A 57,671-nucleotide genomic window follows, 5' to 3' on the forward strand; every position below is an offset into this window, starting at 1 on the left:
TCTACCGACACGATGATATCGGCCACAGTGATCTCTGTGGCCTTGCGGGCCAAGGTGTAGCCGCCACCGGGGCCACGGGTGGACTCCACCAGCTCATGGCGGCGCAGCTTGCCAAAGAGTTGCTCCAGATACGACAGGGAGATGCGCTGGCGCTGGCTGATGGCAGCCAAAGTAACGGGGCCGTTGTTTTGACGCAAGGCCAGATCAATCATGGCAGTGACCGCAAAACGGCCTTTGGTGGTAAGACGCATGGCAAGCTCCTTTTTCGCTTGTGGGTTCATGAAACAGCCCTCGTAGCGGATCGCGCACTGGACACCGTTTCATCCCCATCGCCTTGCAATGGCTGCAAGACGCTTTCATCGGGGTAGTTGTTGAGTGTTTCGCCCCAGTATAGCACAATTCCCATTAAATTTGTCGGATAAGTAAGTTGGTGGTCATCTACGAGGCGTACAGGCAACACTTACCGCGCAACTCAAGGTTCTGCATCGTCACCGGGGCCACCAAATGCCTGATTTTTGAGGTGGGTCAATTGGTCACGCACCCGTGCCGCTTGCTCAAACTCCAGATTTTTGGCATGACCCAGCATCAGCTTTTCCAATCGCTTGATTTCTTGGGCCACCGCCTTGGGTGACATAGATTCCACTTTGGCACGTTCCAGTGCGGTTTTTGCCAATTTTTCGGCTTCTTTACCCGATTTTTCGCTATACACCCCGTCAATCAGGTCTTTCACCTGCTTGACAATGCTGCGCGGCGTAATTCCCTGCATCGCATTGTGTTGGAGTTGTTTTGCGCGTCGGCGTTCCGTTTCATCGATGGCTTTTTTCATCGAGGCGGTGGTGCGGTCGGCATACAAGATGGCTTTGCCATGCAAATTGCGGGCAGCGCGGCCTATGGTTTGAATCAAACTGCGCTCAGAGCGCAGAAACCCTTCTTTGTCGGCATCCAAAATAGCCACCAAAGACACCTCAGGGATGTCCAGCCCCTCGCGCAGCAAGTTGATGCCCACCAACACATCAAAAGTGCCTAAACGCAGGTCACGGATGATTTCAACCCGCTCCACAGTGTCAATGTCGCTGTGCAGGTAACGTACCTGCACGCCGTTGTCGCTCAAGTAGTCGGTGAGCTGCTCGGCCATGCGCTTGGTCAGGGTGGTAATCAATACGCGCTCTTGACGCTCTACACGCAGGCGGATTTCTTGCAGCACATCATCGACTTGGCTGCTGGCCGGACGCACTTGCACTTCGGGGTCGACCAACCCGGTAGGGCGCACCAGTTGTTCTACCACTTTGCTGGCATGGGTTTTTTCATACTCTGCCGGGGTGGCAGAGACAAAAATCACTTGCCGCATCCGTTGTTCAAACTCTTCCAGCTTGAGTGGGCGGTTGTCCAAAGCACTGGGGAGCCGAAAACCGTATTCAACCAGTGTGGTCTTGCGTGAGCGGTCGCCGTTGTACATGGCCCCCAACTGGCCAACCATCTGGTGACTCTCATCCAGAAACATCAGCGCATCTTTAGGCAAATAATCCGTCAGGGTGCTGGGCGGCTCGCCCGCCGCTGTACCCGACAGGTGGCGCGAGTAGTTCTCAATGCCTTTGCAGTGGCCCACTTCGCTGAGCATTTCCAAATCAAAGCGGGTGCGCTGCTCTAGCCGCTGTGCTTCTACCAGTTTGCCGTCTTGTTGCAGTTGCTGCAAACGCTCGGCCAGTTCGGTTTTGATGGCTTCTATGGCCAGCAAGACCTGATCGCGTGGCGTGACGTAGTGGCTGCCCGGATAGACGGTAAAGCGCGGGATGCTTTGGCGCACCCGTCCGGTGAGCGGGTCAAACAGTTGCAGGCTGTCGATTTGGTCGTCAAACAGCTCTATACGCAAGGCCAATTCAGAGTGCTCGGCAGGAAACACGTCAATCGTGTCGCCCCGTACCCGAAAGTTGCCCCGCGCAAAATCCATATCGTTGCGCTGGTACTGCATACGCACCAGTTGGGCAATGGCATCGCGCTGGCCCAATGTGTCGCCCACCCGCAGCGTCATGACCATGCGGTGGTAGCTCTCAGGGTTGCCAATGCCATAGATGGCCGACACCGTTGCCACAATCACCACATCACGCCGCTCCAACAGACTTTTGGTGCAAGACAGACGCATCTGCTCAATATGCTCATTGATCGCGCTGTCTTTCTCAATAAACAAATCACGCTGCGGCACATACGCCTCGGGCTGGTAGTAGTCGTAATAGCTGACAAAGTATTCGACGGCGTTCTTGGGGAAGAACTCACGAAACTCGCTGTACAACTGCGCGGCCAGCGTTTTATTGGGTGCAAAGACAATGGCCGGTCGCCCCAGTTGGGCAATGACGTTGGCTATCGTGAAGGTTTTGCCCGAGCCAGTCACACCCAGCAGGGTTTGAAAGACCTCGCCATCTTGTACGCCTTCTACCAATTGGGCAATGGCGCTGGGCTGGTCACCCGCAGGGGGATAGGGTTGGTAGAGCGCAAAGGGAGAGCCGGTGAAGCTAACAAAGGAGCCTTGGAGACCTGACATTCAAAAAATCCTCAAACGGTTCGTAGCGCATTCTGCGGGCTGGCAACGCGGCCCTGCTTGCACAGGGCAGATAGATGCAGCACAAACACCTGCCCTATCGGAGTGTCATAGCCGTTTTGTGGCGACCCACAGTAGAATCCGGCGTTTGTTCACCCCTCCACAGGAACGTTCCATGTCTCTGTTCTCCGCCGTCGAAATGGCCCCCCGCGACCCTATCCTGGGTCTGAATGAGCAATTCAACGCCGACACCAACCCCAACAAGGTCAATCTGGGTGTGGGCGTGTATTTCGACGACAACGGCAAGCTGCCACTGCTGCAATGCGTACAAGCGGCTGAAAAAGCCCTGATGGACAAGCCCACAGCCCGTGGCTATCTGCCCATTGACGGTATCGTGGCCTATGACAACGCCGTCAAAGGCTTGGTGTTTGGTGCCGACAGCGAGCCTGTGACATCGGGCCGTGTAGCTACCGTGCAAGCTATCGGCGGTACAGGCGGCCTGAAAATCGGCGCCGACTTCCTGAAAAAGATCAGCCCCGATGCCAAGGTGCTGATCTCCGACCCTAGCTGGGAAAACCACCGTGCGCTGTTCACCAACGCGGGTTTCGTGGTCGACACCTATGCCTACTACGATGCAGACAAACGTGGCGTCAACTTTGACGGCATGCTCGCCAGCCTGAATGCCGCAGCCCCCGGCACCATCATTGTGTTGCACGCCTGCTGCCACAACCCCACCGGCTACGACATCACTTCGGCCCAGTGGGATCAGGTGGTGGAAGTGGTCAAGGCCCGTGGCCTGACCGCCTTCCTAGACATGGCTTATCAAGGCTTTGGCCACGGCATTGCCGAAGATGGTGCTGTCATCCAGAAGTTTGTGGCAGCTGGCCTGTCCTTCTTTGTCTCGACTTCGTTCTCTAAGAGCTTCAGCCTGTACGGCGAGCGCGTGGGTGGCCTGAGCGTGCTGTGCGACAGCAAAGAAGAGGCCGGTCGCGTGCTGAGCCAACTCAAGATCGTCATTCGCACCAACTACTCCAACCCACCCACCCACGGCGGTGCTGTGGTGGCAGCCGTGCTGGGCAACCCCGAACTTCGTGCCCTGTGGGAAAAGGAACTGGGTGAAATGCGCGTGCGCATCAAAGCCATGCGCCAAACATTGGTCGATGGCCTCAAAGCAGCTGGTGTGCAGCAAGACATGTCGTTCATGACCCAGCAAATCGGTATGTTCAGTTACTCCGGCCTGAGCAAAGACCAAATGGTGCGCCTACGCAGCGAGTTTGGTGTGTATGGCACCGATACTGGTCGTATTTGCGTGGCCGCGCTCAACAGCAAGAATATCGACTACGTCTGCCAAGCCATCGCCAAGGTGATTGCAGGCTGATTGCCGTTGTTTCTTTAAAAAAAGCCGCTCCAGTTGGAGCGGCTTTTTGCCTTTGGGTACAAGCTCAGATTTCTTGGGCCAGCGTGTAAGGCAAGGGCTGTAAGGCCAATGCCGTGCCATCGCTGACGCCCACTTGCAAGCCCCCTTGGGCTGCTGCAGCCACTTGCAGCGATACCAGCGCATCCCAGCCACCTGTGGGGGCTGGGGCAGCCTGCACCACAATGCCACAAGGCTGCTCGGTATCACTGGCCACAAACACCTCGGCGCCCACGGCCATCTCTGCCGCTGCATGGGCCAAATAGGCCCGGCGTTTGAGTGTGCCCCGAAACTGGCTACGTGCCACTACTTCTTGGCCGGGGTAGCAGCCTTTCTTGAAATTGACGCCGCCCACCGATTCGTAATTGAGCATTTGTGGCACAAACTTATCCACCAAAGGCGCACTCAGGGTCGCAATGCCACTGCGCACTTCACCCCAAGCCCACAAATCGGGGGCCAACGCTGGGCCTATTGGAGCGGGTGTGCCAGCAGGCGCTACCAGCAACGCACGGGGCTGATCTTCGGCAGGATAGAGGTGTATCCAACTGCTATCGCCTTGGTCCATCTTGCCCCAAGGTGCTTGTACGCCACCTGCCAGCGCAGCCACACTGGCTCCGGCCACACCATACAAGGCAAATTCTTCCGATGCATCGCTCAGCTTGGCTTTGGCCCGCAGCACAAACATGCTCAGGCGCTTGAGGGTAGGGGCCAGCAAATCACGGCTGCATACCAACAGCACCTCGGTGGCGCTGCGTTTGAAACCAATCAAACTGGCCTGCATACGGCCTTGGGCCGACAAAAAGGCCGTAAGGCGGGCCTGCTCCATACCCAAGAGGGCAAAATCGTTGGTCAATTGGCCGTGCAGAAACTTGACGGCATCATCACCTTGGGCGCGAATGACGCCCAGGTGACTGAGAGGGGTGATTCCATTCAGGTGAGAGGTCATGTGCTGAATTATGATGGGCGGTTGTTTTTTCTACAGGGCACAGATTTGTGGCTCGTTTGCTGACATGGTTGTTGCTGCTGGTTCTGGCCTTGTGCGCAGCCGCAGCGTGGTGGCTGTACCAACCGCTTGAATTGCGGCACAGCCCCCTAGAACTCGAAATCGAGCATGGCACCACACCACGCGGTGTGGCGCAAGAAGTGGTGGCTGCTGGTGTGCGCACCGATGCCCGACTACTGTATTGGTGGTTTCGGCTGTCTGGGCAAGACCGGCAAATCAAGGCGGGCAACTATGAGCTGGAACGTGGCACCACACCTTACAGCCTGTTGCAAAAGCTAGCCCGCGGCGAAGAATCACTGCAAACCCTGACGTTGGTGGAAGGCTGGAGTTGGCGCCAAGTGCGTGCGGCCCTGACCAAAGAAGAAGGACTGCGCCACGACAGCGCCAGCTTGAGCGACGAGGCCTTGATGGAACGCTTGGGCCGACCCGGCCTGCCACCAGAGGGGCGATTCTTTCCAGACACCTACACCTACGCCAAGGGCAGCAGCGACCTGGCTTTGCTGCGCCGGGCTTTGCACGCTATGGATCGTCATCTGGAAGCCGTCTGGGCGCAGCGTGCCAGCGACACACCCCTGCAATCGCCACAGCAGGCACTGATTTTGGCCAGCATTGTCGAAAAAGAAACCGGCCGCGCCAGCGACCGACCACAAATTGCCGGGGTGTTTGTCAACCGCCTGCGCATCGGTATGCTGCTGCAAACAGACCCTACCGTGATTTACGGTCTGGGCGAAAAGTTTGATGGCAACCTGCGCAAAAAAGACCTGCAAACCGACACCCCTTGGAATACCTACACCCGCGCTGGCCTTCCTCCCACACCCATTGCCATGCCCGGCAAGGCTGCATTGATGGCCGCTGTACAGCCTGAAGCCACCAAGGCGCTCTATTTTGTTGCCAAGGGCGATGGCAGCAGCCACTTCAGTGCTTCATTGGACGAGCACAACCGCGCCGTCAACCGCTACCAGCGGGGCCGCTAACGGCCTCTGGTGCCTTTTTATTCCCAGGATTTTTGTTGCATGGCTTCTGGCTTTTTTATCTCTTTTGAAGGCATTGACGGCGCAGGCAAATCCTCGCACATTGCGCCCTTGGCAAAAGCGTTGCGCGCCCAAGGCCATGTTGTCACCGTCACACGCGAGCCCGGCGGAACAGCACTGGCAGAAAAGCTGCGCACCTTGTTGTTACACGACGAGATGGATGCCTTGACTGAAGTTCTGCTGGTATTTGCGGCCCGCCGAGACCATCTCCGTTGCGTGATTGAACCCGCTTTGGCACGCGGCGAGGTGGTGTTGTGCGACCGCTTTACCGATGCCACCTTTGCTTACCAAGGTGCCGGACGGGGCTTTAGTCCCACCATCTTGGCACTGCTGGAGCAGTGGGTGCAGGCCCAGCCCGATCTGCCCGACAGCACGATCCGCCAGCCCGATGTCACGCTCTGGTTTGATCTGCCCCCAGCAGTGGCCGCCGCCCGTTTGGTGGATGCCCGCCAGCCAGACCGCTTTGAAGCACTCAACCAAGATTTCTTTGCGCGGGTAGCCCAAGGTTATGCCGACCGTGCCGCACAAGACCCGCATCGTTTTGTACGCTTAGATGCAGCCCAAACGCCAACGGCTGTCTGGCGGCAGCTGCTGGCTGCCTTGGTCTGCCGGGGCTGGCTGGATGAGGCACAGCCATGAGCCTGCCGGAGGCGGGCCAGGCCCAATCACCGTTGGCACCGTGGATTTCGGCCCAGCGTGATGCCCTACTTGCCCAGCGCGGCCATGCGTGGCTGTTACAAGGACCATCTGGGCTAGGTCAATTTGCTTTGGCACAAGAGTTGGTACGGGCTTGGCTGTGCGATACCCCCAGCAGCCAAGGTGCCTGTGGGCACTGTGGCAGTTGCCATGCCATCGACGTACATACCCATGCCGACTTGTGTGTGCTGATGCCCGAAACCGAATTGCTGGCCCGTGGCTGGCCGCTGCCAGAAAAGGCCCAGGCAGAGATCGACGATAAAAAACGCAAACCCAGCCGAGAAATCCGGGTGGAGGCCATGCGCGAGGCGGTGGAGTTTGCCCAACGCACCAGTGCCCGCAACCGGGGCAAGGCCGTGTTGGTGTACCCCGCCGAGCAGATGAACACCATCACCGCCAATGCGCTGCTCAAGACGCTGGAAGAGCCCCCCGGCGATGTGCGCTTTGTACTGGCCAGTGAAGCAGCCCACCAGTTATTGCCCACCATCCGCAGCCGTTGTCTGGGGCACACCATGACGTGGCCCCAGCAGGAGCAAATGCTGCAATGGCTGGGGCAGCAAGGCGTGCCACCCGACACGGGCACGGCCTTGCTACGCATGGCGGGTGACCGCCCCGACGATGCTTTGGCCTTGGCCCATGCCAACCACAGCCCACACAGCTGGGCGCAATTGCCGCAGGCACTGCTGCGTGGTCAGGCCCATGCCCTGAGCAGCTACACGCCTGTGCAAGCCATTACAGCATTACAAAAACTCTGCCACGACCTGCTGGCATTGTCTGTGGGGGCACCGCCGCGCTACTTTGCCGCAGCAGATCTGCCCGTAGCCCCGCCATTGGCTGCGCTCACCCAATGGAGCAAAATGCTAATGCAAGCTGCGCGCACAGCAGAGCATCCCTTTAACACCGGCCTCATGCTCGAAGCCTTGGCCGCACAAGCGCGAAACGTTCTAAACTCACGCCCATCCACTGTTTGAAGCCCCTTGCCCTACCATGCTGACCAGTAGCCCTTCTACCGCGCCCCGCCCCAGCGTCATGCAATTGGCCATCAAGGAAAAAGCGGCACTGCATGCGGCTTACATTCCGTTTTTTGCCGAGGGAGGGATTTTTGTGCCCACCCCACGCGAATACCGACTGGGCGATGATGTCTATGTGCTACTCACCCTGCCCGAAGATACCCAACGCTACCCCGTGGCTGGTCGGGTGGCTTGGGTCACGCCCGCCCGTGCCGGTGGCAACCGCATCCAAGGCGTGGGGGTTCAGTTTCCCAAAGATGAGAAGGCCCGCCAACTCAAGGCCAAAATTGAATCCATCCTTGGTACGGCCCTAGGGTCTGACAAACCCACACAAACCATCTAACCCCGCTCTGCCTTTGGTGCCGACCTGCACAGTGCTGGTCGGCATTTTCTTTTTGCATCCCAGACTGTCCATGTTTATCGATTCCCATTGTCATCTCAACTTTCCTGAACTCAGCAGCCAGTTGCCCGCCATCCGCGAAGCCATGACCCAAGCACAAGTGGATCGTGCCTTGTGCATCTGCACCACGATGGAGGAGTTTCCGGCAGTTCACGCCCTTGCCACCCAATACCACAACTTCTGGTGTACCGTTGGTGTGCATCCCGACAACGAGGGAGTGCATGAGCCCTCCGAACAAGAGCTGCTGGCCCATGCTGCTTTGCCCCGCGTGGTCGCTATTGGCGAGACCGGACTCGACTACTACGGCATGGAAGATCGCAAAGGCGGGCGCAGCATTGCCGATTTGCAATGGCAGCGTGAACGCTTTCGCACCCATATCCGGGCTGCCCGTGCCTGCGGCAAACCACTGATCATCCACACCCGTAGTGCTGCTGACGATACCTTAGCCATCCTGCGTGAAGAAGGCGAAGACGGCCACCACAATCGTGCCGGCGGCGTATTCCACTGCTTTACCGAGTCCATCGAGGTGGCCCGCGCAGCACTGGACTTGGGCTACTACCTCTCATTCTCCGGCATCATCACCTTCAAAAGTGCGCAAGCCCTGCGCGATGTGGTGGCCATGGTGCCACTGGATCGCCTCTTGATCGAAACCGACAGCCCCTATCTGGCCCCAGTGCCCTACCGTGGTAAGGTCAATACCCCTGCCTACGTACCTCTGGTAGCCCAACAGATTGCCACGACCAAAAACCTGCCCCTGGAAGCAGTGGCCCAAGCCAGCAGCCGTAATTTTGAAACCTTGTTTGCTGGGGTCGGCACATGAATCGCCGCTCTTTTCTATCTACCAGCCTCTGCGCCACCGTCGCCCTCAACGTGCAAGCGGGCGCGCACGATGACTTCTTTGTGGCTATTCACCGTGATGACGGTCAGGGTTTGCAAACCCTGTTGCGCCGAGGCATGGACCCCAACACCAGCAACGACAAAGGCCAAACCGGTCTGGTGCTGGCGTTACAACTGGGCTCATTGCATGCATTTCAAGCCTTGGTCAATGCCCCCCGGGTGAATGTGGAAGTGCGTAATGCCCACGGCGAGAGCCCCCTGATGATGGCAGCCCTGAAAGGCTATTTGGAACCCGCACACCTGCTCATTGCCCGTGGTGCAGATGTGAACAAGACCGGCTGGACGCCCTTGCACTACGCAGCCTCCAAAGACCAACCAGCACAGGAGCAAATGGTGGCACTGCTGCTAGAGCACCATGCCTATATTGATGCGGCCTCGCCCAATGGCACCACGCCGTTGATGATGGCAGCGCAGTACGGCAGCATGGCTGTCTTGCAACTGTTGCTCGATGAGGGCGCAGACCCCTTGCTAAAAAACCAACTGGGACTGCGGGCAGTGGACTTTGCGGCACGCGCACAACGCCCTGACAGCATCACCCTATTGCAAGCAGCCATCCGCCAACGCTTGCCCAACCAAGGCCAATGGTAGTTATTCGCCGCCATCCCAAGGCACACGCTGCAAGGCCAGTGGACGGTTAAAGTGCAGATTCAGATCGGCCATGCGTTGTTTGACCAAAATTGGGGGCACCTCAAATAACGGTGCCAAATCCTCCCACTGCGCCATGCGCAGCTCCTGCACCCGCTGCTGTAGCGCCTGCGCAGGCATCAGCAACGCCAAGGCAAACTGATTGGCCTCGGTTTCGCTGCGATTATTGGCATCCACGCCAAAGTTGTCGGACACATCTATCAGGCGCTGATGTCCCGGACGCAAATGGTGCAAAGCCACATGCCCTATAGCATGGGCCACCCCATACCGCTGGCGCAGCACACTTTGCTGCTTGCCAATGGTGATACATGCCTTGTTCTGCACACTGATGTCGAGTTGCGCACAGGCTTGCAGGGTATCGCTCAGGCGCACAGCAATATCCATACGCCGGGCAATACGCGCTAGATTGACTGGTACCGATTGATCCCAGTGAAGTTTCAGGATGCCTTCCGCAAACATGGCCATAAGACGGCATTATCCTAGGCTCGGCCATGACCAACGCCCTGACTCATAGCCTTTCACGGGTACAAGACAGGGCGTTGTGCAAGAGACTGGGGCTGCCCGAATAGGCAGCCTTATCCTGCCGCTCAGGACGGCAACGACAACTTGACTTGGTAGCTTGGGTCGTTCTTGGGGTGGTTCTGGTTGGTAAACACCGTACGATCGTTTTTGAGCACGATGATTTCAAAGAAGGGGCGGAAACGCGCCTCCGAGACGCTAAAAGCCTGCAGGAATTTGCCAAACAATGCCTGCTCTTCGGGCTCGGGCTGACCATCTACCAACGAAGAGTCGATCAGGTTAACCAAAATGCACATTTTTTGTGCATCGCTCAACAGTGGTGCGGCCTCTTGCAAGAAGGTATCGACCGAATTCTTGCGGCGGTACTTGACCGCGCTATCGAGCAGTGCCTGATTTTGCGCACCCACACCCACAGTGCCATTGCCCTGATCGGCACCGCCCAGCACCGACAACAAATGACCGATTTCTTCGTGGTCAATCTCACCATCAGCAGACATCATGTAGATCAGGCTGGTGGCAAAAGCCAGGTGGGGCGTCATTTTGTCGCCCGAATCGCTCTTGAACATATCAAACAGACCCATTGTGCTTACTCCTTGAAAACAAGTTGGCCAGAAAACCGAACCGGTACACCACAGTGCCGGGGCTCGCCGCAGTGTACCGAAGCAGGCCACGCATTGAACCTGAACCCCTGCAAGTTGCAGGACATTTGCCATCGATAGCGCCCTGCGCCCACCCTGAAGAAGGCATTGCCTCAATGCCCCCCTGCCTTCGGTACACTTTGCACTGCAACAGACCCCACAGGCGCCAGTACAAGGAACATTCATGGACAACACGAGCACAAGACACCTATCCAGCCCTCGGTGCAGGATTTGGTTCGGGGTCTTGACTGCCCTGTTACTGACCAGCGGTGGGGCTGTCGCTGCCGATGTGCCCATCCCGCCTCCTGCCCATTTCCGAGTAATACCGGCCAATAAAAGCCATGTGCAACTGTTGCGCCGTGGGGGTCTGGTGCTGTACATGCGCCACGGCGCTACCGATGCGCGCATTCCTGATCAAATCCCCGTCAAGCTGGATGACTGTCAGAGCCAACGTCCACTCACCGATGCAGGACGCACCCAACTCGACCAGATCAAGGGTTTTATCAGCCGATTGCGCCTGCCTTACAACGAGCTCATCAGCAGCCCGTTTTGCCGAGCCGTGGAAAGTGCCCGCCGTGTCTTTGGTGCATCGGTACAGATAGACCCCGAACTGCGCTACACCGCCACCATGCCAGAGGCGGAAAAAAAACCTGCTGTGGCCCGCACTCGACACTGGCTGTCGCGCAAGGTATCCACCGCCGGTCACAATCGTGTGGTGGTGGCCCACGGCCCCAACATTGCCGAGCTGATGGACTACCTGCCCCCCGAAGCCACCCTGATACTTTTTCGGCCCCTGGGTGGTAGCGCACACCCCGGTTTTGAATACATTGCCAGTATTGAACCAAGCCACTGGCCTCAATTGCTCTCACAACTGGAAACGCCATGAACACAGGCCGCCGACTACAGCTTTTTTTGCTGGGGCCAATGGTGTTGATAGGGCTGGTAGCACTGTTGGTGCTTTACGGCTCCTTGACCAGCATGCGCCAGCAATTTGAGATTGCCAATACCGCGCAACACAACGATCTGCAAGTCATGGCAGATGCGGCTGGGTTTGCACGCGACATCGGCCTGATTCAAAAAAGAGTAGCTACGGCACTCAATGGTGCGCAAAACGGTACGCTGAACGAGTTACAGCTCTACCGCATGCACAGTGCCATCGTCAATGACCTCGACACTCTGGGCCAGCACATAGAGCAACTCACCAGCTCTGCACTGGTGGTGGATGCCAACCACGGCAGTGCCAAAGGGCTGAAACAGGAATTTGAGTCGTATCGGCGCTTTATCATCATGTCTACCGACGCCTTGGCCGTAGACCCCTCTGTGGCGCGTGACTTCATGGAACAAGGGCGCCAACACTTCCGTGATTTTTCCATCTTTGCCAGCAGCATTGGCGTCTTGCTGGCGCAGCGGTCACAAGAGCGCAATGCCATGCAAGCGCAGACCTTTATCAGACAGGCCAAGCAGGTATTGGCGCTTGGTATAGCCGCCTTGCTCATGCTGCTGGGCATCGCTTACTGGCTGGCACGGCGGGCCAGCCAGTCCATGCTGGATCTTGCCGATGCACTGCACACCCTGGCTGGCAACCAAAACACAGAAATTCCGCTACCGCGCGTGGAGGCTCTGCACAAACAGGGCCAAGGTGAGTTGGGCCGCTTGGCTGGGGCGGTACTGGCATTTCGCAATGCCATTGAGCGCCAACGCCAAGCAGAAGCCACGGCACACCAACTGGCTTTTTACGACACCCTGAGCCAACTGCCCAACCGACGCATGCTCATGGAGCGGCTCAAACTAGCACTGGATGGCTGCGCACGCAGCGATCAGCGTGGTGCAGTGATGCTCCTGGATCTTGACGGGTTCAAACGCATCAACGATGCCCGTGGTCACAGCATTGGCGATCAACTACTGCAGCAAGTGGCCCAGCGTTTGGCACAGACCGTGCGTGCCAATGACACTGTGGCACGTCTGAGTGGTGACAAATTTGGTTTTGTGCTGGCCGCCTTGAACCCACTGCCCCAACAAGCCGCCAGCGAGGTAGAACAGATCGTGGTGGAATGCGCCCAGAGCTTGGCACAGCCCATCTTGCTGGAAGGACAAACCTACTTCATCACCGCCAGCATTGGTATCACCTTGTTTGATGCCGAACGCCAAAGCCTTGACGCCCTGCTCAAGCAAGCCGAGGCAGCCATGTACCGGGCCAAGAACGAAGGGCGCAATACCTATCGCTTCTATGACCCGCAAATCCAAGCCCACCTTGAGGCCAAGGTGAGCCTAGAAACCGATTTGCGTCTGGCAGTCGAGCAACAGCAACTTTGCTTGTTTTACCAATTGCAGGTAGATGAGCAAGATCGCGTGCAGGGTGTCGAAGCCTTGGTACGCTGGATTCATCCCGACAAAGGCATGGTCTCACCAGCACAATTCATTCCGCTGGCTGAAGAGTCTGATCTCATCCTTCCCATCGGCCATTGGGTGCTAGAGACTGCCTGCCGACAGCTCAGTCAATGGGCCAGCCAACCCGAACGCGCGCACCTGAGTATTGCCGTCAACGTCAGCGCCCGACAATTTCGCCAGCGTGATTTTGTTGAACAGGTGCGGGCCGTGCTGGCCAGCACGGGCGCACCAGCACAAAGCCTAAAGCTCGAACTCACCGAAAGCCTGGTGTTGGAAAACGTTGAAGCAACCATCTCCAAAATGCTGACCCTGCGGGCATTGGGGGTGCGTTTCTCTATGGACGACTTTGGCACGGGCTATTCATCCTTGCAATACCTCAAGCGTTTGCCACTGGATCAGCTCAAGATAGAACAATCCTTTGTACGCGACATCACGACCGACAGCGATGACGCCGTGATTGTGCAGACCATCATTGCGATGGGCCGCGCTTTGCGGCTCGAAGTGATCGCTGAAGGCGTAGAAACCAGAGAACAACAAGCCTTTTTGCGTGCACAAGGCTGCTCTGCTTACCAAGGTTATCTGTTCAGCAAGCCTATGCCGATTGGGCAACTGGAGCCACACCTGCCGCCCGCCACCACGCCCCATGAAGCACAGGCTACAGCGCCTGAGTGAACAACGCCTTGGTTATTGGGGTGGGCGGCTTTTTTCCACCGCAAAAATATCCCAAGTAGCCATGAACAGTGCAGCAATCACGGGGCCAATCACAAAGCCATTGAGACCCAACAAGGCCATGCCGCCCAAAGTAGAAATCAGCACTACATAGTCGGGCATCTTGGTGTCTTTGCCCACCAAAATCGGGCGCAGCAGGTTATCTACCAGCCCAATCACGCCCACACCAAACCCGGTGAGGATAAGTGCCTGCCCTACCGCCCCAGTGGCTAAGAAATAAATAGCCACCGGCCCCCAAATCAGCCCCGCCCCTACCGCAGGCAGCAAAGACAAGAAGGCCATCAATACCCCCCAGAGCAAAGCGCCCTGAATACCCAACACAGCAAAAATAAAGCCCCCCAACATCCCTTGGGAAGCGGCGACCAACACATTGCCTTTGACCGTAGCACGGATGACTGTCGTGAATTTGGCCCCAAGATGGTTCTTGTGCGCCTCATCAAGCGGCACCGCATCGCGCAAACGGGCAACCAACGCAGCACCATCGCGCAACAGAAAAAACAGCAAATAGAGCATGATGCCCAAACTGACCAAGAACTGAAATGTGTTCTGCCCAATGTTGAGTGCCCTGGTCGCCACAAATTGACTGGCCTGCACCGCCACCGAAGACAGCTTGTGTTGTACCGCCTCCATGCTGGTCAACTCCAGCCGAGCCAGCAACTCCACCGCCCATGCGGGCAAGGCTGCAATGATTTGCTGAAAATACAGTCCCAGATTGAGTTGCCCAGAGCGCAACCGTTCATAAATGTGCGTGGCTTCCTGCACGAGCGACAGACCCAGCAATGTCATGGGCAAAATCACCACCATCAGACACAAGCCCACCATGATCAAGGCCGCCAGGTTGGGATGCATGGGCAAACGCTGCAACAAACGCCGGTGCAATGGCGCAAACAAAATAGCCAGCACCACACCCCAGAAAATGGCATCGTAAAAAGGCCACAGAATGGCCAAGAAAGCCAGCGAGACACAAATCAGCAGCAACAAAAAGGCTTTGTTCGGTGACGAAGGGGAATTCATGGCGGGTGCAAGGGGTCAATTAACAGACCCAATGTAAGCGACAAGGGAAACTCCTAGCACGCAGAGATGGATTTTCGGTGGCACAATCTCGGGTGAACAGGCCCTTCCCAGCCACAGTCGCATCCGCCAATCGGTTCAGCCGTGTCGCGGAAGGTTTCTTAAACCAGCTAATGCTTTCCAAAGGAAAGCTGAGGTCAGCGGAAAATATGAGCGATCAGACATCAGTCTATCAAGCCTACCAAGGCAACACCTATCTCTTCGGCGGCAATGCGCCTTATGTTGAAGAGATGTATGAGAACTATCTCGCCAACCCAGGCAGCGTGCCTGACACTTGGCGCGACTATTTCGATGCACTGCAGCATGTACCCGCTGTAGATGGCACCAACGCCAAAGACGTTCCGCACCTGCCTGTCATCAATGCCTTTGCCGAGCGTGCAAAGCAAGGTGGTACCAAGGTGGTGTTGGCCAGCGCAGATGCCGAAATGGGTCGCAAGCGCACCGCCGTGCAACAGCTCATCGCCGCTTACCGCAATGTCGGCCAGCGTTGGGCAGACCTTGATCCCCTCAAGCGCACCGAGCGTCCCGCCATCCCCGAACTGGAGCCATCGTTCTACGGTTTCAGTGATGCCGACCAAGAAACCGTGTTCAACACCAGCAACACGTTCTTCGGCAAAGACTCTATGCCGCTGCGCGAGTTGATCAATGCGCTGCGCCAAACCTACTGCGGCACCATTGGTGCCGAGTTCATGCACACCACCGACCAAAACCAAAAACGTTGGTGGCAGCAAAAACTCGAAAGCATCCGCAGCAAACCCCAGTTCAATGCAGACAAAAAGAAGCACATCCTCGACCGTCTGACAGCAGCCGAAGGCCTAGAGCGTTATCTGCACACCAAGTACGTGGGTCAAAAGCGTTTCTCGCTCGAAGGGGGCGAGAGCTTCATTGCAGCGATGGATGAACTGATCCAACAAGCTGGTGCCAAGGGCGTACAAGAAATCGTCATTGGCATGGCACACCGTGGCCGCCTGAACGTGCTGGTCAATACCTTGGGCAAAATGCCCAAGGATCTGTTTGCCGAATTCGACCACACCGCCCCCGAAGACCTACCTGCCGGTGACGTCAAGTACCACCAAGGCTTCAGCTCTGATGTCGCCACAGCGGGCGGCCCAGTGCATTTGTCGCTGGCCTTCAACCCATCACACCTTGAGATCGTCAACCCTGTGGTGGAAGGCTCGGTGCGCGCCCGTATGGACCGCCGTGGCGACCCCAAAGGCAGCCAAGTGCTGCCAGTGCTGGTACACGGTGATGCGGCCTTTGGTGGTCAAGGCGTCAACCAAGAAACCTTGGCTCTGTCTGAAACCCGTGGCTACAGCACGGGTGGCACGGTACACCTGATCATCAACAACCAGATCGGGTTCACCACCTCCGACCCCCGCGACATGCGCTCGACGCTGTATTGCACCGACATCGTCAAGATGATTGAGTCGCCCGTGCTGCACGTCAATGGCGATGATCCAGAAGCCGTGGTTTTGGCCATGCAGTTGGCGCTCGAATTCCGCATGGAGTTCCGCAAAGACATCGTGGTGGACATCATCTGCTTCCGCAAACTGGGCCACAACGAGCAAGACACCCCTGCGCTCACCCAGCCACTGATGTACAAAAAGATCAGTCAGCACCCTGGTACACGCAAGCTGTATGCCGACAAACTGGCGGCACAAGGTTTGGGCGACTCGCTGGGCGACGATATGGTCAAGGCTTACCGCGCTGCAATGGATGCGGGCAAGCACACAGTAGATCCCGTGCTGACCAACTTCAAGAGCAAGTACGCCATTGACTGGTCGCCATTCGTTGGCAAAAAGTGGACAGATGCTGGCGAAACCGGCATCCCACTGACCGAGTGGAAACGCCTGTCCGAAAAGCTCACCACCCTGCCTGCCACCGTCACACCACACCCGTTAGTCAAGAAGGTCTATGACGACCGCGCAGCGATGGGTCGGGGCGAGATCAATGTGGACTGGGGCATGGGCGAACACATGGCCTTTGCCTCGCTGGTGGCCAGCGGCTACCCCGTGCGCTTGTCGGGCGAAGATTGCGGCCGTGGCACCTTCACGCACCGCCACGCCGTCATTCACGACCAAAACCGCGAAAAGTGGGATACCGGCACCTATGTGCCCCTGCAAAACGTGGCCGAAAACCAAGCCCCCTTCGTCGTCATCGACTCTATCCTGTCGGAAGAGGCAGTGATGGGCTTTGAATACGGCTACGCTGGCTCCGATCCTAGCTCGCTGGTGATCTGGGAAGGCCAGTTTGGCGACTTCGCCAACGGTGCCCAAGTGGTGATTGACCAGTTCATTGCCTCGGGTGAAGTGAAGTGGGGTCGTGCCAATGGCCTGACCTTGATGCTGCCGCACGGCTACGAAGGCCAAGGCCCAGAGCACAGCTCGGCCCGTGTGGAGCGTTTCCTGCAATTGGCCGCTGACACCAATATGCAGCTGGTGCAGCCCACCACAGCCAGCCAGATCTTCCATGTGCTGCGTCGCCAAATGGTGCGCGACCTGCGCAAGCCGCTGGTTATCTTCACGCCCAAGTCGCTGCTGCGCAACAAGGATGCTACATCGCCACTGAGCGAGTTCACCTCGGGCAGCTTCCAAACCGTGATTGGCGAGCAAGACGAAGCCATCCTCAAGAAGGCAGACAAGGTCAAGCGCGTCATTGCCTGCTCTGGCAAGGTGTATTACGACTTGGTGAAGAAGCGTGTCGAGAAGGAAGCGACCGATGTGGCCATCATCCGCGTCGAACAGCTCTATCCGTTCCCACACAAGGCTTTTGCTGCCGAACTGAAGAAGTTTGTCAACGCCACCGACATCGTGTGGTGCCAGGACGAGCCACAAAACCAAGGGGCTTGGTTCTTCATCCAGCACAACATCCACGAAAACATGTGGGAAGGTCAAAAGCTGGGCTACTCCGGTCGTGCCGCTTCGGCTTCGCCTGCTGTGGGCTACTCGCACCTGCACCAAGAACAGCAAAAGGCGCTGGTCGAAGGCGCGTTTGCCAAGCTCAAGGGTTTTGTCCTGCCCAAGTAAGGCCAAGCCCCACCTCCAGAACAAAACCCTGTATTTGAAAGAATTGAAATGGCAATCGTAGAAGTCAAAGTTCCACAGCTGTCCGAATCCGTGGCCGAAGCCACCATGCTGACTTGGAAGAAAAAAGCCGGTGAAGCCGTAGCCGCCGATGAAATCCTGATCGAAATCGAGACCGACAAGGTCGTGCTGGAAGTGCCCGCCCCTGCCGCTGGCGTGCTGGCCGAAATCATCCAAGGTGACGGCGCTACCGTCACCGCTGAGCAACTGATCGCCAAGATCGACACCGAAGGCAAAGCTGGTGCTGCCGCTCCTGCTGCGGCCCCCGCAGCTGCGGCTCCAGCAGCAGCCCCTGCTGCCGCTGCCGCCAACAAGGGCGACGTGGCCATGCCCGCCGCAGCCAAGCTGTTGGCCGACAACAACCTGTCTGTCTCTGCTGTCACAGGCACTGGCAAGGATGGCCGTGTCACCAAAGGTGATGTGCTGGCCGCTGTGGCTGGTGGCGTGCAATCCACTGCCGCCGTGATCCCCACTGGCGTACCTACCAAGGCACTGCCCCAAGTGTCGGCCCCTTCGTCCAAGCAAGATCTGGGTGACCGCCCCGAGCAGCGCGTGCCCATGAGCCGCCTGCGCGCCCGTGTGGCCGAGCGTCTGTTGCAATCGCAGTCGACCAATGCCATTCTGACCACGTTCAACGAAGTGAACATGGCCCCAGTGATGGACATGCGCAAGAAGTTCCAAGATGCCTTTACCAAAGAACACGGCGTCAAGATTGGCTTCATGAGCTTCTTCGTCAAGGCGGCTGTTCATGCACTGAAGAAATTTCCCGTGCTGAATGCCTCGGTCGATGGCAACGACATCGTCTACCACGGTTACTTCGACATCGGTATCGCTGTCGGCTCGCCCCGTGGTTTGGTGGTGCCCATTTTGCGCAATGCCGACCAAATGAGCTTTGCCGAAATCGAAAAGAAAATCGCCGAATTTGGCAAGAAGGCTGCTGAAGGCAAGCTGGGCATTGAAGAAATGACCGGTGGTACCTTCTCCATCTCCAACGGTGGCACTTTCGGTTCGATGCTGTCTACCCCCATCATCAACCCACCCCAATCGGCCATTTTGGGTGTTCACGCTACCAAGGATCGCGCTGTGGTCGAAAACGGCCAAATCGTGATTCGTCCCATGAACTACCTGGCTATGTCCTACGACCACCGCATCATTGATGGTCGTGAGGCTGTGCTGGGTCTGGTGGCCATGAAGGAGGCGCTGGAAGACCCTTCGCGCCTGCTGTTTGACATCTAAGCCCTGACCCACCAACCCACCCATGTGGCCCAGCCTGTGCTGGTGCCCATCGGTGGGTTTTTTTGAACCGATAAAGAAAGATTTTTATGAGCAAAGCATTTGATGTGGTGGTGATTGGTGCGGGCCCCGGTGGTTATATTGCTGCCATCCGTGCTGCCCAACTGGGCTTTAACGTCGCTTGTATCGACGAATGGAAAAACGAAAAGGGTGGCCCAGCCCCCGGCGGCACCTGCACCAACGTAGGTTGCATTCCATCCAAGGCACTGCTGCAATCGTCCGAACACTTTGAGCACGCCAACCACCACTTTGCTGAGCACGGCATCACCGCCAAGGATGTGAAGATCGACGTGGCCAAAATGGTGGCCCGCAAAGACAACGTGGTCAAGCAAAACAACGATGGCATCTTGTACCTGTTCAAGAAGAACAAGGTCAGCTTCTTCCACGGTCGTGGCTCTTTTGCCAAGGCCGTCGAAGGCGGTTACGAAATCCAAGTGGGCGGCGACAAGCCCGAAACCTTGGTGGGCAAGCAAATCATTGTGGCTACCGGCTCCAACGCCCGTGCCTTGCCCGGCCTGCCCTTTGACGAAGAAAACATCCTGTCCAACGATGGCGCCCTGCGTATCGGTGCCGTGCCGAAAAAGCTGGCCCTGATCGGTTCGGGTGTGATTGGCCTGGAAATGGGTTCCGTCTGGCGCCGTCTGGGTGCAGAAGTGACTATTCTCGAAGGTCTGCCCACTTTCTTGGCCGCTGTGGATGAACAAATCGCCAAAGAAGCCAAGAAAGCTTTTGACAAGCAAGGCCTGAAAATTGAGCTGGGCGTCAAGGTTGGCGAGATCAAAACCGGCAAGAAGGGCGTTACCGTGCCCTATACCAACGCCAAAGGCGAAGAAGTGGCGCTGGAAGTGGACAAGCTGATCGTATCGATTGGTCGTGTGCCCAACACCAATGGCCTGAATGCCGAAGCGGTGGGCCTGCAATTGGACGAGCGCGGTGCGATTGTGGTCGATGGCGACTGCAAGACCAATCTGCCCGGCGTCTGGGCTGTGGGTGATGTGGTGCGTGGCCCCATGCTGGCGCACAAAGCCGAAGAAGAAGGTGTGGCCGTGGCCGAGCGCATCGCGGGCCAGCACGGGCATGTCAACTTCGGCACCATTCCTTGGGTGATCTACACCAGCCCCGAAATTGCCTGGGTAGGCCGTACCGAGCAGCAGCTCAAGGCCGATGGCGTGAAATACAAGGCGGGCACCTTCCCATTCTTGGCCAATGGCCGCGCCCGTGCCTTGGGTGACACCACCGGCATGGTCAAGTTCTTGGCAGACGCCACCACTGACGAAATCTTGGGTGTTCATATCGTGGGCCCTATGGCTTCCGAATTGATCTCCGAAGCGGTGGTCGCCATGGAATTCAAGGCCAGCGCCGAAGATATTGCCCGCATTTGCCATGCCCACCCCTCTTTGAGTGAAGCCACCAAAGAAGCTGCCTTGGCCGTGGACAAGCGCACACTGAACTTCTGAGCCTTCCTGCCCAGTTAGTTCGGTCATTTTGTAACTCTGGCACCTGCTTGGTGGGTGCCAGAGATTTTCTTTTTTGAGAGCAAGGAGGCTGGTTTGTCTGTTTCCGTTCTTCAGGCTTATGAGGCCGAACTGGTAGCCAAGGGCTTTCAGAGTGATCCGGCCCAGCTGCGTGCCGTGCAGGCTTTAGATCGCTGTGCCCAAGCGTGGGCGGTGTATAAGTCACGCCGCTCTAATGCGCTCAAAAAACTCATCAACCGTCCAGACATTCCTCAGGGGGTTTACATGTACGGTGGCGTGGGGCGCGGCAAGAGCTTTCTGATGGATTGCTTTTTTAATGCCGTACCACTCAAACGCAAAGTGCGCCTGCATTTTCATGAGTTTATGCGCGAGGTACACCGCGAACTAGCGGTATTGCAAGGCACACAAAACCCGTTGGATGTGCTGGGAGCGCGCATAGCCAAGCGTTACAAACTTATCTGCTTTGATGAGTTCCATGTGGCCGATATTACCGACGCCATGATTTTGCACCGCCTTTTGGTGGCGCTGTTTGATAATGGCGTGGGTTTTGTTACCACTTCCAATTTTGAGCCAGACGGGTTGTATCCCAACGGGCTGCATCGTGATCGAATTTTGCCCGCCATTGCGCTGCTCAACCAGCGCATGGAAGTCATCAATGTGGACAACGGCACCGACTACCGCCGCCGCACGCTGGAAAATGCCAAGCTCTACCACTGCCCCTTGGGGGAGCAAGCCGATGCGGAGATGACGCAAACTTTCAACCAATTGGCAGAAATTCACGACGAAGACCCTGTGCTGCACATTGAGGCACGCGAGTTGCGCGCCCGACGCAAAGCGGGTGGCGTGGTGTGGTTTGATTTTCGGGAGTTGTGCGGTGGCCCACGCTCACAAAACGATTATCTGGAGCTTGCCAACCAGTTTCATACGGTGTTGCTGTCCAACGTGCCACACCTGCCTGTGAGCATGGCCTCGCCAGCACGGCGCTTTACGTGGTTGGTGGACGTGCTGTACGACCGCCGCGTCAAGTTGGTGATTTCTGCTGCCGTGCCACCAGAGCAACTCTATACCGATGGGCCGCTGGCGCACGAGTTTCCGCGCACGGTGTCTCGGCTCAATGAAATGCAGTCCAAAGAGTTCCTGGCACTAGAGCGCCGGGTGGTCGATACCGGATTGACCTGATGTGCATGCGCTCACTCTTGCATGGCTTGCGTCGCCTGAGCTTGGCGGCTTGTCTGGTGCTGCTCCCAGCCTATGGCATGGCCCAGCAAGCACCATCGATGGCCACGACCAGCCCCACTGTGGCCCCAACCACCGATGAGCGCACCACCTTGCGCCAAGAACGTGCCCAGCTTGATGCTGCGTTAAAGGCGGCTGAGGCTGCCTGTCAGCGGCGTTTTGCGGTGGAAGATTGCTTGCGGGCCGAACGGCGCAAGAGCCGCCAAGCCAAGGATACTTTGCGTACACGCCAGAACCAACTGGACTTGCTGGAGCGGCGTGAACGGGCTGAGCAACGCCTGCAAAGTATCGAAATGCGTCAGCGGGAACATGGCCCTACAGGTGAGGCACGGTTGCCCACGGCTGCACAGCGCCCTCGGGCACATCCAGAGAACCGCAGAGCCACTCCCCCCTTAGCCGTCATCCGCGCCGAGCGCCAGTCACGTCAACACGAAGCCGCACTGCGGGCCGCACAAGCGCAGCAACAGCAACGGGAAAAACAGGCTGCTGCGCAAGAACACAAGCAACGTGTACAACAAGCCCAGGCCGAGCGTGCGCAAAGGGGGCTGCCTGTAGCAGCACCGTTACCCACACCCAAATAATTGGTTTTTCAGCACACTGCTTTAAGGTGCAGGCCGCATCCCCAAACGCAAGGGCTTCTTCTCGACCTCCAACGCCTCAATCTTGACGATCACCAGCGACAGATTGTCGCCACCGCCCCGTCCACGCATCCGTGCTTTTTCAATCAAAAACTCGGTAGCTTCACGCGGCGTCAGGGACTCCACGACTGTCGCCATTTCGGTGGCTGAAAAATAGTGCCAAACACCATCGCTACAAGCCATCAGCACATCGCCGGGGCGTAACTGGTGGATGCTGTGCGTGCCTATGGGTGGATCGGCATCGGTGCCCAGGCAACCCAGCAAAATATTGGACTGAGGATGCACCTGTGCTTCATCTTCCGTCAAGTCACCACGATCGACCAAGGCCTGCACATAAGAGTGATCCATGGTGCGATGCACCATCTGACCATCACGAAAATGGTAGATACGAGAATCGCCCGCATGCACCCAATAACAATCCCCCCGAGGATTGATCAGAAAAGCGGCAATGGTGCTGTGGGGCTCTTCCTCAGAAGAAATAGCCGTGAGGCGAATCACAATATGCGCTTCTTCCACCATGGTTTTGAGCATGATGGGGCCATCGTCGTAGTCGGGAGAATAGCGTTCAAACAGCTGGCGGGCCGTCATCATCACCTGATCCGAGGCTTTGCGGCCACCACTGCGCCCGCCCATGCCATCGGCCAATACCCCCAACAAGCAACCGTTGTAACGCGGATGCGTCAGCAGAGCTACCTGATCTTGCTGGTAACTACGATCACCTTTGTGAATGCCGGTGGATGCAGTAATGCGAAATGCTTTAGACATGTCCAAACCGAAAAGAGGACAGGCCGCTGGTGCTCACCAAGGCTTCCACCATGAGGAAGAACGCTGCTGGATGCCATGCTTCAGATAGTTGCTTTGTGGGTAGCTGGCATCCAACACCCGGCGAGCATCATCGCGCAATTGCGCCATGCCCAAGGCATCATAAGACTGGATGAGGATATAGAGTGCCTCTTCTTGGGCAGGCACCCCTTGGTAATCAGACAGCGCGATCTGCGCCCGGTTGATGGCCGCAACGTAGGCACCACGCTGAAAATAATACCGCGCCACATGCACCTCGTATTGGGCCAGTGCATTGACGATATAGGTCATGCGTTGGCGGGCGTCTTGGGCATAGCGAGACTCCGGAAAACGCGTGCTCAACTCACGAAAGGCTTCAAAGGAGTCTTTGGCCGCCTTTTGGTCACGCTCCGACAAATCCTGATTGGCTACCCAAGAAAACAGGCCCAGATCGTCATTGAAATTAACGAGTCCTTTGAGGTAGAGGGCGTAATCTACGGCAGGGCTGGCCGGGTGCAGCTTCAAAAAGCGGTCTAACGTAGCCAGCGCCTGTGCTTTATCGCCCCCCTTGTATTGGGCATGGGCTTTGTCGAGCTGGGCCTGCTGGGCCAATGGAGTGCCTGCGGCACGGCCTTCCAGTTTCTCGAGCAGGGGCACGGCCTTGTCATAAGCACCGCTGCTGACTTCCTCGCGGGCCTCGGCATAAAGGCGTTCGGTACTCCAACCCGCTGTTTTGTCTTCAGTGGTGCTGGAGCAACCGGCCAGCAAGGCACTGGCGGCCAGCAGGGCGGGAAGGATCGCGAGAGACACACGCGGCATGGCAAACAGCTTTCTGGCAAGAGGAGGCATGAACTGGAGCACCACCCACCGTGGCGCACACGGCAGATCAGGGCCGGGCTGCGATTGTACCGGCGGCCAGAGACCTGCTTGGTCTTTCTACAATGGTGCCCATGTTTGTTCATTTGCGCCTGCACACCGAGTTTTCCGTCATTGACGGCACCAACCGTATCGATGAGGTGGTTCAAGCCGCCGCCGCCGATGGTCAGCCTGCGCTGGCGATCACGGATTTCAACAACCTGTTTGGGGGCGTTAAGTTCTACAAACAAGCACGGGGCAAGGGCGTTAAACCTGTCTTGGGCGCAGAGATTTTGCTCGAAGGCGAGGCTGCGGCAGACCCCTGTGCCCGCATCGTACTGCTGGTGCAGAACATGCAAGGCTATCTGAACTTATCAGAATTGCTGGCCCGTGCTTGGACACGCAATCAGATCAAATCCCAAGCAGTATGCACTTGGCAATGGTTAGAAGAACTGCACCAAGGGCTGATGGTGCTCACTGGTGCGCAAGCTGGCCCTGTAGGGCAAGCCTTGGTGCGGGGCGACAGTGTAGGGGCCATAGCCATTGCACAACGTCTGGCAACCCTGTTTCCTGAACGCTGCTACATCGAAATCCAACGCGCAGGCCGCCCCGATGAAGAAAGCCATGTAGCCGCCACTGTGCAGTTGGCTGCGCAATTGGCCTTGCCAGTGGTGGCCACCCATCCGGTGCAGTTTGCAACCGAAGACGATTACGAAGCCCATGAGGCCCGCGTGTGTATTGCCGAAGGCGAGATTCTGGGCAACCAACGCCGCGTGCGCCGTTTTACGCGCGAGCAATATTTCAAGTCGTCTGCACAGATGCAAGCACTGTTTGCCGATGTGCCCTCGGCGCTGGCCAATACGGTAGAGATTGCCCGGCGCTGCAACCTGACGTTGGTGTTGGGCAAACCGCAGTTGCCTAATTTTCCGATTCCACCGGTCAATGGACAAGTGCTGTCGGTGGATGATTATTTCCGCCATGTCTCGCACGAGGGGCTGGAACAACGTTTGCAGCATCTCTATCCCAACCCCGCAGTGCGCGAAGCGCAACGTCCACGTTATTTAGAACGACTGGAGTTTGAGCTCAACACCATCTTAAAGATGGGGTTTCCGGGCTATTTTCTGATTGTGGGCGACTTTATCCAGTGGGCCAAAACCCACGGCTGCCCAGTGGGGCCTGGCCGGGGGTCGGGGGCAGGCTCGCTGGTAGCCTACGCGCTCAAAATTACCGACCTTGACCCGCTGGAATACAAGCTGCTGTTCGAGCGTTTCTTGAATCCAGACCGGGTGTCCATGCCCGACTTTGATATTGACTTTTGCCAGTCCAACCGCGACCGGGTGATTGACTACGTGAAAGAAAAATACGGCAAAGATGCCGTGAGCCAAATTGCCACCTTTGGCACGATGGCCGCCCGCGCCGCTATCCGCGATGTGGGGCGGGTGCTAGACATGAGCTACACCTTTTGCGATGGCATCAGCAAATTGATTCCCAACAAGCCCGGCCAACACATCACTATTGCTGGGGCCATTGAAGCCGAGCCCGTGCTGGCCGAACGGTTAGCCAAAGAAGACGAGGTCAAAACCCTGTTGGCATTGGCGCAAAAGCTCGAAGGCCTCACACGCAACATTGGTATGCACGCAGGAGGGGTCTTGATTGCACCGGGCAAACTGACCGACTTTTGCCCGCTTTACCAACAGCCAGGCAGTGATTCGGCAGTCAGTCAGTACGACAAAGACGATGTAGAAGCCATCGGGTTGGTGAAATTCGACTTCTTGGGCTTGGCCACGCTCACCATTTTGGAGCTGGCACGCGAGTTCATCGTGCAGCGCCACCCTGACCAGGCCCATTTTGCCTTTGAAGATATTGCGCTCAACGACAAAGAGACCTATGCCCTGTTTTCCGACGGTCTGACCGAGGCCGTGTTCCAGTTTGAAAGCCGAGGAATGCAGGGGATGCTCAAGGAAGCCCGCCCCACCCGCCTAGAAGACCTGATCGCCCTGAACGCGTTGTACCGCCCAGGCCCAATGGACTTGATTCCGAGCTTTGTCAACCGCAAGCATGGCAAAGAGCCGGTAGAGTACCCACACCCACTGGTGGCCGAGATGCTGTCCGAAACCTACGGCATCATGGTTTACCAAGAACAGGTGATGCAGACCGCGCAAATTCTGGGCGGCTACTCGCTGGGCGGCGCAGACTTGCTGCGCCGGGCTATGGGCAAAAAGAAGGCCGAAGAGATGGCTGAGCACCGGGCCATCTTTCGAGCCGGGGCAGCCAAAAATGACATCAGCCAAGAAAAGGCCGATGAGATTTTTGACTTGATGGAGAAGTTTGCGGGCTACGGCTTCAACAAATCGCACGCTGCCGCCTACTCTTTGCTGGCTTACCATACCGGCTGGCTCAAGGTGCATTTCACGGCAGAGTTCTTTTGCGCCAACATGACCATCGAAATGGACGACACCGACAAACTCAAGGTGTTGTTGGACGACGCGCAAAAGAATTTTGGCATCTCTTTTGAGCCCCCCGATGTCAATCGAGGCGCTTACCGCTTTGAGCCGATCTCTGACACCGCTATCCGCTACGGTTTGGGTGCCGTCAAAGGCACCGGCAAAGCAGCCATTGAGGCGATCATTGCTGCCCGCGAAGGTCGGGGCGAAGGCCCACAAGGAGACCGGTCTGGCCCCTTCAGCAGCTTGTTTGACTTCTGCCTGCGCGTAGAGCGCAGCAAGATCAACAAGCGCACCGTAGACGCCCTCATCAAGGCAGGTGCCTTCGATGCCATCGAACCCAACCGTGCGGCGTTGTCGGCCTCTATTGACCGCGCGTTTGAGTTTGCCACCGCCACGTTGGCCAATGCCAACCAAAGCGGCTTGTTCGATATGGATGCCGATGCCCACGGCTCCAGCACCCAAGAGCCAGCGTTGGTCGATGTCGCCCCTTGGGGCGTGAAAGAGCGCCTGACCTACGAAAAGCCAGCATTGGGCTTTTACTTGTCTGGTCATTTGTTTGACGAAGTGGCCCCAGAAGTGCGCCGTTTTGTCCGCACCCGCATTGCCGATCTGCGTGACACCCGTGACACGCAAACCATTGCCGGTATTGTGGGCGGCTTTCGGGTCGTCAATGGTATGCGCGGCAAGCAAGGGATTTTGGTGCTGGACGACACTTCAGCCCAGATCGAGGCCTCAGCCAGCGAAGCGGTGCTCAACACCTACCGTGAGCTGCTGCAAGACGACGAGCTGGTGATTGTCTCGGGCCGCTTGCAGCCGGGACGCAACGGCTTTGAAGCCCGATTTATCGTGCAACAGGTGCATGATCTGGCCACAGCCCGCACCCGCTTTGGCCGATACCTGCATGTGGCGGTGGGCGAGAGCGTCCCCGATGTGGCCCGCTTGCTGCGTGAATACCCCTGCCGCCCAGAAAATACCCCACAGGGAGAAGTGCTAGAGCACGGCTTGCGGGTGCGTCTGGAGATTCGTTGTGCCACACCTTGGGGCCAAACCAGCGCAGAATTGCAATTGGGCGATGCTTACCGCACTTACCCCAGTGATGAAGCCTTAGCTGCTTGGGCACAACAGGCAGAACAGGGGCAAGCCACCATCGTTTACGAATAGTTGCCTAGGATGTAGCCTCTGGCCTTGAAAAACCCGGCCAATATGCTCAGATTCCCTTATTCAGCGCCAATGCGCGCGCATCGTTAGAATGAATTTCATGGCAACACACCCCCCCACCCCTGCCCGTGCGCCTGCTGTGCAGCGGCCCGCGTCGGACGACGGCGATGCCGTTGTGCTGGAGCGTGTGCCGCAAAAAACCCAACCACCGCAGATGTATCGCGTCGTCATGCTCAACGACGACTACACACCGATGGAATTTGTCATCGTGGTGTTACAAGAGTTTTTTGGCAAAGACCGCGAAATGGCCACCCAAATCATGCTCCAGATACATCTGGACGGCAAAGGGGTGTGCGGTATCTATTCACGCGACATTGCAGCCACCAAAGTGGAGCAAGTGATGGATGCGGCCCAGCAAGCAGGCCATCCCCTGCAATGTCTTAGCGAGCCGGTTGAATAAACCAGCACCGTCCCGAAATACAGTCCACTTTACCCGCAAGCACAAAGGAGTTCACATGATTGCCCAGGAACTGGAAGTCAGCTTGCACATGGCCTTTGTAGAGGCCCGCCAGCAACGCCACGAATTCATTACCGTGGAGCACCTGTTGCTCGCACTGCTCGATAACCCTAGCGCCGCTGAGGTGTTGCGGGCCTGCTCGGCCAATATGGACGATCTGCGCACCGCGCTGTCCCACTTCATTAAAGACAACACACCGCAGGTGGCAGGTACCGACGAGGTCGACACCCAGCCTACGCTGGGTTTTCAGCGCGTCATTCAGCGCGCCATCATGCACGTACAGTCCACGGGCAACGGCAAAAAAGAAGTCAACGGCGCCAATGTGCTGGTGGCCATCTTTGGTGAAAAAGACTCACATGCGGTCTACTACCTGCACCAGCAAGGCGTAACCCGGTTGGATGTGGTCAATTTCATCGCCCACGGCATCAAAAAGAGCGAACCGCCCGAGCCAGCCAAAGGTGCGGAAGGCAGCGGCAGCCCCGAAGGGGAAGACGCAGCCCCCACTGAAAAAAGCGAAAAGGCTTCGCCGCTGGAGCTGTACACGCAAAACCTCAATCAACTGGCCAAAGACGGCAAGATTGACCCACTGATTGGCCGCCATTTTGAGGTAGAGCGCACCATCCAGATCCTGTGCCGCCGCCGCAAAAACAACCCCCTGCTGGTCGGTGAGGCTGGTGTGGGCAAAACCGCCATTGCCGAGGGCTTGGCTTGGCGCATCACACAACAAGATGTGCCAGAGATTTTGGCCGAAGCCACCGTCTATTCGCTGGACATGGGTGCCTTGTTGGCAGGCACCAAGTACCGGGGAGACTTTGAGCAGCGCCTCAAAGGCGTGCTCAAGGCACTGAAAGACAAGCCGCACGCAGTGCTGTTTATTGATGAGATTCACACGCTGATCGGTGCTGGTGCCGCCTCGGGCGGCACGATGGATGCGTCTAACCTGCTCAAACCGGCGCTCAGTTCGGGGGTACTCAAGTGCATTGGAGCCACCACCTTCACTGAATACCGGGGTATTTTTGAGAAAGATGCCGCTCTGTCGCGGCGCTTCCAGAAGGTAGACGTGGTCGAACCCAGCGTGGCCGAGACAGTAGACATTCTCAAGGGACTGAAGTCGCGCTTTGAAGAGCACCACAGTGTCAAGTATGCAGCAGCAGCCCTGCAAGCGGCTGCGGAGCTGTCGGCCAAATACATCAGCGACCGCCACCTGCCCGACAAGGCCATTGATGTGATCGACGAGGCTGGGGCCGCTCAGCGCATTTTGGTCGCCAGCAAGCGCAAAAAAACCATTGGCAAGGCCGAGATTGAGGAGATTGTGGCCAAGATTGCGCGCATTCCGCCGGCCAATGTCTCCAACGACGACCGGGGTAAGCTGCAAGTGCTGGAGCGTGACCTCAAAAGCGTGGTGTTTGGTCAGGATAAGGCATTGGAGGTGCTGGCCTCCAGCGTCAAAATGGCCCGCTCGGGCTTGGGCAAGCCCGATAAACCGATTGGCTCGTTCTTGTTCAGTGGCCCCACCGGTGTGGGCAAAACCGAGGCCGCGCGCCAGCTTGCCTACATTCTGGGCATTGAGCTGATTCGCTTTGATATGTCGGAATACATGGAGCGCCATGCGGTCAGCCGCCTGATTGGTGCGCCCCCCGGCTATGTCGGTTTTGACCAAGGTGGTCTGTTGACCGAAGCCATCAGCAAAAAGCCACACTCTGTGCTGCTGCTCGATGAGATTGAAAAGGCACACCCCGACATCTTCAATGTGCTGCTGCAAGTCATGGATCACGGCTCCCTGACCGACAACAACGGGCGCAAAGCCGACTTCCGCAATGTCATCATCATCATGACCACCAATGCGGGGGCCGAAACCATGAACAAAGCCACTATCGGCTTTACCACCCAGCGCGAGGCCGGTGATGAAATGGCTGACATCAAGCGCCTGTTCACGCCAGAGTTCCGCAACCGTCTGGACGCCATCGTGAGCTTCAAGGCGCTGGATGAGCAAATCATCTTGCGGGTGGTAGACAAGTTTCTGTTGCAACTCGAAACCCAACTGGCCGAGAAGAAGGTGGAAGTCACCTTTACCGATGCCCTGCGCAAGCATCTGGCCAAGAAGGGCTTTGATCCGTTGATGGGCGCTCGCCCCATGCAGCGCCTGATCCAAGACACCATCCGCCGCGCTCTGGCCGATGAACTGCTGTTTGGCCGCCTGACCGAGGGGGGCCGTCTGACGGTGGATGTAGAACAGCACAAAGACGAGAAGGGTACAGAGACAGCAGAGGTCAAGCTCGACATCCAACCCCTTCTCAAAAAGGAGCGGACGGCCAAATCTGAACCGGCAGAGCCCGAGGAAGCTGCGGCCCGTTAAACCTTCGCGTTTGACGAAACGTCCAGGCCCGTTGTCTGCACTGTCAGACAACGGGCCTTTTTACACAATGGCCGTGATATCGCCCACACCCAAGGCGGGGCCGTGCAAGGAGCGTTCCATTGTGATGTGGGTGATACCGGCTTCTTCGTAAGGTGCCCCACGGGTGACAAAACCAGCGCGGGCATAGAAAGGGATGGCGGTGCATTGGGCATGCAGCTCAATACAAGTGTCGCCACGACTGCGGGCAGCCTCCAGCAAGGTTTGAAGTAACGTATGGCCCCAATGGGCACCACGCAGTGCCCGATGCACTGCCATGCGGCCGATGCGGCCCATGCCGTCTTGGGCAGGCAACAAGCGCCCGGTGGCAATGGCTTGCCCCAGACGGTTGTACAACACCGCATGGACGCAGTGCGTGTCGTGGGTATCGAGTTCCAACTCTGGAGCAATTCCTTGCTCTTGCACAAAAACGGCGGTACGCAAGGCCAAGGCATCATGGCCCAACTGTTGCCAGTCTCCCGTGCGCACTTCGGCCATGTGGTGGCCCGCCTCAAAGCTCTCCAACAGAGTGCGCAAACCACTGGGCACGGGGCAACTGCTGTGCGTTGTCAAGTTCACAAACACGGTGACGATTTCTGCCGAGACCAGCAACTGTTCACCCTGAAAAATACCCGCCTCCAGTTGCACAGAAGAAGTGCCCACGCGCACGCAGCGCAAAGCCACATCCAACACATCGTCTAACCGTGCCGAAGCGTGGTATTCGAGCGTGACTTTCTTCATGACCAGTTCACCCCCCAACAGCGCCATGCCAGATTCATAAGGCAGGGCCAAGGCCCGCCAGTAATCCATCATTGCGGCCTGAACATAGATCAGGTAGTGTGGGCTAGAAACAATTTTCTGGCTGTCAACCTCAGCCCAACGCACACGCAAACGGTGCAAACAACGAAAATCCGTGCGTTGCATGGCATCACTCCAGGGAAAAGGCTTGGCGCAATGCACGGGCTGCATCGGCGTGGGCGGTGCGGGCCTCGGCAATTGCACGGCCCATTTTGATAAATTCATGGGTGACGCCACGATAGATCTCCAAATCCACCGCTACCCCGGCCAACCGCAGCTTGTCGGCGTAGTCCACGCCCTCATCCACCAAGGGATCGCATTCGGCCAGTCCCATCCAAGCGGGGGCCACCCCTTCCACATCGGGGGCCAACAGCGGAGCAAAGCGCCAATCTTCACGCTCTTGCCGCGTCTGCACATAGTTGCCAAAAAACCAACTGATGGCAGGCTCCTCCAAGACCAAGCCACGCGCATAGGTAGCGTGCGATGGAGTATCTTGGTGGGCAGCACAGCCGGGGTAAAACAGCAACTGAAGGGCCAATGGCAGACCAGCATCACGCGCCAAAATAGCATTGACCGCAGCCAGTGTGCCCCCGGCACTGTCACCGCCAACGGCCAGCCGAGAAGCGTCCGCACCCAATGTGGTGGCGTGCAGCGCCAGCCATTGCAAGGCATCCCACGCATCATGGGTCGCGGTAGGAAAGCGGTGCTCGGGGGCCAGACGGTAGTCTAACGACACCACCATGCTATCGGCCAGCCGAGCCAGCTCGCGGCACAGAGTGTCGTGGGTGGCAATGCTGCCAATGGTAAAACCGCCGCCATGCAGGTACAACAGCAGTCCGGGGGCTGGGCCTGCTGCACTTGGGGCATAGAGTCGGGCAGGCAGTGCATAACCATCGCGGGCAGGAATGGTGAAATCTTCCACCCGTGCCAGGGTGGCTTTGGGCACTTCTAGCACCCCAGCCCCCGTTTCATAAGCGATGCGGGCTTGCAGGGGCGTCAGGGTGTGTAGGGGGGCACCGCCAGCACGGTGCATGCGCTGCAAAACACTGCGCATAGGTGCCGTTAAGCGGGTGTGGTGAAGATGCAGTTCAGGATGGGCAGTCACAAGTGGGGCATACAGGCAATCGAAGCCGCCATTATGCGGATGCCCTTGCCAATGGCCCGTAAGCCAACCCAGAGGCCACACCACCAAAAAGATCTCCCTCAACCAAAGGCACCCCAGGAAAGCCTTGTGCCAGCACCTGTTGAAACGCCCGCAAAGCCGACGAGCCCCCCGTGAGGTAAATGGCCCCCAGTTGGGCCGGTTGTAGTCCTGCTTGGCGCACACATTCTTGCGCACACTGCACCACACGCTGCAGCAGGGCAGAGAGATGGTGCGCCACCTGCTCTGGGGCCAACGTGGCAATCAGTGCAGCCTCTACTTCTGACAAATCCAATGTTTGTGGCTGCTCGTGGATGGAGCAGGCAATTTTGGCCTGCTCCATCGCATTCATCAGACGGTGCCCCAGTTGCTCACGCAGCACGACCATCAGGCGCTGGTGCAGGCGCTCATCACGAAAATCTTCGCGCAGGGCTTGGGCTTCACGCACTGCCTTGGGCGACGACAGCCAATGGATCATGTGCCAAGTAGCCAAGTCAAAAAACACCCGGCTGGGCACCTCGCGGCCTTTGGGGCCAATATGGCGATAACCCAGCAATGGCATGACCTGCTCTAGGTGCAGTTTGTGGTCGTAGTCAGTGCCTCCAATATGCACGCCGGTGGTTGCCAGAATGTCGGCGCTGCGATCCGTTTGGGCAATGCGCTGCGGCCCTAGGCGCACCACAGTGAAATCGGAGGTGCCACCACCAATGTCCACCACAAGCACTGTGCTTTCTTGTGCCAAGCGGCGCTCATAGTCCAGCGCGGCGGCAATAGGCTCCAACTGAAACCCCACTTCGGCAAACCCACATCGGGCCGCCGCTTGCAACAGCGATGCTTGCGCCAACTGATCTCGTTCGGGATTGTCATCTACAAAATGGACGGGGCGCCCCAACACCAGCCGCGTTGGCAACCCACCCAATTGCACACGAGCGCGCTGCACCAGCTCCAACAAAAATCGCTCGATGATGTCTTGAAAACTCACCATCTCATGGTGGATGGCGGTTTTCTCCTGTAGCAACGGGCTGCCCAACAGGCTTTTGAGCGAACGCATCAAGCGCCCTTCGGTATGCGCCAGATAGTGGGTCATGGCGTCGCGGCCAAAATGGGTGCTGTGGTTTTCGCTGTTGAAAAACAGGGCTGTGGGCAGGGTGGTAGCCTGGCCTTCCAGACAGAGCAGTCGGGCCGTGCCTTGGCCATCGGCCCAAGCCACGGCAGAGTTGGACGTGCCAAAATCGATACCCAACGTACCAGGAAGATGAGAGGTCATGCGCAGCAAAGCAAAAAAGCGGGCGATTGTGGCATGACACCACAATCGCCCGCAGCAAGTGGCGCAGGATTACAGCGCCAAACCCTTCAGGTATTCGCGGAAGGAGGTGCCCACCTGTGGATGGCGCAAGGCCAACTCTACAGTGGCTTGCAAAAAACCCTCTTTACTACCGCAGTCGTAGCGTTTGCCGGCATATTGGTAGGCATAGACGGCCTCGTGCTGCATCAGGCGGGCAATCGCATCAGTGAGCTGAATTTCGCCCCCGGCACCCTGCGTTTGTTGACGGATATGAGCAAAAATGGCAGGGGTCAAGATATAGCGCCCCGCCACCCCCATGCGCGAGGGCGCATTTGCTGGGCTGGGCTTTTCGACAATGCGCTCAATGCGCAACAGCGGTGAGGGGCCACCTGCTGGCGGCCCGGCCACAATGCCATAACGATTGACCTGCTCTAGCGGCACTTCTTGCACTGCCAACAGCGAGCGCCCCTGCTCGGCAAAGGTGTGCGCCATTTGCGCCAATACGGGCAGCCCTTCGGCGGGAGCCGTCATCAAGTCATCGGCCAGCAGCACCGCAAAAGGCTCTTGCCCCACCAGCGGTTCTGCACACAGCACGGCATGGCCCAAGCCCAGAGCACGCGGCTGGCGCACAAAGGCACAGTCCATGTCAGGGGGCTGAATGGAGCGCACCAGCGCCAGCAGCTCCTGCTTGCCCGCCTGCTCCAGTTCATTTTCCAGCTCGTAGGCGGTATCGAAATGGTCTTCGATAGCCCGTTTGCCACGCCCCGTCACAAAGATCATGTGCCGCACGCCAGCGGCATAGGCCTCTTCCACCGCGTACTGGATCAGCGGTTTGTCTACCACCGGCAGCATCTCTTTGGGTGATGCCTTGGTGGCGGGCAAAAAGCGGGTGCCCAACCCAGCCACCGGAAACACGGCTTTGCGGATGGGGGTCTGGAGGTGCAGGCTCATCGTTGTTTAACCCAAGCGGGACAGTTGCTCCTGAATACGACCCAGCGTGGCCGTAAAGTCGGCCACCCGCTTTTGCTCTTGCTCAATCACCGCTGGGGGTGCTTTGGCCACAAAAGCCTCGTTGCCAAGTTTGCCTTGGGCCTTGGCAATTTCGCCTTGCAGGCGGGCCGCTTCTTTGCCTAAACGGGCCTTTTCTGCCACGACATCAATCTCGACAAACAAGGCCAAGCGGGCTTCACCCACCACGGCCACAGGAGCCGTTTGTGCAGCGGCTTGCCAAGCGGCCTCATCGTCAAACACCTTGACCTCGCTCAGTTTAGCCAACGCTTGCAGCACGGGGGCCACGCCACGCACAAAGCTGGCATCCCCCACCACCAGCAGGGGCAGACGGGTGGCGGGCGAGACATTCATCTCGCCGCGCAGGGTGCGGCAAGTATCTACCAGCGCCTTGAGGCGGGCCATTTCGGCCACGGCAGCGGTGTCGATGGCTTCGGTGTGGGCCTCGGGGTAGTGGGCAATGCTGACCGAAGCGCCAGCCAAGCCAGCCACCGGTGCCACGGTTTGCCACAGGGCTTCGGTGATGAAGGGAATCACAGGGTGTGCCAAACGCAAGATGGCTTCGAGCGTGCGGATCAGGGTATGGCGGGTGGCGCGTTGTTGCGCTTCGTTGCCCTGCTGGATTTGCACCTTGGCGATTTCCAGATACCAGTCGCAGAACTCGTTCCAAACAAAGTCGTAAATGGTGTTGGCAACGTTGTCGAGGCGGTATTCGGCAAAGCCTTTGGCCACTTCAGCAGCCACTGTTTGCAGTTGGGCTTGAATCCAACGGTCGGCGGCGCTGCGCTCCAGCACGGCATTGGCGGTGGTGCCGCAATCGTAGCCTTCGCAGTTCATCAGCACAAAGCGGCTGGCGTTCCAGAGTTTGTTGCAGAAGTTGCGATAGCCTTCGCAGCGTTTGCTGTCAAAGTTGATGCTGCGGCCCAAGCTGGCAAGGGCCGCAAAGGTAAAGCGCAGCGCATCCGCGCCATAGGCCGGGATGCCGTCTGGAAACTCTTTTTGCGTGTCTTTGCGCACACGCGGTGCGGTTTCGGGCTTGCGCAGGCCGGTGGTGCGCTTGTCCAGCAGCGGCTCTAAGGCAATGCCGTCGATCAAGTCCACTGGGTCCAGCACATTGCCCTCGGACTTGCTCATCTTCTTGCCTTGGGCATCGCGCACCAAGCCGTGGATATACACATGCTTGAATGGCACACGCCCGGTGAAGTGCGTGGTCATCATGATCATCCGGGCTACCCAGAAGAAAATGATGTCATAGCCCGTGACCAGCACGCTGCTAGGCAGGTAGAGGTTAAAGTCGTCGTTGGCCGCTGCGGTTTGCTCCGGCCAGCCCATGGTGCTAAACGGCACCAAGGCGGAGGAATACCAAGTATCCAGCACGTCTTCGTCGCGGCGCAGGGTTTTGCCTGGCGCTTGGGCTTGGGCCTCGGCTTCGTTGCGCGCCACATACACATGGCCTTCTTCGTCGTACCAAGCTGGGATTTGATGGCCCCACCACAGTTGGCGGCTAATGCACCAGTCTTGGATGTTGTTCATCCACTGGTGGTAGGTGTTGATCCAGTTTTCGGGCACAAACTTCACGGCCCCGGAATCGACGGCTTCAATGGCTTTTTGGGCAATGCTCTTGCCGGTGGCATCGCCCTCACCCACCTTGTTCATGGCCACAAACCACTGGTCGGTGAGCATTTTTTCAATCATCTCGCCGGTGCGGGTGCAGATCGGGGCCATCAGCTTGTGCTTTTTCGAATCCACCAGTGCGCCAGTCTCTTGCAAATCAGCCACGATTTTTTTGCGCGCCACATAGCGGTCTAAGCCTTGATAAGCCACAGGCACCAAACGGGCCACGGCTTCGGCGGTAGGCAGTTGGCTCAATTCGTGCAGAAAGGCGGCATGGGCAGCGGGGGCAGCGCGTTCTTCTTCCGCTTCGCTCAGGCCGTAGCTCCAGATTTGCGTATGGATGTCGGCAATGCGCTCGGCAGACAAGGTGCGCGCTTGCAAGTCAAAAATAATCAGTGCGCTCAAGCGGTGGCGGCGGCCTACAGCGTAGTCGTTCTCGTCGTGGGCCGGTGTGACCTTGACCACGCCCGTACCAAAGTCTTTGTCCACGTAGTCATCGGCAATCACCGGAATCTCACGGCCCACCAGTGGCAGCGTGACGGTTTTGCCAATAAAGCCTTGGTAACGTTCATCGTCCGGATGCACCATCACGGCCACGTCGCCCAGCATGGTTTCGGGGCGGGTGGTGGCTACCGTGAGGCTGCCAGAGCCATCGGTGAGCGGGTAGACGATGTACCAGAGCGAGCCGTCTTTCTCTTCGTTCTCCACTTCCAAGTCCGAGACGGCCGATTGCAACTTAGGGTCCCAATTGACCAAGCGTTTGCCCCGGTAAATCAAGCCCTGTTGGTACAGACGCACAAAAGTTTCGCTGACGACCTTGGACAGTTTGTCGTCCATCGTGAAGTATTCGCGGCTCCAATCCACGCTGTCGCCCATACGGCGCATTTGGGTGGTGATGGTGTTGCCGCTTTTTTCTTTCCACTCCCAGACTTTAGAGACAAAGTTTTTGCGTGCCTCGGGCGGCGTAGCCCCCATATCATGGCGGCTGATGCCTTGCTCTTGCAGTTGGCGCTCCACCACGATTTGCGTGGCAATGCCCGCATGGTCAGTGCCCGGAATCCAAGCCGTGTTGTAGCCCTTCATACGGTGGTAGCGCGTCAGGCTGTCCATGATGGTCTGGTTAAACGCATGGCCCATGTGCAGCGTGCCAGTGACATTGGGGGGGGGCAACTGGATAGAGAAGGCCGGTTGGCTGGCATCGGCTTGGCCGCTACCACGCACACCGGCAGCACCGTAGCCGCGTGCTTCCCACTCGGGGCCCCACTGGGCTTCCAGCGCGGCGGGTTCAAACGATTTGGACAGACTGGCAAGGCCGGGTTGGGAGAGGGTGTCGCTCATCGGGAATCTCAGAAATGACAACGGCATCCACCAGGGATGCCGTCGGGTTGACAGGTGACGGAATGGAAACTGATTCTACCGGCCTGCCTTGAACTAGCGTGTGGGCTGCTTTATGCCGACTTGGGCACGAACTCTGGGCGGTCGTTGGTGTCGGGCTTGAGCAGGGTGTTGACCTTGCCTTCGGCACGTTCTTTGCGCCATTGTTCTTTGCGCGCCGTCCAGGCATTCAGGCGCTCATGGGCCACTTGGCTGTCTTTTTCCATCTGATCGGCATCGGCCACTTGGGCGGCCAGTTCCAAACGGATGCCGTTGGGATCAAAGAAATAAATGCTCTTAAAGATGTGGTGATCGGTCACACCCAACACCTCCACACCATGCGCTTCCAGTCGGGCCTTGGTGTTTTCCAACTCTTGCACCGTGTTGACACGGAAAGCAACGTGGTTAATCCACAGTGGGGTATTGGGCGAAGGCTCGGGCTTGACATCGTCGCCAATGTCAAAGAACGCGATGAACGAGCCATCTTGCAGCCGGAAAAAGAAGTGCGTGTAGGGGCAGTATTCGCCCGTGGACGGCACATAGTCACTCTGGATGATGTGGTACAGCGGCAGCCCCAGGATGTCTTCGTAGAAATGGCGGGTTTCTTCGGCATCACGCGATTTGTAGGCGTAGTGGTGCAGTTGTTGGATGGGGGCTGCGGGGGGCAAAGCGGCGTTCATCGATGTCTCCTGATGGTTGTTTTACTAAACGTAATTAGTTTACCTTAAAGAAATTTAATCTGCACACGCGGGCACAAAAAAGCCAGTCCGATGGGACTGGCTGGTGCAAAAGAAAACGACAGCGTTGTGTCAGATGATGCTCTCCACAATCCCGCCTTCAACGCGTAGCGCAGCCCCAGTGGTGGCGCTGGCTTGGGGCGAAGCCACATACACACACAAATGGGCCACTTCTTCTGGGGTGGCAAAACGGCCAATCAGGCTCGAAGGGCGGTTTTCGCGAAAGAACCGCACTTCCATCTCGGGCACCGAAATACCCTGCTCCTGTGCCAAGTTGGCAAAAAAGGCTTGCACGCCCTCAGTGCGGGTAGGGCCAGGCAAAATGGTATTGACCGTTACACCCGTGCCCGCCAAGACCTTGGCCAGTCCGCGCGACAGCCCCTGCAACGCCGACTTGCTGACCCCGTAGTGCACCATGTCTGCAGGGATGTTGATAGCCGACTCGCTAGAGATAAATTGGATGCGCCCCCAGCCATGCGCCTTCATGCCCTGAGCGTAGTGGCGTGACAAACGCAGACCACTCATCACGTTGGTCTGGAAGAAGTTTTCCCAGTCCTCATCGGTCAAGGCAAAAAAGTCTTGCGTGCCATAGATGCCCAAGTTGTTGATCAGGATGTCAACGCCAGGTACGGCAGCGACCAACGCTTGGCAACCTGTGGCCGTAGCCAAATCGGCAACAACGCCTTGGGCTTGCAACCCCTCGGCCTGCAAGGCGGCTACAGCGGCCGCCAAGCGTTGGGCATCGCGAGCACAGAGGGTGACACTGGCACCCGCCTGTGCCAACCCACGGGCAATGGCCAGACCAATACCGGCGCTGGCACCAGTGATGAGGGCGGTTTTTCCGGAAAGATCAATCTGCATACAAAACTTTGCTGAAAAGAAAAACAAAAAGGCACCGGCCCTGATGCGGGCATGGCGCTTGCATTATTTGGTCTGATGCCGGTTGCCATCAGGAAAAACCCAGAAAAACCCTCCTGACCGGTTGCGGCCACTTTGTCGGTGGCTGCACTTCGCTAAGATGGCAACAATCATCGCCATTGTGTTGTTATTGCAGGGTGGTGAGCGTCTTACCTCTCTAGAAAGGCTGATATGAACCATTCCGTCTCTGAAACCATCTCTAGCACCCAAACCGAACTGGAAAAACTGGTTGCTGATCTGCGTGGCCTGATCTCGAGCAAAGACCTCGACAACGTGCCAGAAATCAAAATCTTGCGCCAGCGTCTGGACGATGGCATGCACAACGTCCGCGACGCAGCAGTGCACGCCGCACAAGAGGCCGCCCGTCAAGCCAAAGATGCTGCCCGCGCCGCTGACCGTTATGCCCACGACGAGCCTTGGCGCGTTGCTGGCGCTGCACTGGCCGTTGGTGCTGTGGTGGGCTTTCTGCTCTCGCGCCGCTAAACCCTTGTTGGCTTTGCAAACCGTGCCCATCGCAGCCCCCCCCAGACGGAGCCAGTGCCCTCTATGAACTGGATTGCTTTACTGGGGTTGGATGCTTGGGTGGCGCGCTGGCGTGTTCTGCTGGCAGAAGGTGCCATAGCCGCCGAAGACCGTCTGTCGCTGGCACGGCTGGAATGGTTGGAACAAAGGCAACGTCTGCGCCAAGTGCTGGTGCTGGCAATTGTCGTCACCGCCATTACAGTGGTGGCATTGCTGGTGCTGTCATTGGCGGTGTTGGTGCATTTTTGGGACACCCCACAGCGCGGCTTGGTGGCGTGGGTGCTGGCAGGCCTGTGGTGCTTGGCTTGGATTGGCACTGTGGTGGCGCTGGTGTCGAGCGTCCGGCGCGCAGGCCATGCTTTTGCCCTGACACGCCAAGAGTTGCACAAAGACTGGCAGGTGGTCAAAGACCAACTCTGAATGCAATGCTGCACAACCCTATGTCTCTCTCTCCCACCACGCCCACACCAGAACAACAGCGTTTGTTGGATCGAATGCACGCTCAGCGCCAGCGTTTGGTGGCTTGGCGGGCCCAACAGCGCCAAGCCAGTAGTAGCGGTCAAGGCCATGTCGGGGCTGCCCTGCTGTCTTCTGCATTGACAGGGCGTCTGGCGTGGTTTGTACGGCAGCATCCGTTGGCCGTGGCCGCCTGCGCGGGCCTGGCCTGGGCCGCTGGCCCCCAACGGCTGGCTCGTTGGGCGGGGGTGTTGCTACCCCTGTTGCTTCGGCTGCGCGGCTAAACAGCCTAACCATCCGGGGGGCTTATGCCCCCCGGATGGTTTTAGCGCATCGCCTTGATCGCACGGGCGGCGCTGCTGGGCAGCCCCGGCCCGGCATAAATCAGCCCTGTATAAATTTGCACCACATCGGCGCCCGCGCGAATTTTGCTGACTGCATCTTCGGCGCTCATGATGCCACCCACGCCAATGATCGGAAACTGCTTGCCCAAGGCAGCACGCAGTTGTGCAATCACCCGGTTGCTGGCCTCGAGCACTGGCGCACCACTCAAGCCGCCCGTTTCTTGGGCATGAGGCAAGCCCTGCACCGCCTCACGGCGGATGGTGGTGTTGGTGGCAATCACACCATCCATGCCGTGGCGCTGCAAGGTAGCAGCAATCACCGATACCTGAGACTCGTCCAGATCCGGCGCAATCTTGACAAAGATTGGTACGCGCCGTGCCTGACCGCCGGGGCCGGGCTGGCGGGCCAATACCTCACGTCGATCGGCAATCGCCCCCAACAAGGCGTCCAAGGCCTCATCGCTTTGCAGGCTGCGCAGATTTTGCGTGTTGGGCGAGCTGATGTTGACCGTCACATAATCGGCATGGGGGTAAACGCCATCCAAGCAAGTGAGGTAGTCGCGGGTGGCCTCCTCAATAGGCGTGGTCGCGTTCTTGCCAATATTCAGCCCCAACAACATGGGATGGCGGCGCTTTTGCTGGCGAAACTTTGCTTGTTGCACATTGCGGACAAAGGCATCCAGACCATCGTTGTTAAAACCCAAGCGGTTGATGAGTGCATGGGCCTTGGGCAGGCGAAACATACGGGGCTTGGGGTTGCCGGGCTGGGGTTTGGGTGTCACAGTGCCCACCTCTACAAACCCAAAGCCCATAGCCCCCAGGGCATCAATACAGCGGGCGTTTTTGTCCAATCCGGCGGCCATACCCACCCGATTGGGAAAGGTCAGACCAGCCAACTCAATAGGATCGTTCACCGTGTCATGGCACCAAGCCCATTGCAGGGGGGTGCCTTGACCACGGGTCAGCATGTCCATCGTCAAGTCGTGGGCAGCTTCGGCATCCATGCCAAACAGGAACGGGCGGGTAAGGGCGTAGGGAATCAGGGACATGGGGATAATGAAGGGTTAATCCCTAGATTTTCTCCCATGACGACTCTCTCCTCCCCCACCCAAGACGAACTCAAAGCTCTAGTAGGCCAAGCAGCCCTGCGCTATGTCACCCCTGGCGACATTGTGGGCGTGGGCACGGGCTCTACGGTCAACAAATTTATTGACGCATTGGCCACCATCAAAGACCAAGTGCGTGCCGCCGTGTCCAGCTCGGTAGCCAGCACCGAACGGCTGCGCGCTATTGGCATTCCGGTACTAGACGCTAATGAGGTGGAGCAGTTGTCGGTGTATGTGGATGGTGCCGACGAGATCGACGGCCACGGTTACATGATCAAGGGTGGCGGTGCCGCATTGACCCGCGAAAAAATTGTTGCCGCACTGGCACAGCGTTTTGTCTGCATTGCCGATGCCTCTAAACGCGTGCCCACATTAGGGCAGTTTCCACTGCCCGTGGAAGTGATTCCGATGGCGGCCCAGCAAATTGCCCACCGCTTTGCCGCACTGGGTGGTGAGGCCACCCTGCGCCTGAAGGATGGCCAACCACTGGTGACCGACAACGGCCAGCACATTTTGGATGTGCGTGGCCTGCATATCACCGATCCATTGGGCTGGGAATCCAACATCAACCAATGGCCCGGCGTGGTCACGGTGGGCATTTTTGCCCACCAGAAAGCATCGGTCTGCCTATTGGGCACAGCCCAAGGCGTGGAAACCATCACCTACTGAACACCGCAGCCGCCCTACTGGGCCAGTTGCTCCAACACCCAACCGGCAGCACACTGACCAAAGGTAGCCGTCACGGCCACCACAGAGCCATAGCCGTGGCAGTTGAGGCTGCCATCCCCCTCGACAGCACAAGAAGCATCGGGGGGTGCCACGGCTTCTCGACTGAACACGCAGGGGACACCGATTCTTTTGCCCTCGCGGGGTGCCCCGTGCTGCTTACGCAACCGATAGCGCAACTGTGCCAGCAACGGGTCGTGGGTCGTATGGGCCAAGTCGTCAATATCCACCTTGTGGGCATGGCGCTTGCCGCCTGCCGCGCCCACACTGATAAAGCACTGACGCTGCTGCCGCGCCCAAGCAGCCATTGCTGTTTTGGCCTGAATTTGATCACAGGCATCTATGACTGCGTCCACGCCCGGTGGCAAGATGGCAGGCCAGTTGCCCGGCTCGACAAAGTCCTCAATGCAATGCACCAAGCTGTCGGGGTTGATATGGGCAATACGCTCACGCATGGCCTGCACCTTGGCTTGGCCCACCGTGCTATCCAAAGCATGAATCTGCCGGTTGAGATTGGACTCCGCTACATGGTCAAGGTCGATCAGCGTGAGCCGCCCAACGCCACTGCGTGCCAACGCCTCGGCAGCCCAAGAGCCAACCCCGCCAATGCCCACCACAGCCACATGGGCTGCACGTATCTGCGCAGCCCCAGCACGACCATAGAGCCGCTCCAGCCCACCAAAACGGCGCTGCTGGAGGGCTTGGCGCTCGGCATCGGCTTGCATCTCCGGTGCTGGCAACATCACTTCATCTGCGCCAGCCGCTCTTTGGCGGTGCTGGCGGCTTCCGATTTGGGATAGGCCACCAGCAAGTCTTCTAGCGTCTTGCGGGCACCACGGGTTTCTTTCAGCTCCATTTGGCAGTTGGCAATTGACAAGGCGGCCTCTGGAGCGCGGGCATGGTTAGGCGCTGCGGCCAGCAATGCCTTGAAGTGGGTGATGGCTTCTTTGTAGTTGCGCGTGGCGTACTGGGCATTGCCCAACCAGAAGCGAGCCGATGCCGCATAGCCACTGCGGGGGTATTGCTTCAAGAAACCGGCAAAGGCCGTTTGCGCATCGGCAAACTTGCCACTGCGAAACCCGGCCAGCGCAGCCTCAAAAGCTGTTTTCTCTGCCGGATCGGCCATGAACTCCTGACCATCGACCGATACTTTGATCGGTTCGAACTGGCGCAGGCGCTCATCCACGCCCACAGCAATATCACGCTGCTGGCGTTGCAGCTCGGCCACTTCACGCAGCAACTGCTCGTTTTGACCACGCAATTTGGCTGTCTCGGTGCGCAAAGCGTCAATCTGGTTTTGCAACTCCAGCAAACTGCGGCGCACCTGAGAGCCATCATCACCCGTGCGACGCACATCTTCTGTCGTGCGCTGATTGGCTTGCTGCAAGCTATCGACGCGCTGGCGCAGCTCCAAAATGGCCCGCCGGGCTTCATCGTCTTCAAACAAGGCCGCTTGCGCCGCAGGCAGGCAAGCGCCCGACAGCACCAACACCAAGGCGGGCAGCGAGGCCGCCGCAAAACGGCGGGGCAACGTAGTAGTAAACCTTGGCATCAGCGGTAAGAGAGTTCAGCGCGGCGGTTTTGCGCGTGGGCATCTTCGTTGTGGCCCATCGCAGCGGGCTTTTCCTTACCAAAGCTCACCGCTTCCATTTGGGTGTCGGGCACACCCAGCAGCCCCAGAGCGCGGCGCACGGCTTCGGCACGTTTTTGGCCCAAGGCAAGGTTGTATTCACGCCCACCGCGCTCGTCTGTGTGGCCTTCAATCATCACGGTACGGCCTTGACCAGACTTGATAAAGCTGGCGTGGGCATCAATCAAAGACTGGAAATCGGGCTCGATGGCATAGCTATCGTAGTCAAAATAGACCACACGGCTGATGCCAGCGGGGCCAGCTTGGTTAGCACCAGATTGAGACAGATTGACGCCAGCCACACCGCTGATGCCCGCATTGCCCGACTGTGCGCCATTGAGCGTGCCATTTTGCGTTGGGATGGCGATGGCCGATGCATCCTCCACGGGTGCTTTGCCATCCAGGTTGACACCAGAACTGCAACCGGCTACCAATATGGCAGCCGCTACCGCCAAGGAAAAACGCTTGATCATGAAAAACTCCTACAACTTGAAAAATAATAAAGAAACTACGAAAAATCACTGCTTTTGGAATGGCCCCCAGTCAGGCTCGCGAATATCGCCGCCCTGACCGGCCAAACGGGCTTTGATTTTCCCATCGAGGGTCGTCGTCATCAGGGCTTCGCGGCCTTGCTGCTGGGTCGCATAAACAATCAAGCGGCTGTTGGGGGCAAAACTGGGGTTTTCATCGGCACTGGTATCGGTGATGGCTGTGGCATTGCCGCTAGAAAGCTCCATCACATGCAGTTTGAACGCTCCGCCCACACGCGAGATATAGGCCAGCCAACGGCCATCGGGGCTGACGCTGGGCGAAATGTTGTAGCTGCCCGTGAAGGTGACACGGTCAGCACTGCCCCCAGAGGCGGCTACACGGTAGATCTGTGGTGCGCCCCCCCGGTCACTGACAAAATAAATGCTGCGGCCATCGGAAGAGTAGACCGGCTCGGTATCAATGCCAGCACTTTGCATCAGACGGCGCGGCTCGCCGCCGTTGGCATCAATGGCATAAAGCTGCGAATTGCCATCGCGGCTCAGGGTAACGGCCAAAGTGCGGCCATCAGGAGACCAAGCCGGAGCACTATTAGACCCTCTGAAATTGGCAATCAGGCGCCTGCGGCCAGTTGCAATGTCGTGCACATAAACCACTGGCTTGCGCGACTCAAACGACACATACGCCAGTTGCATTCCCGAAGGCGACCAAGCCGGAGAAATAATAGGCTCTGGGCTCGACAGTGCGGCTTGGGCGTTTTCTCCGTCTGCATCGGCCACCCAAAGGCTGTAGCGTGGCCCCGCCTTGGTCACATAGGCCAGACGGGTAGAAAAAATGCCCGGCTGGCCGGTGAGTTTTTCATAGATAAAGTCGGCCACCCGATGGGCTGCCAACCGCAGATCTGCCGTGACTACGGCATAACTTTGGCCGCCCATATCCTGACCGCGCACTACGTCCCATAGACGAAACCGCACTTCAAAACGGCCATCGGCCAACCGAGTGATGCTGCCAGCGGCCAGTGCCTCGGCAGATTTTTGCCGCCACTGGCCCAAATCAGGGCGCATGCTCTCATCCATGGAGGTGCCACTGGCATCCACACCACGGAACTGGCCGCTGCGTTCGAGGTCGGCCTGCACGATGGCGGCAATTTTTTGTGGCGATTGGTTTTCGCCACGGAAAGGGGCAATAGCCACCGGCAATTGGGTCAGACCCACGCCAGAGACTTCGACCCGGAACTGGGCCAGCGCCGGCAGGGCCGAAGAAGCCAGCGCAGCAGTCAGGGCATGGCGACGGGACAGGCGCGGCAGAGCCGCAACAGAGGAGGTGGGGAAGATCGGGTGGTGGGTCATAAGCGGACAGGAGTCGGGCAATGGCCGAACAGAAGCGGCGATGTTACCAAGGCGCAAAAACCATGTGTGCAAGCACCAAGGCAAGGACAGTGGCAACCGTAGAATCCGCGCCACATGCAAACCACTGATCACTCTACAACGCCAGTCGGCTCTGAGCCCTCCTCTGACGTCGCCCATGCGCGCCTGAGCACCCGTTTGGCACGACTGGCCGTGTATTTTGGCGGTCAACGACTCGCCTGGGGCTTGGCCATCATCGGCACGTTGGCCGGTGCCTTGACCGAACCCCTTTTGGCCGCCTTGCTCAAACCACTGTTAGACCAAGGTTTTACCCAAGGCACGCTGGCGTTGTGGAAAGTGCCTGTAGCCATCATGGGGCTGTTTTTGGTGCGCGGACTGGCGCTGTTTGCCGCGCAGTATGCGCTGGCCCGCATTGCCAATGAGGGCATGTTGGCCCTGCGCCGCACCCTATTTGACCGCTTGCTGGCCGCCGAAATGGGTTTATTCTCCCGGCAATCGGCCAGCAGCCTGGCCAATACCATTGTGTATGAAGTGCAAACTGGCTCCACACTGCTGGTGCAGGCGGCACTGGGCATCTCGCGCGATGGCTTTACCCTGTTGGCGCTGTTGGCTTATTTGCTCTACCTGAACTGGCAACTGACCCTGATTGTGGCCGTGGTGGCCCCCGGCGTGGCCTGGGTCATGAAAACCCTTTCGCGCCGCCTGTACCGGCTGACCAAAAGCAGCCAACAAGCCACCGACGCCTTGGCCTATGTGGTCGAAGAGAATGTGCTGGCACATCGCATGGTACGCCTGCATGGCGCCCAAGCCAGCCAAGCGCAACGCTTTGCTGCACTGGGGCAAGAGCTGCGCCAACTGGCCATCAAATCCACCATTTCTGCCTCGGCCATGACGCCGCTGACACAACTGATGGCGGCTGCAGCCTTGTCCACCGTGATTTGCACGGCGCTATGGCAAAGCCGCACGTTGGGGCTGGCACAAAACGATTTAACCGTGGGTGGTTTTATCTCGTTCATCACGGCCATGCTGATGCTGATCACACCGCTGCGCCGTCTGGCCGATGTGAGCAGCCCCATCACCCGTGGGCTGGCTGCCCTAGAGCGTGGGCTGGCCTTGTTGGGGGAGGCTCCTGCAGAAAAGGGTGGCAGCTACGCCCCCACCCATGCACTGGGCACGTTGGAATTGCGGGCAGTGGGTGTACGTTTTGGCACCGATCAAGCACCGGCGCTGGCCGAGGTCAATCTGGTGATCAAGCCCGGTGAGGTGGTGGCGCTGGTTGGGCCATCTGGTGCTGGCAAAAGTACCTTGGTGCATTTGCTGCCGCGCTTTCTGACTCCCACCACCGGCGACATTTTGTTGGATGGACACACACTGGCAGACTGGCAACTCCAGGCGCTGCGCGCTCAGTTTGCACTGGTAAGCCAAGATGTGGTGATGTTCAATGACACCATTGCCGCCAATGTGGCCTTGGGCACTGTGGTAGATGAGGCGCGTGTGCAGGCTTGTCTGGAGGCCGCCAACTTGGCGGCCCATGTGGCCGCCCTACCCCAAGGAATGCACACACCCGTAGGCCACAATGCCACCCAGCTCTCGGGTGGACAACGCCAGCGGTTGGCCATTGCCCGTGCCTTGTACAAAAATGCACCGATCCTGATTCTGGATGAGGCCACGTCGGCACTAGACACCGAATCGGAGCGGCTGGTACAGGAAGCCCTGCAACGCCTGATGCAAGGCCGCACTACGCTGGTGATTGCGCACCGGCTCTCCACCATTGAACACGCTGACCGTGTCGTGGTGATGGAGCACGGAAGCATTGTGGAGCAAGGCACCCATGCCGAACTGCTGGCCCGCGGGGGGCTGTATGCCCGGCTGCAAAGCCGCTCCACCGGCGACATTGTCCACATCCACAGCTAAAGCTGTAGCGGCCTGTTTCCGTTAAAGTTTCTTACCCTCCTTCCTTGCCTTTGGGGCACTGCGCCATGTCCAACCACACTTTTCTTTGGCACGATTACGAAACCTTTGGCGCAGACCCCCGGCGTGATCGGCCCGCGCAGTTTGCCGCCATCCGCACCGATGCCCAGTTGAATGAGATCGATGCGCCACTGATGCTGTACTGTCAGCCGTCCAACGACTACCTGCCCGATCCGCAATCGTGCCTCATCACCGGTATCACGCCACAACAGGCGGGGCAGTGGGGCGTGCCCGAGCGCGAGTTTGCCGCACGTATTGAGGCAGAAATGGCCCGCCCCGGCACCGTGGGCGTGGGCTACAACACCATCCGTTTTGACGACGAGTTCACGCGCTTTCTGTTCTGGCGCAACCTGATTGACCCTTATGCCCGTGAATGGCAAAACCAATGTGGCCGCTGGGACTTGCTGGACGTGGTGCGCATGGCCTATGCACTGCGCCCAGAAGGTATCGTCTGGCCCACCAAGGCCGATGGCAGCCCCAGCTTCAAGCTTGAAGACTTGAGCCGGGCCAATGGTCTGGCCCATGCACAGGCACACGATGCTTTGTCGGATGTACGTGCCACCATTGCACTGGCCCGGTTGGTGCGCCAGCACAACCCACGTTTGTTCGATTTTTGCTTTGCATTGCACAAAAAAGACCGCGTGGCAGCAGAGCTGCATTGGCCGGTGACGACACAAACGGCACGGCCTTTTTTGCATGTGTCGGGCATGTTTCCGGCAGAACAAGGCTGCTTGGCCGTAGTTTGGCCTTTAGCCCAGCACCCCACCAACAAAAATGAAGTCATCGTCTGGGACTTGGCCCACAACCCCAGCGAACTGGCCAACATAGATGCAGAAACCCTGCGCCTGCGCCTGTTTACCCGCAGTGCCGATTTGCCCGAGGGCGTCTGCCGCCTGCCCATCAAGACTATCCATTTGAACAAGTCACCCATGGTGGTGAGCAACTTAAAAACCCTCACTCCCGCACTGGCCCAACGTTGGGGCATCGACATCGACCAAGCCCTACAACACGCCGCCGTGGCCCGTGATCTGCCCGACATGAGCGCGATCTGGCCCACAGTGTTTGCCCGTGCGCCAGAACCTGCGCTGGATGTAGAGCAAGCCTTGTATGCTGGTTTTGTAGGCCCTAACGACCGCTACCGCCTGAACGATTTGCGCCGGGCCCACGGTGATGCGCTGGCACGGGTACACGGCCACTTTGATGACCCCCGGCTGGATGAAATCCTGTTCCGCTACCGGGCGCGGAATTTTTATGAATCGCTAGACGATATGGAACAAGAACGCTGGCTGGCCCACCGCAGTGCCTGCCTGCTCGATGGGCAGGGCGGCGCACGTACCCTAGAACAGTTGCACCAAGAAATCGACCAACTGTCTGAAACTGCGGACGAACGGGCCGAAGCCATTTTGGGGGCACTCTACGACTGGGCTGACACATTGGCCGAGGGGTTGTAACCACCACGCCAGATGCTTTGGTGCAACATCTGGAGCAGCAAAGGGCGGTTTACCAAAGCCAATTCTGGTTCCAAGCCAGCCCACCCTCCGTGGCCTGTCCCACCAACAACAGATGGTCGGCCAGTTCCACATACAGTGGGCTGGTCGATTGGGCCGGATCTTCTGGCATCTGGTACACCACACCGCCCACTTGCAGCATTTCTATCGCCCGCAACACATCCACCGCACCACTGGCTTTGTGCCGCATCAGTGCATCATGCCCACCCCCGGTGTTGGCATGGGGTATCGGGGCGATTTCATAATCGAGCAAGGCACCCCAATACACCGCCATATCTGTCCCTTCGCCACCATCGAGCGTATCGCTACCATGACCGCTCACCAACACATCGTGACCGCCCCCACCCAACAGGGTGTTGTTGCCCGCTTCTACCGACCAACCCGTCTCGCTCAGATGCTGGTCAATCAGCGAAAGATAGCCCTGGGCATCACGCAAACCGTGGCTGTGTTGCGGATGTTGGGCCAAGGCCAGCCAGATAGCAGACCAGCTCCCACCGGCGTTCAGATAGTCCACGCCCAGGGCGGTCAGTTCTGTAGTCGCTTGGCCCGCGCCCCACACCTGCTCCAAAACGGCAGCCACCTGCACCTGCATAGACGAGGCCGCCAGCGCAGCATGGGTTTGTAACCAGTAAGCATGGGCCATAGCCCCCAGGTCAGTGCTGTTGTAATCGCCTCCCGCCAAAGCCCCCATAGCGGTTAAGGTAGGGAGTTGCCCCACCAGTGCATGCACCAGCAGGGCAGCGTCTTGGGCCACGGGGTAGTCGTCATAGATCCAGGCAAAGCGCGGATCGGTGATCAAACCACTGCCATGATCATTGCTCCAAGCATCTGTCACGCTGCCCCCAGTGCTATTGGCCAGTGGGCTGTGTTGGGGCGTGAAGGCCACATGCAGCCATCCTGCTGGGGTCAGCGCAAAACGCCAGTGTCCTGCATCACTGGCCCCGCCTTGAAGCAGGTCGTTGCCCAGACCGCCTTGCAAGGTATCGTTGCCGATACCGCCCACCACCCAGTCGTTGCCCCCATCCCCAAAGAGCTGGTCGTCACCGCCTTGGGAGCCAATGGTGTCGTCACCATCGCCGCCACGCAGCACATCATCATCCGCACCGAGCACCAGAAATTGGGCACTACCATCGCCAATCACATAGTTGCGCCCAGTGCCACCAAAGGCGTGGGTGGGGCCAATGACGATGGCAAACTCGACCAAGCTCAAATCCAGCATGGTGCCGGGGGGCAACTGGCGACAATCAATCACCAGTGCCTCGCCGCGCTGCGGGTTGTGGCTGTCGTCTTCACCAGTGCCCGTGGTGCCACGAATGAGGATGGCCTCGGCAGGTGCCGTGGTGCTGGTAGTGCCCAGGGTGATGGTACGCACCGTGATTTGATCTGGGTCGGCAACACCGGGAACATACTGGTCAATGCCTTGGGCCAACACATCTTGAAAGTCAGCCGGCAGATCGATACGGGGCTGACTGGCCTGAATGAGCTTTTCGCGCAGAGTCAAACGGCTGGCGTCGATGCTTTCGGAGGTCAGGCCCACACCGACGGGCAAGCTCACCTGCAACAAAGGTTGTCCAGTGCTGTCTTTCGCCAAGGGGATATCGGCCAGTGCGCCGTGGGGGGTGTTGGCATCTTCGGGGCGGGAGTTGCTGACAGGGGAAATGGTTTGGGTAGTGGTGGTGAGGATTTGGCCGCTGCTGTCGGTCTGGGTCGTGATTTGTGTGTGAACGGTGGTGCCGTCCACCGTCTCGATATTGGGTGCAGGTGCAGGTGCAGGTGCAGGTGCAGGAGTGGGTGTGGGTACAGGAACTGGAGCTGGAGCTGGGGTGGGTGCAGGATCGGGAGTTGGTGCTGGTGCTGGTGCTGGTGCGGGCGCACTAGCGGTAGTGAAGTTGTAAGTATTGGTGTCGTTAACCCCAACCGCTGCATTACCCGCAGTATCTTGCAGGGCACCAGCATCCCAATTCACGTAATAAGCTACACCATAACCCAATGGGGTGTTGGGTTGGATAATCATCTCACCACTGCCATTGATATGTACCGTGGCCGCAATGAGAGTGTGGTTCACGATATCCTTCAAATAGACTTTGCTGGTATCTGAGCTGGAATGCAAGGCTTCTGTGAAACGCAGCGTAATATCGCTACCAATACCTGCACTGGCTGCATTGTCCGCAGGGGTACTACCTGCCGCATGAAGACTGGGCGCTACGGTATCCAATACATAGGCTTGGCTACTCTCAGTACCCGTATTACCTGCTGTATCGGCCACGCGTATCTTCAGGGTGTTACTGGCAATCAGTGTCTGCCCCGCCAGCGTCCAACTGCTAGAGCCAATGGTATTGGTAGCTGTAGTCCAAGTGGCACCATTATCTAGAGAAACCTGCACGATTTCTCCGGTCACAGTGGCTGTATTCAGCGTGCCGCTAACGGTCTGTTCATCGGTATAGGTAATAAAGTCGATACTGCTGGCTCCGGTATCGGCCAAGAGAGTTTTGGTAGCAATCGTGGTGGTTGGAACCGCCTGATCCAAAACATAGGGCCGTGCCAAGGCCGTACCAGTTCCAGAAGCATTGGAAACCCGTGCTTGCAGGGTGTTGCTGGCCGCGAGGGTCTGCGCCCCTAAACTCCAGTTGTTTTGGCCGATGGTGTTGGTGGCCACCAACCAAGTGACACCATTGTCCAAAGAGACCTCCACCGTCTCACCGGCTACGGTGATAGCACTCAGGGTACCGGTGATGGTTTGGGCGGCGGTGTTGGTCACCAAATCAGTGCCACTGACTCCTGTGTCCGCAGAGAAGACCACCGTGCTCACTGTGGTGCTGGGGCCCAGACTAATGTTCAGGGTTTCTGTTTGGCTGTCAGTTTGTGTGCCGCCTGCACCGCTATGGCCGCCATCGTCGCTGGCAATGTTGAGTGTGACGGTGCCAGTGGCCCCCACAGCACTGGTGTAGCTGACACCGCTGCCTGCCATAAAGGCATTCAAGCTGCTTTGGGCACCGCTCAGGGTCATGGCGTTGGTGCCACTGCCAGTGACCGTTACCCCCCCGCCGGTGGTGGCGCTAAAGCTCCCTGCGGCTGCCGACAGCGAGAGGGTGATCAGGCTGGCGCTGGCATCCGGGTCGGCCACGCTGATGCCCGTAAGGACGGTGGCGCTGGCCTGGAGAATGTTTTGTGAAGCCGGTGCGGTAATGACCGGTTTTTCGTTCAGGTTGCTCACATTGACAGTGAGCTCTTGTTCCGTGGTATGGGCGGCAGCATCCGCAGCAATCACGGTCAGGCTGTAGCTGCTCTTGGTTTCGTAATTGGCTGACGTGTTCAACGTCAGTGCGCCGGTGCTGCTGTGGATCGTGAATGCGCTGGCATCGGCTCCAGCCAATGAATAGCTCACTGTGCCACTTTCCGGATCACTGGCCACTGCGTTGTAAATGACCGTGCTGGTGGCGGCATTCTCTGCCACGGTGCCAGTGGCACCGCTGGCAAAGTGTGGTGCTTCATCAACATCAGTGACCTGAATAGTGACCGATTGGGTGGCCGCCGCATTGGTGGCATCCTTGGCATTGACAACCACGCTGTAGCTGGGCTTGGCCTCAAAGTCGGCTGCACTGATCAGGCGCACAGCGCCAGCGGCATCAATAGTGAACAAGGCAGCATCGGTGCCCGTGAGCGAGTAGGTGAGCGCATCACCATCGGGATCACTGGCGGTAGCGGCATACACCACCGTGCTGGTGGCAGCATTTTCAGCCACACTGCCGCTGGTACCACTGGTGACAATTGGTGCAGCATTGGCTACCGCAATATTCAAGGTTTCGGTCTTACTGTCGGTCTGTGTACCACCAACGCCCGTATTGCCGCCATCATTAGAGCCAATGCTCAATGTCACAGTACCAGTGGCACCAACAGCCGTGGTGTATTGCACCTTGCTGGCCGCCATGAAGGCGTTGATATTGGTTTGTGTGCCGTTCAGTGTGATGGCGCTGGTGCCGTTGCCCAGCACGGTCACACCGCCACTGCCCATGCTGGTGAATGTGCCCGCCGGTACCGACAGCGACATGGTGATCATATTGGCACCAGCATCCGGGTCTGCCACGCTGATCCCCGTGAGAGCCGTTGCCACGCCCTGATTGACACTTTGCGAGGCCGGGGCCGTCAGCACTGGCTTTTCGTTGATGTTGGTCACATTGATGGTGACTGCTTTCGGCGTGGTGGTCACACCATCCTGTGCCAACACACTAATGCTGTAGCTACTTTTGGCTTCGTAGTTGGCCGAGGCGTTGAGCGTTACTGCGCCAGTGCTGCCATTGATACTGAACAAGGCAGCATCGGTACCCAAAAGGGTATAGGTGATGGTGTCCCCATCCGGATCGGTAGCGACGGCTGTGTACACCACCGTAGTGGTGGCGGCATTTTCGGCAACACTGCCCGTACTACCGCTGGAATACACCGGGGCATCATTTAAATCATTGACATGGATAGTCACTGGTTTAGTGGAACTGGCGATGCCATCGCTGGCCACGATATCAATGCTGTAGCTGCTCTTGGCTTCGTAATTGGCCGATGCCAGCAGACGCAACACACCCGTGGTGCTGCCGATAGAGAACAAACTGGCATCTGTGCCAGACAGCGAATAGGTGATGGCGTTACTTTCTGCGTCAAAGGCAGTGGCGGTATACACCACCGTGCTGATATCGGCATTTTCATCCACCGCGCCAACGGCATCAGAAGTAATGGTCGGTGCAGTATTGAATGCAGAGAGCGCAATCTTGCTGATGGTGCTGTTATCCAACGTCACATACAGTGTATTAGACCCCGCTCCAGCCCACATCACCTCGGTAATGGATGCCCCAGAAAAGGTGTGCTCAATATTGGCCGGGGCGGCCACGCCACCAGAAAGACCAAATTTATACAACGTCCCTTCATCACCCACATAAAAATGAACCCCATCGCTGGTAATGTTTTGTGGATAAGACAAGCCAGTGATAAAGTCACTCGGGCTGCTAAGAGACACTTGCCCATTTGACGCTGAGAATTTAATAACTTTTTTACTATCTGCACTGGTTGCATACAGATTGTTATTGGCATCAATGTAGATTTGCTGCGCTCCTGGAACCACGGCAAATTCCAATGCGTTGACTGGCGTAAAAGGGCCACCCACGTTGGGCATCTTATAAACCTTGCCGTCACCAGAATCTGCAATATACAAATACCCATCTGATGCTACCAAAAGATCAGCAATCAGATTAAAACCAGTGGCAACATCCACCCCATCCGAATTGCCAGGCACACCGCCACTGGCCGGGTATTTAATGACAGAATGATTTCTATTTCCCGTCCCAGCATATAAATTGCCCAAAGAATCAATCGCTACGGATACGATATTTACTACAGAGACACTAAAAAACCCTGCCCCGGCAGCACCACCAGAAATAGCACCGCCCACAGAATTTATTTTATATATTTGATTATTGTCGTAAGAAACCACATACAAATTATTCTGACTATCCGTGGTTAAATCCACAGGAGAATTCAATCCTGTAGCAAAGTTATTACTCACGGTGACGGCCAGTGCATTCATATAGTCAGGCAATACCAATCCAGCGGCGCTCACCTCACCAACACGTGTTTCCAACACCCAGTCGCCTCCCTGTGCGGCATGGCCTGTGAGGTTGGTGGATGCGGCTATGTCGGCTTGGGTCATGCGGTGCAGCTGAGCTAGCAAAGAGGCGCCTGCCTCTGCGGCCCCCACATCGCAACCGTACAGCAGCCAGTCGCCCTCTGCGCTCAAGGCACGGCCAATCATGGCTAGCTCTGCTGCATACCCCTGTAGGTTGTGCGTCCCCAAAGTGGTATAGCCCAGTTGCACTTGACCAGCACTGCCATGACTCAACAAATGAATAGCATCGACACTGCCTTGTGGCAACCCGGCTAAATACTCCGCCATCTGCTGCAACCCGTCTTTTTGGCTGTCAAGCACCACAACATGGGCTTCTGATGCCAGTGATGGCACCAGTTTTTGCCAATCGGTAAGGTTGTCTTCAATAAAGACAATGTTTTGGCGGATGGTGGGTCTATCAAAAATGGGAGAAATCAGCGCGGTCATAAGGCAAGTTCCCAAAGGGCAATGGGGTAATGAGATTACGGTCTGCGCCATCTTTGAGATGCCCCTACTTGCTCTATCAGCTATGCGTTAGAGGCACAAGACTGGGAGCTATTTCAGAGTAACTGTGCAAAATCCAGCACTACACTGCACCAGCACCATGAATCTCAAACGCATCGAATACCTATTGCAAGTGGCCGAGTTAGGCAGCTTTTCGCGGGCAGCGGCTGTATTGGGTATTACCCAGCCATCCCTAGGGCGGCAGGTGCAAAAACTAGAAGAAGAATGTGCAGTGCGGTTGCTGTACCGCCACGGGCGCGGGGTGGCCCTGACCCCCGACGGAGAGAAATTCATTGCCCGCGTACAGCCACTGCTCAGCCAGTTGCGCCAAGTGGCCGCAGACATGCGTGCCAGCCGTGAACAGGTGGCAGGCGAAGTCGCGGTGGGTATGCCCCCCACCACAGTGAGTTTTCTAGGGCAAGCGTTGTTTCACATGGTGCGCCAGCAATTTCCGGGCATACGCCTCAATGTGGTGGAGGGCTACAGCGGCCATATCCATGAATGGCTGCAAGATGCTCGGCTTGACTTGGCAGTGCTGCACCACGCACGCCGCTCTCACCATATACGGCTGGAACCGTTGGCCGATATCCGGCTGGCACTGATCTGCGCCCCCCATGCAGCACCGTGTGAACACCAAGCACACACAGAAATCGACTTTGAACAATTGGCCCGTGTCCCGTTGCTGCTGTCTAGTCGCCAACATGGATTGCGTCGGACACTGGAGCAAACCGCACAACAACAGGGTTTTCGGTTAAATGTGGCGTATGAAGTAGACAGCCTGCGCATTACCAAAGACATCATTGCTGCGGGTTTGGCGCATACCGTGCTCGGGCCATCGGCCGTCAGAGAAGAGCTACAAACTGAACGCCTCGTGGCGTTTCCACTGCGCAATCCAGAAATCCATACCCGTCTGATGCTGGCCTCTGCCAGCCAACGCCCCTATACCGAAGCAACGCGCCAAGTGGCCCACTGCATCAAAACCATCATAGAGAGACTGATGGAGCACGATTGTGGCGAAATCGGGCTGCAGCGCGCATCGCCTTTTTCCTTGCACGAGCTGCCCGACAACCCTTGACTCCATCGGCCACCCCAGCAAGGATTTACCCCTCTATCACGGCCCCAGAAGCCTGGACAGTCTCCCGCCATGCAAGAATCTCTTGTAGCACGAACTGGGAAAATTCATGGCTGCTCATGGGCACAAAGTGCATGCCTTCCGCGTGCATACGTGCTTGTACCACCGGCAATTGCAAAATGCGCTGCACTTGCGCATGGATCTTCTGCACCACCGCCGCAGACATGCCAGCAGGCCCAAAAAGACCCGCCCAGTTCTCCAGCGCCTTGCCCATCCAAGGGGACTTTGCCAGCGATGGCAACCCTCTGACCAACGGCGGTGGGGTGGTGCTCAGTGCCCCTAGTACGGCCAAGGCCCGTAACCGCCCCGACTGCAAATGTGGCATCACGGTTTGCAGGGTGGCAAACATCATGGATGTTTGTCCGCCAATCAGATCTATCAGGGCCGGACTGTTACCTTTGTAAGGCACATGGATGAGATTGAGCCTATTTTTATGCCTGAACAGTTCTCCCGCCAAATGGCTGGTTGTTCCCGGCCCCGCGGAAGCAAAACTGAAATTGTTGTGTGTCCGTGCCAATCCAATCAGTTCCTGTACGGTTCTGGCGG

Annotated in this window: 46 protein-coding genes (2 of these 46 only partly in view); 24 read left to right on the top strand and 22 right to left on the bottom strand. The window is 57.8% G+C overall.

The window, feature by feature from the left end; translation table 11 throughout:
- Together iscR and uvrB are read right to left on the bottom strand one after the other, a co-directional pair.
- Positions 1-251 carry the start of a Fe-S cluster assembly transcriptional regulator IscR gene (iscR, locus tag ACYVB2_RS13025; RefSeq protein ID WP_460536865.1) on the bottom strand. 286 nt of this gene lie to the left of the window's left edge, so the window shows 251 of its 537 coding nt (coding positions 1-251); its start codon is at positions 249-251; its stop codon lies beyond the left edge, outside the window.
- 221 nt (positions 252-472) lie between these two features.
- Entirely contained in the window at positions 473-2,536 is a 2,064-nt protein-coding gene (uvrB, locus tag ACYVB2_RS13030) for an excinuclease ABC subunit UvrB (protein WP_382433639.1), read from the bottom strand.
- A 172-nt stretch (positions 2,537-2,708) separates the two neighbouring features.
- Here uvrB and ACYVB2_RS13035 point away from each other — a divergent pair, with 172 nt between their 5' ends.
- On the top strand, positions 2,709-3,911 hold the full coding sequence (locus ACYVB2_RS13035; protein WP_382433637.1) for an amino acid aminotransferase: 1,203 nt from the start codon (positions 2,709-2,711) through the stop codon (positions 3,909-3,911).
- A 64-nt stretch (positions 3,912-3,975) separates the two neighbouring features.
- On the opposite strand, the gene ygfZ is transcribed toward ACYVB2_RS13035, so the two are convergent.
- Entirely contained in the window at positions 3,976-4,893 is a 918-nt protein-coding gene (ygfZ, locus tag ACYVB2_RS13040) for a CAF17-like 4Fe-4S cluster assembly/insertion protein YgfZ (protein ID WP_382433635.1), read from the bottom strand.
- A 47-nt stretch (positions 4,894-4,940) separates the two neighbouring features.
- Between ygfZ and mltG the strand changes: the two genes are divergently transcribed.
- The 6 genes from mltG (at position 4,941) to ACYVB2_RS13070 (ending at position 9,572) form a co-directional block, all read left to right on the top strand.
- On the top strand, positions 4,941-5,924 hold the full coding sequence (mltG, locus tag ACYVB2_RS13045) for an endolytic transglycosylase MltG (protein WP_382433633.1): 984 nt from the start codon (positions 4,941-4,943) through the stop codon (positions 5,922-5,924).
- A 39-nt stretch (positions 5,925-5,963) separates the two neighbouring features.
- Positions 5,964-6,620, top strand: a complete 657-nt coding sequence (gene tmk, locus ACYVB2_RS13050; protein ID WP_382433631.1) for a dTMP kinase — start codon at positions 5,964-5,966, stop codon at positions 6,618-6,620.
- Complete coding sequence (locus ACYVB2_RS13055; RefSeq protein ID WP_382433629.1) at positions 6,617-7,648, top strand: DNA polymerase III subunit delta'; 1,032 nt, start codon at positions 6,617-6,619, stop codon at positions 7,646-7,648. Before tmk ends, ACYVB2_RS13055 begins: the two co-directional genes overlap by 4 nt.
- A 16-nt stretch (positions 7,649-7,664) precedes the next feature.
- The gene (locus ACYVB2_RS13060) at positions 7,665-8,030 is read left to right on the top strand and encodes a PilZ domain-containing protein (RefSeq protein WP_382433627.1); all 366 of its coding nucleotides are present in this window, start codon (positions 7,665-7,667) and stop codon (positions 8,028-8,030) included.
- A 70-nt stretch (positions 8,031-8,100) separates the two neighbouring features.
- On the top strand, positions 8,101-8,907 hold the full coding sequence (locus tag ACYVB2_RS13065) for a TatD family hydrolase (protein WP_382433625.1): 807 nt from the start codon (positions 8,101-8,103) through the stop codon (positions 8,905-8,907).
- A complete protein-coding gene (locus ACYVB2_RS13070; protein WP_382433623.1) occupies positions 8,904-9,572 on the top strand; it encodes an ankyrin repeat domain-containing protein in 669 nt (222 codons plus the stop codon). The genes ACYVB2_RS13065 and ACYVB2_RS13070 overlap by 4 nt, the downstream gene beginning before the upstream one ends.
- Here ACYVB2_RS13070 and ACYVB2_RS13075 read toward each other — a convergent pair whose 3' ends face one another.
- Together ACYVB2_RS13075 and ACYVB2_RS13080 are read right to left on the bottom strand one after the other, a co-directional pair.
- Positions 9,573-10,094 (bottom strand): ImmA/IrrE family metallo-endopeptidase, encoded by a 522-nt coding sequence (locus ACYVB2_RS13075; RefSeq protein WP_382433621.1) that lies wholly within the window; start codon positions 10,092-10,094, stop codon positions 9,573-9,575. It lies immediately after the preceding gene.
- 122 nt (positions 10,095-10,216) lie between these two features.
- Positions 10,217-10,729, bottom strand: coding sequence for a tellurite resistance TerB family protein (locus ACYVB2_RS13080; RefSeq protein WP_382433619.1), 513 nt, complete (start codon positions 10,727-10,729; stop codon positions 10,217-10,219).
- 301 nt (positions 10,730-11,030) lie between these two features.
- Here ACYVB2_RS13080 and ACYVB2_RS13085 point away from each other — a divergent pair, with 301 nt between their 5' ends.
- Both ACYVB2_RS13085 and ACYVB2_RS13090 read left to right on the top strand, forming a co-directional pair.
- Positions 11,031-11,672 carry a histidine phosphatase family protein gene (locus tag ACYVB2_RS13085; protein ID WP_382433617.1) on the top strand — a complete coding sequence of 214 codons (642 nt, stop codon included), beginning with the start codon at positions 11,031-11,033 and terminating at the stop codon, positions 11,670-11,672.
- The gene (locus ACYVB2_RS13090; protein ID WP_382433615.1) at positions 11,669-13,846 is read left to right on the top strand and encodes an EAL domain-containing protein; all 2,178 of its coding nucleotides are present in this window, start codon (positions 11,669-11,671) and stop codon (positions 13,844-13,846) included. The genes ACYVB2_RS13085 and ACYVB2_RS13090 overlap by 4 nt, the downstream gene beginning before the upstream one ends.
- A 12-nt stretch (positions 13,847-13,858) precedes the next feature.
- On the opposite strand, the gene ACYVB2_RS13095 is transcribed toward ACYVB2_RS13090, so the two are convergent.
- Positions 13,859-14,917, bottom strand: coding sequence for an AI-2E family transporter (locus ACYVB2_RS13095; protein WP_382433613.1), 1,059 nt, complete (start codon positions 14,915-14,917; stop codon positions 13,859-13,861).
- Positions 14,918-15,123: 206 nt separating this feature from the next.
- Between ACYVB2_RS13095 and ACYVB2_RS13100 the strand changes: the two genes are divergently transcribed.
- From ACYVB2_RS13100 to ACYVB2_RS13120, 5 genes are all read left to right on the top strand, one after another.
- Complete coding sequence (locus ACYVB2_RS13100) at positions 15,124-18,000, top strand: 2-oxoglutarate dehydrogenase E1 component (RefSeq protein WP_382433611.1); 2,877 nt, start codon at positions 15,124-15,126, stop codon at positions 17,998-18,000.
- 48 nt (positions 18,001-18,048) lie between these two features.
- Positions 18,049-19,293, top strand: coding sequence for a 2-oxoglutarate dehydrogenase complex dihydrolipoyllysine-residue succinyltransferase (gene odhB / locus ACYVB2_RS13105; RefSeq protein WP_382433609.1), 1,245 nt, complete (start codon positions 18,049-18,051; stop codon positions 19,291-19,293).
- Between the two features lie 86 nt (positions 19,294-19,379).
- Positions 19,380-20,807, top strand: a complete 1,428-nt coding sequence (gene lpdA / locus ACYVB2_RS13110) for a dihydrolipoyl dehydrogenase (protein WP_382433607.1) — start codon at positions 19,380-19,382, stop codon at positions 20,805-20,807.
- Positions 20,808-20,900: 93 nt separating this feature from the next.
- Positions 20,901-22,004 carry a cell division protein ZapE gene (gene zapE, locus ACYVB2_RS13115; protein WP_382433605.1) on the top strand — a complete coding sequence of 368 codons (1,104 nt, stop codon included), beginning with the start codon at positions 20,901-20,903 and terminating at the stop codon, positions 22,002-22,004.
- 5 nt (positions 22,005-22,009) lie between these two features.
- On the top strand, positions 22,010-22,642 hold the full coding sequence (locus tag ACYVB2_RS13120; protein WP_382433603.1) for a hypothetical protein: 633 nt from the start codon (positions 22,010-22,012) through the stop codon (positions 22,640-22,642).
- Between the two features lie 21 nt (positions 22,643-22,663).
- Here ACYVB2_RS13120 and ACYVB2_RS13125 read toward each other — a convergent pair whose 3' ends face one another.
- Together ACYVB2_RS13125 and ACYVB2_RS13130 are read right to left on the bottom strand one after the other, a co-directional pair.
- Positions 22,664-23,464 (bottom strand): PP2C family protein-serine/threonine phosphatase, encoded by an 801-nt coding sequence (locus ACYVB2_RS13125; RefSeq protein WP_382433601.1) that lies wholly within the window; start codon positions 23,462-23,464, stop codon positions 22,664-22,666.
- Between the two features lie 33 nt (positions 23,465-23,497).
- Positions 23,498-24,298 carry an outer membrane protein assembly factor BamD gene (locus tag ACYVB2_RS13130; RefSeq protein WP_382433599.1) on the bottom strand — a complete coding sequence of 267 codons (801 nt, stop codon included), beginning with the start codon at positions 24,296-24,298 and terminating at the stop codon, positions 23,498-23,500.
- A 131-nt stretch (positions 24,299-24,429) separates the two neighbouring features.
- On the opposite strand from ACYVB2_RS13130, the gene dnaE reads away from it, so the two are divergent.
- The 3 genes from dnaE (at position 24,430) to clpA (ending at position 30,812) form a co-directional block, all read left to right on the top strand.
- Complete coding sequence (gene dnaE / locus ACYVB2_RS13135; RefSeq protein WP_382433597.1) at positions 24,430-27,942, top strand: DNA polymerase III subunit alpha; 3,513 nt, start codon at positions 24,430-24,432, stop codon at positions 27,940-27,942.
- A gap of 88 nt (positions 27,943-28,030) precedes the next feature.
- A complete protein-coding gene (clpS, locus tag ACYVB2_RS13140; protein WP_382433595.1) occupies positions 28,031-28,399 on the top strand; it encodes an ATP-dependent Clp protease adapter ClpS in 369 nt (122 codons plus the stop codon).
- A gap of 55 nt (positions 28,400-28,454) precedes the next feature.
- Positions 28,455-30,812: an ATP-dependent Clp protease ATP-binding subunit ClpA gene (gene clpA / locus ACYVB2_RS13145; protein ID WP_382433593.1), complete on the top strand. Its 2,358-nt coding sequence runs from the start codon at positions 28,455-28,457 to the stop codon at positions 30,810-30,812.
- A 60-nt stretch (positions 30,813-30,872) separates the two neighbouring features.
- On the opposite strand, the gene ACYVB2_RS13150 is transcribed toward clpA, so the two are convergent.
- The 7 genes from ACYVB2_RS13150 to ACYVB2_RS13180 form a co-directional block, all read right to left on the bottom strand.
- On the bottom strand, positions 30,873-31,772 hold the full coding sequence (locus tag ACYVB2_RS13150) for a YbgC/FadM family acyl-CoA thioesterase (protein ID WP_382433591.1): 900 nt from the start codon (positions 31,770-31,772) through the stop codon (positions 30,873-30,875).
- Between the two features lie 4 nt (positions 31,773-31,776).
- Positions 31,777-32,700, bottom strand: coding sequence for an alpha/beta hydrolase (locus tag ACYVB2_RS13155; RefSeq protein ID WP_382433749.1), 924 nt, complete (start codon positions 32,698-32,700; stop codon positions 31,777-31,779).
- An 82-nt stretch (positions 32,701-32,782) separates the two neighbouring features.
- A complete protein-coding gene (locus ACYVB2_RS13160; protein ID WP_382433589.1) occupies positions 32,783-34,054 on the bottom strand; it encodes an Hsp70 family protein in 1,272 nt (423 codons plus the stop codon).
- A gap of 69 nt (positions 34,055-34,123) precedes the next feature.
- Positions 34,124-35,023, bottom strand: a complete 900-nt coding sequence (galU, locus tag ACYVB2_RS13165; protein ID WP_382433587.1) for a UTP--glucose-1-phosphate uridylyltransferase GalU — start codon at positions 35,021-35,023, stop codon at positions 34,124-34,126.
- 6 nt (positions 35,024-35,029) lie between these two features.
- Complete coding sequence (locus ACYVB2_RS13170; protein WP_382433585.1) at positions 35,030-38,032, bottom strand: valine--tRNA ligase; 3,003 nt, start codon at positions 38,030-38,032, stop codon at positions 35,030-35,032.
- Between the two features lie 110 nt (positions 38,033-38,142).
- Positions 38,143-38,748: a VOC family protein gene (locus ACYVB2_RS13175; protein WP_382433583.1), complete on the bottom strand. Its 606-nt coding sequence runs from the start codon at positions 38,746-38,748 to the stop codon at positions 38,143-38,145.
- Positions 38,749-38,877: 129 nt separating this feature from the next.
- Positions 38,878-39,666 carry an SDR family NAD(P)-dependent oxidoreductase gene (locus ACYVB2_RS13180; RefSeq protein WP_382433581.1) on the bottom strand — a complete coding sequence of 263 codons (789 nt, stop codon included), beginning with the start codon at positions 39,664-39,666 and terminating at the stop codon, positions 38,878-38,880.
- Positions 39,667-39,894: 228 nt separating this feature from the next.
- Between ACYVB2_RS13180 and ACYVB2_RS13185 the strand changes: the two genes are divergently transcribed.
- The 3 genes from ACYVB2_RS13185 to ACYVB2_RS13195 all read left to right on the top strand — a co-directional run bounded on the left by ACYVB2_RS13185 (position 39,895) and on the right by ACYVB2_RS13195 (position 40,985).
- Positions 39,895-40,206, top strand: a complete 312-nt coding sequence (locus tag ACYVB2_RS13185) for a DUF883 domain-containing protein (protein WP_382433579.1) — start codon at positions 39,895-39,897, stop codon at positions 40,204-40,206.
- A 63-nt stretch (positions 40,207-40,269) separates the two neighbouring features.
- A complete protein-coding gene (locus ACYVB2_RS13190; RefSeq protein ID WP_382433577.1) occupies positions 40,270-40,665 on the top strand; it encodes a phage holin family protein in 396 nt (131 codons plus the stop codon).
- Between the two features lie 20 nt (positions 40,666-40,685).
- A complete protein-coding gene (locus tag ACYVB2_RS13195) occupies positions 40,686-40,985 on the top strand; it encodes a hypothetical protein (RefSeq protein ID WP_382433575.1) in 300 nt (99 codons plus the stop codon).
- Positions 40,986-41,026: 41 nt separating this feature from the next.
- On the opposite strand, the gene ACYVB2_RS13200 is transcribed toward ACYVB2_RS13195, so the two are convergent.
- Positions 41,027-42,094, bottom strand: a complete 1,068-nt coding sequence (locus tag ACYVB2_RS13200; RefSeq protein ID WP_382433573.1) for a quinone-dependent dihydroorotate dehydrogenase — start codon at positions 42,092-42,094, stop codon at positions 41,027-41,029.
- 36 nt (positions 42,095-42,130) lie between these two features.
- Between ACYVB2_RS13200 and rpiA the strand changes: the two genes are divergently transcribed.
- The gene (gene rpiA / locus ACYVB2_RS13205; RefSeq protein WP_382433571.1) at positions 42,131-42,820 is read left to right on the top strand and encodes a ribose-5-phosphate isomerase RpiA; all 690 of its coding nucleotides are present in this window, start codon (positions 42,131-42,133) and stop codon (positions 42,818-42,820) included.
- A 14-nt stretch (positions 42,821-42,834) separates the two neighbouring features.
- Here rpiA and ACYVB2_RS13210 read toward each other — a convergent pair whose 3' ends face one another.
- The 4 genes from ACYVB2_RS13210 to tolB are packed head-to-tail and all read right to left on the bottom strand — an operon-like array spanning position 42,835 to position 46,345.
- Complete coding sequence (locus ACYVB2_RS13210; protein ID WP_382433569.1) at positions 42,835-43,620, bottom strand: tRNA threonylcarbamoyladenosine dehydratase; 786 nt, start codon at positions 43,618-43,620, stop codon at positions 42,835-42,837.
- Entirely contained in the window at positions 43,620-44,429 is an 810-nt protein-coding gene (ybgF, locus tag ACYVB2_RS13215) for a tol-pal system protein YbgF (protein ID WP_382433567.1), read from the bottom strand. Before ybgF ends, ACYVB2_RS13210 begins: the two co-directional genes overlap by 1 nt.
- Positions 44,429-44,980, bottom strand: a complete 552-nt coding sequence (pal, locus tag ACYVB2_RS13220; protein ID WP_460536895.1) for a peptidoglycan-associated lipoprotein Pal — start codon at positions 44,978-44,980, stop codon at positions 44,429-44,431. Before pal ends, ybgF begins: the two co-directional genes overlap by 1 nt.
- 45 nt (positions 44,981-45,025) lie before the next feature.
- Entirely contained in the window at positions 45,026-46,345 is a 1,320-nt protein-coding gene (gene tolB, locus ACYVB2_RS13225; protein ID WP_382433563.1) for a Tol-Pal system beta propeller repeat protein TolB, read from the bottom strand.
- A gap of 114 nt (positions 46,346-46,459) precedes the next feature.
- Here tolB and msbA point away from each other — a divergent pair, with 114 nt between their 5' ends.
- Together msbA and sbcB are read left to right on the top strand one after the other, a co-directional pair.
- Entirely contained in the window at positions 46,460-48,277 is a 1,818-nt protein-coding gene (gene msbA, locus ACYVB2_RS13230; protein ID WP_382433561.1) for a lipid A export permease/ATP-binding protein MsbA, read from the top strand.
- 65 nt (positions 48,278-48,342) lie between these two features.
- Positions 48,343-49,785, top strand: a complete 1,443-nt coding sequence (sbcB, locus tag ACYVB2_RS13235; protein WP_382433559.1) for an exodeoxyribonuclease I — start codon at positions 48,343-48,345, stop codon at positions 49,783-49,785.
- Between the two features lie 49 nt (positions 49,786-49,834).
- Here sbcB and ACYVB2_RS13240 read toward each other — a convergent pair whose 3' ends face one another.
- Positions 49,835-55,936, bottom strand: coding sequence for a DUF4347 domain-containing protein (locus ACYVB2_RS13240; RefSeq protein WP_460536900.1), 6,102 nt, complete (start codon positions 55,934-55,936; stop codon positions 49,835-49,837).
- Between the two features lie 157 nt (positions 55,937-56,093).
- Here ACYVB2_RS13240 and ACYVB2_RS13245 point away from each other — a divergent pair, with 157 nt between their 5' ends.
- Positions 56,094-57,068, top strand: a complete 975-nt coding sequence (locus ACYVB2_RS13245; RefSeq protein ID WP_382433555.1) for a LysR family transcriptional regulator — start codon at positions 56,094-56,096, stop codon at positions 57,066-57,068.
- A gap of 25 nt (positions 57,069-57,093) precedes the next feature.
- Here ACYVB2_RS13245 and ACYVB2_RS13250 read toward each other — a convergent pair whose 3' ends face one another.
- Positions 57,094-57,671: the 3' portion of a Bug family tripartite tricarboxylate transporter substrate binding protein gene (locus ACYVB2_RS13250; protein WP_382433553.1), read on the bottom strand. Its footprint extends 415 nt past the window's final position; only the last 578 of its 993 coding nucleotides appear in the window; its start codon lies off the right edge, out of view; it ends in the stop codon at positions 57,094-57,096.

This window comes from Giesbergeria giesbergeri, assembly GCF_054779375.1.

Coding starts and splice junctions, on each gene's coding strand:
- uvrB (WP_382433639.1), bottom strand. CDS start 2,536: ATGTCAGGTCTCCAAGGCTCCTTTGTTAGCTTCACCGGCTCTCCCTTT.
- ACYVB2_RS13035 (WP_382433637.1), top strand. CDS start 2,709: ATGTCTCTGTTCTCCGCCGTCGAAATGGCCCCCCGCGACCCTATCCTG.
- ygfZ (WP_382433635.1), bottom strand. CDS start 4,893: ATGACCTCTCACCTGAATGGAATCACCCCTCTCAGTCACCTGGGCGTC.
- tmk (WP_382433631.1), top strand. CDS start 5,964: ATGGCTTCTGGCTTTTTTATCTCTTTTGAAGGCATTGACGGCGCAGGC.
- ACYVB2_RS13055 (WP_382433629.1), top strand. CDS start 6,617: ATGAGCCTGCCGGAGGCGGGCCAGGCCCAATCACCGTTGGCACCGTGG.
- ACYVB2_RS13060 (WP_382433627.1), top strand. CDS start 7,665: ATGCTGACCAGTAGCCCTTCTACCGCGCCCCGCCCCAGCGTCATGCAA.
- ACYVB2_RS13065 (WP_382433625.1), top strand. CDS start 8,101: ATGTTTATCGATTCCCATTGTCATCTCAACTTTCCTGAACTCAGCAGC.
- ACYVB2_RS13070 (WP_382433623.1), top strand. CDS start 8,904: ATGAATCGCCGCTCTTTTCTATCTACCAGCCTCTGCGCCACCGTCGCC.
- ACYVB2_RS13075 (WP_382433621.1), bottom strand. CDS start 10,094: ATGGCCATGTTTGCGGAAGGCATCCTGAAACTTCACTGGGATCAATCG.
- ACYVB2_RS13080 (WP_382433619.1), bottom strand. CDS start 10,729: ATGGGTCTGTTTGATATGTTCAAGAGCGATTCGGGCGACAAAATGACG.
- ACYVB2_RS13090 (WP_382433615.1), top strand. CDS start 11,669: ATGAACACAGGCCGCCGACTACAGCTTTTTTTGCTGGGGCCAATGGTG.
- ACYVB2_RS13095 (WP_382433613.1), bottom strand. CDS start 14,917: ATGAATTCCCCTTCGTCACCGAACAAAGCCTTTTTGTTGCTGCTGATT.
- ACYVB2_RS13100 (WP_382433611.1), top strand. CDS start 15,124: ATGAGCGATCAGACATCAGTCTATCAAGCCTACCAAGGCAACACCTAT.
- odhB (WP_382433609.1), top strand. CDS start 18,049: ATGGCAATCGTAGAAGTCAAAGTTCCACAGCTGTCCGAATCCGTGGCC.
- lpdA (WP_382433607.1), top strand. CDS start 19,380: ATGAGCAAAGCATTTGATGTGGTGGTGATTGGTGCGGGCCCCGGTGGT.
- ACYVB2_RS13120 (WP_382433603.1), top strand. CDS start 22,010: ATGCGCTCACTCTTGCATGGCTTGCGTCGCCTGAGCTTGGCGGCTTGT.
- ACYVB2_RS13125 (WP_382433601.1), bottom strand. CDS start 23,464: ATGTCTAAAGCATTTCGCATTACTGCATCCACCGGCATTCACAAAGGT.
- ACYVB2_RS13130 (WP_382433599.1), bottom strand. CDS start 24,298: ATGCCGCGTGTGTCTCTCGCGATCCTTCCCGCCCTGCTGGCCGCCAGT.
- dnaE (WP_382433597.1), top strand. CDS start 24,430: ATGTTTGTTCATTTGCGCCTGCACACCGAGTTTTCCGTCATTGACGGC.
- clpS (WP_382433595.1), top strand. CDS start 28,031: ATGAATTTCATGGCAACACACCCCCCCACCCCTGCCCGTGCGCCTGCT.
- clpA (WP_382433593.1), top strand. CDS start 28,455: ATGATTGCCCAGGAACTGGAAGTCAGCTTGCACATGGCCTTTGTAGAG.
- ACYVB2_RS13150 (WP_382433591.1), bottom strand. CDS start 31,772: ATGCAACGCACGGATTTTCGTTGTTTGCACCGTTTGCGTGTGCGTTGG.
- ACYVB2_RS13155 (WP_382433749.1), bottom strand. CDS start 32,700: ATGCGCAGTGTTTTGCAGCGCATGCACCGTGCTGGCGGTGCCCCCCTA.
- ACYVB2_RS13160 (WP_382433589.1), bottom strand. CDS start 34,054: ATGACCTCTCATCTTCCTGGTACGTTGGGTATCGATTTTGGCACGTCC.
- galU (WP_382433587.1), bottom strand. CDS start 35,023: ATGAGCCTGCACCTCCAGACCCCCATCCGCAAAGCCGTGTTTCCGGTG.
- ACYVB2_RS13170 (WP_382433585.1), bottom strand. CDS start 38,032: ATGAGCGACACCCTCTCCCAACCCGGCCTTGCCAGTCTGTCCAAATCG.
- ACYVB2_RS13175 (WP_382433583.1), bottom strand. CDS start 38,748: ATGAACGCCGCTTTGCCCCCCGCAGCCCCCATCCAACAACTGCACCAC.
- ACYVB2_RS13180 (WP_382433581.1), bottom strand. CDS start 39,666: ATGCAGATTGATCTTTCCGGAAAAACCGCCCTCATCACTGGTGCCAGC.
- ACYVB2_RS13185 (WP_382433579.1), top strand. CDS start 39,895: ATGAACCATTCCGTCTCTGAAACCATCTCTAGCACCCAAACCGAACTG.
- ACYVB2_RS13190 (WP_382433577.1), top strand. CDS start 40,270: ATGAACTGGATTGCTTTACTGGGGTTGGATGCTTGGGTGGCGCGCTGG.
- ACYVB2_RS13195 (WP_382433575.1), top strand. CDS start 40,686: ATGTCTCTCTCTCCCACCACGCCCACACCAGAACAACAGCGTTTGTTG.
- ACYVB2_RS13200 (WP_382433573.1), bottom strand. CDS start 42,094: ATGTCCCTGATTCCCTACGCCCTTACCCGCCCGTTCCTGTTTGGCATG.
- rpiA (WP_382433571.1), top strand. CDS start 42,131: ATGACGACTCTCTCCTCCCCCACCCAAGACGAACTCAAAGCTCTAGTA.
- ACYVB2_RS13210 (WP_382433569.1), bottom strand. CDS start 43,620: ATGTTGCCAGCACCGGAGATGCAAGCCGATGCCGAGCGCCAAGCCCTC.
- ybgF (WP_382433567.1), bottom strand. CDS start 44,429: ATGCCAAGGTTTACTACTACGTTGCCCCGCCGTTTTGCGGCGGCCTCG.
- pal (WP_460536895.1), bottom strand. CDS start 44,980: ATGATCAAGCGTTTTTCCTTGGCGGTAGCGGCTGCCATATTGGTAGCC.
- tolB (WP_382433563.1), bottom strand. CDS start 46,345: ATGACCCACCACCCGATCTTCCCCACCTCCTCTGTTGCGGCTCTGCCG.
- msbA (WP_382433561.1), top strand. CDS start 46,460: ATGCAAACCACTGATCACTCTACAACGCCAGTCGGCTCTGAGCCCTCC.
- sbcB (WP_382433559.1), top strand. CDS start 48,343: ATGTCCAACCACACTTTTCTTTGGCACGATTACGAAACCTTTGGCGCA.
- ACYVB2_RS13240 (WP_460536900.1), bottom strand. CDS start 55,936: ATGACCGCGCTGATTTCTCCCATTTTTGATAGACCCACCATCCGCCAA.
- ACYVB2_RS13245 (WP_382433555.1), top strand. CDS start 56,094: ATGAATCTCAAACGCATCGAATACCTATTGCAAGTGGCCGAGTTAGGC.